The 57,671-nt window shown below is 43.0% G+C and carries 50 protein-coding genes, 5 tRNA genes and 2 pseudogenes (2 of these 57 cut by a window edge); 25 read left to right on the forward strand and 32 right to left on the reverse strand.

The window, feature by feature from the left end:
- The 9 genes from gltB to BJN41_RS04095 form a co-directional block, all read right to left on the reverse strand.
- Positions 1–1,999, reverse strand: the beginning of a protein-coding gene (gene gltB / locus BJN41_RS04050) for a glutamate synthase large subunit (RefSeq protein WP_171257420.1). Its footprint begins 2,477 nt before the window's first position; 1,999 of the gene's 4,476 nt are visible here — the first part of the coding sequence; its start codon is at positions 1,997–1,999; the stop codon falls past the left edge of the window.
- Between the two features lie 545 nt (positions 2,000–2,544).
- Positions 2,545–3,390: a hypothetical protein gene (locus BJN41_RS04060; RefSeq protein WP_070153517.1), complete on the reverse strand. Its 846-nt coding sequence runs from the start codon at positions 3,388–3,390 to the stop codon at positions 2,545–2,547.
- A 9-nt stretch (positions 3,391–3,399) separates the two neighbouring features.
- Positions 3,400–4,479, reverse strand: coding sequence for a 3-dehydroquinate synthase (gene aroB / locus BJN41_RS04065; RefSeq protein WP_070153520.1), 1,080 nt, complete (start codon positions 4,477–4,479; stop codon positions 3,400–3,402).
- A 19-nt stretch (positions 4,480–4,498) separates the two neighbouring features.
- Positions 4,499–5,041: a shikimate kinase AroK gene (aroK, locus tag BJN41_RS04070; RefSeq protein WP_070153522.1), complete on the reverse strand. Its 543-nt coding sequence runs from the start codon at positions 5,039–5,041 to the stop codon at positions 4,499–4,501.
- Between the two features lie 37 nt (positions 5,042–5,078).
- Positions 5,079–7,211 carry a type IV pilus secretin PilQ gene (locus BJN41_RS04075; protein ID WP_171257421.1) on the reverse strand — a complete coding sequence of 711 codons (2,133 nt, stop codon included), beginning with the start codon at positions 7,209–7,211 and terminating at the stop codon, positions 5,079–5,081.
- A 60-nt stretch (positions 7,212–7,271) separates the two neighbouring features.
- Complete coding sequence (locus BJN41_RS04080; protein ID WP_019836142.1) at positions 7,272–7,796, reverse strand: pilus assembly protein PilP; 525 nt, start codon at positions 7,794–7,796, stop codon at positions 7,272–7,274.
- A complete protein-coding gene (locus BJN41_RS04085) occupies positions 7,796–8,503 on the reverse strand; it encodes a type 4a pilus biogenesis protein PilO (RefSeq protein ID WP_070153528.1) in 708 nt (235 codons plus the stop codon). Before BJN41_RS04085 ends, BJN41_RS04080 begins: the two co-directional genes overlap by 1 nt.
- Positions 8,500–9,135 carry a PilN domain-containing protein gene (locus tag BJN41_RS04090; protein WP_070153532.1) on the reverse strand — a complete coding sequence of 212 codons (636 nt, stop codon included), beginning with the start codon at positions 9,133–9,135 and terminating at the stop codon, positions 8,500–8,502. Before BJN41_RS04090 ends, BJN41_RS04085 begins: the two co-directional genes overlap by 4 nt.
- On the reverse strand, positions 9,135–10,193 hold the full coding sequence (locus tag BJN41_RS04095; RefSeq protein ID WP_070153535.1) for a pilus assembly protein PilM: 1,059 nt from the start codon (positions 10,191–10,193) through the stop codon (positions 9,135–9,137). Before BJN41_RS04095 ends, BJN41_RS04090 begins: the two co-directional genes overlap by 1 nt.
- Before the next feature lie 169 nt (positions 10,194–10,362).
- On the opposite strand from BJN41_RS04095, the gene ponA reads away from it, so the two are divergent.
- Positions 10,363–12,915, forward strand: coding sequence for a penicillin-binding protein PBP1a (gene ponA, locus BJN41_RS04100; RefSeq protein ID WP_070153538.1), 2,553 nt, complete (start codon positions 10,363–10,365; stop codon positions 12,913–12,915).
- Positions 12,916–12,985: 70 nt separating this feature from the next.
- Here ponA and BJN41_RS04105 read toward each other — a convergent pair whose 3' ends face one another.
- From BJN41_RS04105 to BJN41_RS04145, 9 genes and pseudogenes are all read right to left on the reverse strand, one after another.
- Positions 12,986–13,789, reverse strand: a complete 804-nt coding sequence (locus BJN41_RS04105) for a putative RNA methyltransferase (RefSeq protein WP_070153541.1) — start codon at positions 13,787–13,789, stop codon at positions 12,986–12,988.
- 71 nt (positions 13,790–13,860) lie between these two features.
- Positions 13,861–14,979 carry a phospho-N-acetylmuramoyl-pentapeptide-transferase gene (gene mraY, locus BJN41_RS04110; protein WP_070153544.1) on the reverse strand — a complete coding sequence of 373 codons (1,119 nt, stop codon included), beginning with the start codon at positions 14,977–14,979 and terminating at the stop codon, positions 13,861–13,863.
- On the reverse strand, positions 14,980–16,389 hold the full coding sequence (locus BJN41_RS04115) for a UDP-N-acetylmuramoyl-tripeptide--D-alanyl-D-alanine ligase (protein WP_070153547.1): 1,410 nt from the start codon (positions 16,387–16,389) through the stop codon (positions 14,980–14,982).
- 9 nt (positions 16,390–16,398) lie between these two features.
- Positions 16,399–17,892, reverse strand: coding sequence for a UDP-N-acetylmuramoyl-L-alanyl-D-glutamate--2,6-diaminopimelate ligase (locus tag BJN41_RS04120; protein WP_070153550.1), 1,494 nt, complete (start codon positions 17,890–17,892; stop codon positions 16,399–16,401).
- Between the two features lie 10 nt (positions 17,893–17,902).
- Positions 17,903–19,726, reverse strand: a complete 1,824-nt coding sequence (ftsI, locus tag BJN41_RS04125) for a penicillin-binding protein PBP3 (RefSeq protein WP_070153553.1) — start codon at positions 19,724–19,726, stop codon at positions 17,903–17,905.
- A 12-nt stretch (positions 19,727–19,738) separates the two neighbouring features.
- Complete coding sequence (ftsL, locus tag BJN41_RS04130) at positions 19,739–20,068, reverse strand: cell division protein FtsL (RefSeq protein ID WP_070153555.1); 330 nt, start codon at positions 20,066–20,068, stop codon at positions 19,739–19,741.
- An 11-nt stretch (positions 20,069–20,079) separates the two neighbouring features.
- Positions 20,080–20,991, reverse strand: coding sequence for a 16S rRNA (cytosine(1402)-N(4))-methyltransferase RsmH (gene rsmH / locus BJN41_RS04135; RefSeq protein ID WP_070153558.1), 912 nt, complete (start codon positions 20,989–20,991; stop codon positions 20,080–20,082).
- A gap of 197 nt (positions 20,992–21,188) precedes the next feature.
- Positions 21,189–22,202, reverse strand: coding sequence for a sulfate ABC transporter substrate-binding protein (locus BJN41_RS04140; protein WP_070153561.1), 1,014 nt, complete (start codon positions 22,200–22,202; stop codon positions 21,189–21,191).
- Positions 22,203–22,411: 209 nt separating this feature from the next.
- Positions 22,412–23,469, reverse strand: a pseudogene (locus BJN41_RS04145) (RNA-guided endonuclease InsQ/TnpB family protein).
- 404 nt (positions 23,470–23,873) lie between these two features.
- Here BJN41_RS04145 and BJN41_RS04150 point away from each other — a divergent pair.
- From BJN41_RS04150 to BJN41_RS04170, 5 genes are all read left to right on the forward strand, one after another.
- The gene (locus BJN41_RS04150; protein WP_070153565.1) at positions 23,874–24,161 is read left to right on the forward strand and encodes a hypothetical protein; all 288 of its coding nucleotides are present in this window, start codon (positions 23,874–23,876) and stop codon (positions 24,159–24,161) included.
- Between the two features lie 141 nt (positions 24,162–24,302).
- Positions 24,303–25,811 (forward strand): glutamate--tRNA ligase, encoded by a 1,509-nt coding sequence (gene gltX, locus BJN41_RS04155; protein WP_070153568.1) that lies wholly within the window; start codon positions 24,303–24,305, stop codon positions 25,809–25,811.
- A 57-nt stretch (positions 25,812–25,868) separates the two neighbouring features.
- Positions 25,869–25,944: transfer RNA gene (locus BJN41_RS04160), tRNA-Ala, on the forward strand.
- Positions 25,945–25,980: 36 nt separating this feature from the next.
- Positions 25,981–26,056: transfer RNA gene (locus BJN41_RS04165), tRNA-Glu, on the forward strand.
- Positions 26,057–26,208: 152 nt separating this feature from the next.
- Positions 26,209–26,550 (forward strand): membrane protein, encoded by a 342-nt coding sequence (locus BJN41_RS04170; RefSeq protein WP_026438243.1) that lies wholly within the window; start codon positions 26,209–26,211, stop codon positions 26,548–26,550.
- Positions 26,551–26,671: 121 nt separating this feature from the next.
- On the opposite strand, the gene ettA is transcribed toward BJN41_RS04170, so the two are convergent.
- Positions 26,672–28,333 carry an energy-dependent translational throttle protein EttA gene (gene ettA / locus BJN41_RS04175; protein WP_019838215.1) on the reverse strand — a complete coding sequence of 554 codons (1,662 nt, stop codon included), beginning with the start codon at positions 28,331–28,333 and terminating at the stop codon, positions 26,672–26,674.
- A 282-nt stretch (positions 28,334–28,615) separates the two neighbouring features.
- On the opposite strand from ettA, the gene BJN41_RS04180 reads away from it, so the two are divergent.
- From BJN41_RS04180 to BJN41_RS04190, 3 genes are all read left to right on the forward strand, one after another.
- Positions 28,616–29,893 carry an O-acetylhomoserine aminocarboxypropyltransferase/cysteine synthase family protein gene (locus tag BJN41_RS04180; RefSeq protein WP_070153571.1) on the forward strand — a complete coding sequence of 426 codons (1,278 nt, stop codon included), beginning with the start codon at positions 28,616–28,618 and terminating at the stop codon, positions 29,891–29,893.
- 307 nt (positions 29,894–30,200) lie between these two features.
- On the forward strand, positions 30,201–31,088 hold the full coding sequence (locus BJN41_RS04185) for an SDR family NAD(P)-dependent oxidoreductase (RefSeq protein ID WP_019838217.1): 888 nt from the start codon (positions 30,201–30,203) through the stop codon (positions 31,086–31,088).
- A gap of 211 nt (positions 31,089–31,299) precedes the next feature.
- Positions 31,300–31,611 carry a hypothetical protein gene (locus BJN41_RS04190; RefSeq protein ID WP_019838218.1) on the forward strand — a complete coding sequence of 104 codons (312 nt, stop codon included), beginning with the start codon at positions 31,300–31,302 and terminating at the stop codon, positions 31,609–31,611.
- An 88-nt stretch (positions 31,612–31,699) separates the two neighbouring features.
- Here BJN41_RS04190 and BJN41_RS04195 read toward each other — a convergent pair whose 3' ends face one another.
- On the reverse strand, positions 31,700–34,051 hold the full coding sequence (locus tag BJN41_RS04195; RefSeq protein ID WP_070153574.1) for a Tex family protein: 2,352 nt from the start codon (positions 34,049–34,051) through the stop codon (positions 31,700–31,702).
- Positions 34,052–34,398: 347 nt separating this feature from the next.
- Here BJN41_RS04195 and ompR point away from each other — a divergent pair, with 347 nt between their 5' ends.
- The 3 genes from ompR (at position 34,399) to BJN41_RS04215 (ending at position 38,627) form a co-directional block, all read left to right on the forward strand.
- Positions 34,399–35,163, forward strand: coding sequence for a two-component system response regulator OmpR (gene ompR, locus BJN41_RS04205; RefSeq protein ID WP_004974415.1), 765 nt, complete (start codon positions 34,399–34,401; stop codon positions 35,161–35,163).
- 171 nt (positions 35,164–35,334) lie between these two features.
- A complete protein-coding gene (locus BJN41_RS04210) occupies positions 35,335–36,795 on the forward strand; it encodes an ATP-binding protein (RefSeq protein ID WP_070153580.1) in 1,461 nt (486 codons plus the stop codon).
- A gap of 308 nt (positions 36,796–37,103) precedes the next feature.
- Positions 37,104–38,627 carry an acetyl-CoA hydrolase/transferase family protein gene (locus BJN41_RS04215; RefSeq protein WP_070153583.1) on the forward strand — a complete coding sequence of 508 codons (1,524 nt, stop codon included), beginning with the start codon at positions 37,104–37,106 and terminating at the stop codon, positions 38,625–38,627.
- 107 nt (positions 38,628–38,734) lie between these two features.
- Here the strand turns inward: BJN41_RS04215 and BJN41_RS04220 are convergent, their stop codons facing one another.
- From BJN41_RS04220 to BJN41_RS04240, 5 genes are all read right to left on the reverse strand, one after another.
- The gene (locus BJN41_RS04220; protein ID WP_070153586.1) at positions 38,735–39,130 is read right to left on the reverse strand and encodes a hypothetical protein; all 396 of its coding nucleotides are present in this window, start codon (positions 39,128–39,130) and stop codon (positions 38,735–38,737) included.
- Positions 39,131–39,228: 98 nt separating this feature from the next.
- A complete protein-coding gene (locus BJN41_RS04225; RefSeq protein ID WP_070153589.1) occupies positions 39,229–39,963 on the reverse strand; it encodes a class I SAM-dependent methyltransferase in 735 nt (244 codons plus the stop codon).
- 166 nt (positions 39,964–40,129) lie between these two features.
- Positions 40,130–40,205: transfer RNA gene (locus tag BJN41_RS04230), tRNA-Phe, on the reverse strand.
- A 134-nt stretch (positions 40,206–40,339) separates the two neighbouring features.
- Positions 40,340–40,415, reverse strand: a tRNA-Phe gene (locus BJN41_RS04235).
- A 142-nt stretch (positions 40,416–40,557) separates the two neighbouring features.
- A complete protein-coding gene (locus BJN41_RS04240; protein ID WP_070153592.1) occupies positions 40,558–40,935 on the reverse strand; it encodes a GNAT family N-acetyltransferase in 378 nt (125 codons plus the stop codon).
- 97 nt (positions 40,936–41,032) lie between these two features.
- Here BJN41_RS04240 and hisB point away from each other — a divergent pair, with 97 nt between their 5' ends.
- The 6 genes from hisB to BJN41_RS04270 all read left to right on the forward strand — a co-directional run bounded on the left by hisB (position 41,033) and on the right by BJN41_RS04270 (position 45,607).
- Positions 41,033–41,626, forward strand: a complete 594-nt coding sequence (hisB, locus tag BJN41_RS04245) for an imidazoleglycerol-phosphate dehydratase HisB (protein ID WP_070153595.1) — start codon at positions 41,033–41,035, stop codon at positions 41,624–41,626.
- On the forward strand, positions 41,626–42,243 hold the full coding sequence (gene hisH, locus BJN41_RS04250; RefSeq protein WP_070153599.1) for an imidazole glycerol phosphate synthase subunit HisH: 618 nt from the start codon (positions 41,626–41,628) through the stop codon (positions 42,241–42,243). Before hisB ends, hisH begins: the two co-directional genes overlap by 1 nt.
- A 246-nt stretch (positions 42,244–42,489) precedes the next feature.
- Complete coding sequence (locus BJN41_RS04255; protein WP_070153601.1) at positions 42,490–42,960, forward strand: DUF805 domain-containing protein; 471 nt, start codon at positions 42,490–42,492, stop codon at positions 42,958–42,960.
- 169 nt (positions 42,961–43,129) lie between these two features.
- The gene (locus BJN41_RS04260; protein WP_070153604.1) at positions 43,130–43,807 is read left to right on the forward strand and encodes a 3'-5' exonuclease; all 678 of its coding nucleotides are present in this window, start codon (positions 43,130–43,132) and stop codon (positions 43,805–43,807) included.
- Positions 43,808–43,874: 67 nt separating this feature from the next.
- Entirely contained in the window at positions 43,875–44,606 is a 732-nt protein-coding gene (hisA, locus tag BJN41_RS04265; RefSeq protein WP_070153607.1) for a 1-(5-phosphoribosyl)-5-[(5-phosphoribosylamino)methylideneamino]imidazole-4-carboxamide isomerase, read from the forward strand.
- A 92-nt stretch (positions 44,607–44,698) separates the two neighbouring features.
- On the forward strand, positions 44,699–45,607 hold the full coding sequence (locus BJN41_RS04270) for a DMT family transporter (RefSeq protein WP_070153610.1): 909 nt from the start codon (positions 44,699–44,701) through the stop codon (positions 45,605–45,607).
- 53 nt (positions 45,608–45,660) lie between these two features.
- On the opposite strand, the gene BJN41_RS04275 is transcribed toward BJN41_RS04270, so the two are convergent.
- Genes BJN41_RS04275 through BJN41_RS04285 form a run of 3 tightly spaced genes read right to left on the reverse strand, consistent with a single transcriptional unit; the run spans position 45,661 to position 47,698 of the window.
- Entirely contained in the window at positions 45,661–46,065 is a 405-nt protein-coding gene (locus BJN41_RS04275) for a DUF4870 family protein (RefSeq protein WP_070153613.1), read from the reverse strand.
- Between the two features lie 40 nt (positions 46,066–46,105).
- Entirely contained in the window at positions 46,106–46,735 is a 630-nt protein-coding gene (locus BJN41_RS04280; protein ID WP_070153617.1) for a DUF1294 domain-containing protein, read from the reverse strand.
- Positions 46,736–46,747: 12 nt separating this feature from the next.
- Positions 46,748–47,698 (reverse strand): homoserine kinase, encoded by a 951-nt coding sequence (locus tag BJN41_RS04285; protein WP_070153620.1) that lies wholly within the window; start codon positions 47,696–47,698, stop codon positions 46,748–46,750.
- A gap of 113 nt (positions 47,699–47,811) precedes the next feature.
- On the opposite strand from BJN41_RS04285, the gene hisF reads away from it, so the two are divergent.
- Both hisF and aqpZ read left to right on the forward strand, forming a co-directional pair.
- Positions 47,812–48,570 (forward strand): imidazole glycerol phosphate synthase subunit HisF, encoded by a 759-nt coding sequence (hisF, locus tag BJN41_RS04290; RefSeq protein WP_019838234.1) that lies wholly within the window; start codon positions 47,812–47,814, stop codon positions 48,568–48,570.
- Positions 48,571–48,726: 156 nt separating this feature from the next.
- Positions 48,727–49,356: pseudogene (gene aqpZ, locus BJN41_RS04295) on the forward strand (aquaporin Z).
- Positions 49,357–49,465: 109 nt separating this feature from the next.
- On the opposite strand, the gene BJN41_RS04300 reads toward aqpZ, so the two are convergent.
- Positions 49,466–49,711, reverse strand: coding sequence for a hypothetical protein (locus BJN41_RS04300; RefSeq protein ID WP_004974374.1), 246 nt, complete (start codon positions 49,709–49,711; stop codon positions 49,466–49,468).
- A 49-nt stretch (positions 49,712–49,760) separates the two neighbouring features.
- Positions 49,761–50,837, reverse strand: a complete 1,077-nt coding sequence (locus BJN41_RS04305) for a DNA/RNA non-specific endonuclease (protein WP_019838237.1) — start codon at positions 50,835–50,837, stop codon at positions 49,761–49,763.
- Between the two features lie 343 nt (positions 50,838–51,180).
- Here BJN41_RS04305 and BJN41_RS04310 point away from each other — a divergent pair, with 343 nt between their 5' ends.
- Positions 51,181–51,783, forward strand: coding sequence for a hypothetical protein (locus tag BJN41_RS04310; protein ID WP_070153622.1), 603 nt, complete (start codon positions 51,181–51,183; stop codon positions 51,781–51,783).
- An 81-nt stretch (positions 51,784–51,864) separates the two neighbouring features.
- Here the strand turns inward: BJN41_RS04310 and BJN41_RS04315 are convergent, their stop codons facing one another.
- Positions 51,865–53,745, reverse strand: coding sequence for a potassium transporter Kup (locus tag BJN41_RS04315; RefSeq protein WP_070153625.1), 1,881 nt, complete (start codon positions 53,743–53,745; stop codon positions 51,865–51,867).
- A 119-nt stretch (positions 53,746–53,864) separates the two neighbouring features.
- Between BJN41_RS04315 and BJN41_RS04320 the strand changes: the two genes are divergently transcribed.
- Positions 53,865–53,955 (forward strand) — tRNA-Ser (locus BJN41_RS04320).
- Positions 53,956–54,130: 175 nt separating this feature from the next.
- On the opposite strand, the gene BJN41_RS04325 is transcribed toward BJN41_RS04320, so the two are convergent.
- The gene (locus BJN41_RS04325) at positions 54,131–54,781 is read right to left on the reverse strand and encodes a response regulator (RefSeq protein ID WP_019838241.1); all 651 of its coding nucleotides are present in this window, start codon (positions 54,779–54,781) and stop codon (positions 54,131–54,133) included.
- 955 nt (positions 54,782–55,736) lie between these two features.
- Between BJN41_RS04325 and ribBA the strand changes: the two genes are divergently transcribed.
- The 3 genes in view from ribBA to nusB are tightly spaced (at most 11 nt apart) and all read left to right on the forward strand, a layout consistent with a single transcriptional unit that may run on beyond the window.
- Positions 55,737–56,858 (forward strand): bifunctional 3,4-dihydroxy-2-butanone-4-phosphate synthase/GTP cyclohydrolase II, encoded by a 1,122-nt coding sequence (gene ribBA, locus BJN41_RS04330; protein ID WP_070153628.1) that lies wholly within the window; start codon positions 55,737–55,739, stop codon positions 56,856–56,858.
- A gap of 11 nt (positions 56,859–56,869) precedes the next feature.
- On the forward strand, positions 56,870–57,340 hold the full coding sequence (gene ribE, locus BJN41_RS04335) for a 6,7-dimethyl-8-ribityllumazine synthase (RefSeq protein WP_004974350.1): 471 nt from the start codon (positions 56,870–56,872) through the stop codon (positions 57,338–57,340).
- Between the two features lie 4 nt (positions 57,341–57,344).
- Positions 57,345–57,671, forward strand: partial view of a transcription antitermination factor NusB gene (nusB, locus tag BJN41_RS04340; RefSeq protein ID WP_070153631.1) — the 5' portion only. The gene runs 123 nt beyond the window's last position; 327 of the gene's 450 nt are visible here — the first part of the coding sequence; it begins with the start codon at positions 57,345–57,347; its stop codon lies off the right edge, out of view.

Raw genomic sequence — 57,671 nt, forward strand, 5'->3', positions numbered from 1 at the left:
GGGCAAAGCCAGTTTCGACAATAATGTTGGCATCGGTACGTAAACCGACTTGAATTAAGTAGTGATGCACCGCACCAGTCGCCATGACGGCATTGGCAGGCAAGTAACCTTCACGGATTTTTTTATCGGTAAGCACCAATAAAGTTTTTCCATCACGCACCGCTTGTGCAGCAGTTTCGCAAATCCGTTGAATCGCAGCTTGTAAACCTTCACTTTCTGCATAGTTCAGGTCGATGTCGGCAATTTCATAGCCTTTACGCCCTAAAGTGCGAATCTGATGCATTTTGGAATTGGTCAGTACAGGGCTTGAAATAATCAAGCGGTCTGCATGTTCTGGGCCTTGCTCAAATACGTTTTGTTCACGGCCTAAACAGGTTTCCAAAGACATCACGATAGATTCACGCAATGGGTCAATCGGTGGATTGGTTACCTGTGCGAACTGCTGACGGAAATAATCCGACACATGGCGTACCTGACGCGACAATACCGCCATTGGGGTGTCATCCCCCATTGAACCGACAGCTTCCTGACCACTTTCTGCAATTGGACGCAATAACTGGTCACGTTCTTCAAAGGTCACCATAAACATTTTTTGTGCAGCTTTTAAGGCATCGCCTTTTAAGCCGTGGTCACATAAATATTCTTCAAGCTCTGGGCTACCTTGTAAACGGATTGAATTTTCACGTAACCATTCACGGTAAGGACGCATTCTTTTCAGATGGTTATTCACATCCTGCGTATCGAGCACTTTGCCAGTAAAGGTATCGACTACCAAAATTTGACCTGGACCAACACGTCCTTTAGAGATCACATCTTCAGGCTCATAACCCCATACCCCAATTTCAGAGGCCAAAGTGATGTAGCCGTTTTTGGTAATCACCCAACGTGCAGGACGTAAGCCATTACGGTCCAGCATACAGATTGCATGACGGCCATCCTGAATTACTAAACCTGCAGGGCCATCCCACGCTTCCATGTGCTTAGAGTTGAACTCATAGAAGGCGCGTAAATCGGCATCAATGGTTTCGACGTTCTGCCATGCAGGCGGAACCAACATACGCAAGGCACGGAATAAATCCATTCCGCCACCCACCAGAATTTCCAGCATATTGTCTAAGCTTGAAGAGTCTGAACCTGTACGGTTTACAATTGGGTTTAGTTCTGTCAAACCTGGCAATAATGGATTTTCAAATTTAGGGGTACGTGCCATCGCCCAGTTACGGTTGGCGGTAATGGTGTTGATTTCACCATTGTGTGCCAAGTAACGGAAAGGCTGCGCCAACGGCCAACGTGGCAAAGTGTTGGTCGAGAAGCGCTGGTGGAACACCACAATATGTGATGCTAAACGTTCATCGGCAAGGTCGGTATAAAAGTCTGCAATCGCTGCAGGCATCATCAAACCTTTATAGCTGATCACGGTTGAGCATAGCGTGGTCACATAAAAATATGGATCGGCAGTCAATTGCTGCTCGGCACGACGACGCGCCAAGAATAATTTGCGGTTAAATTCAACTTCAGTCACACCCAATGGGCAATTGACAATAATTTGCTCAAAAGCAGGCAAAGACTGCATGGCGATTTCGCCCAATGCGTCATTATTGGTTGGCACCACACGCCAAGCCAAAACTTTACAGCCTTCTGCTTCAATTTCTTTGGTCAGGATATTTTTAGCATGTGTCGCCAAAGCAGGGTCAAGGTTCAGAAATACCGTACCCACTGCAAAAATTTCGCTCAGGGTAATGTCACTTAAGCGTTTTGCTTCTTCACGGAAAAATTGCTTTGGCATCGCCAACAGCAAACCACATCCATCGCCCGTTTTACCGTCTGCGGCAATACCACCACGGTGGGTCATGCAACTTAAACTATGAATGGCAGTCTTGACGAGATCATGGCTTGCATCACCCTGCATATGGGCAATTAAACCGAAACCACAGTTATCTTTAAACTCATCCGGTTGGTATAAACCTTGAGCGGGAGCTACAGTATTAGGCGATGGCATGTGCATAGCGTACCCTTCTTTTACTTGCCCAATTGGGCCAATTAAACAATCTGTTTTTGCGATTTAACTCAATTTACAACTCTAAACATCAACTTAGAGTAAATGACCTATCTCTCATTTACGCAACTTTTACACTTGAATGTAGCAGGTAAATTTGACAGTTTCGCACAATCATTGAATCTGTTTTGCGCCAAAATAGGGACAACAACTCAATTCACGCACCAATAAAAGCAAAAACAATGCCAACTTTATTTTTTTATTCAACCATAACCAAATTTCAGCATTCACCGCATAAATGTAAAATAAAATCGCATTTTTAAGTCGAAATCGCACTGTTTTTGTGCACTTCATTCTTTTTATACACCATGCTGCGCCATTTTAGAACGCATTTATTTATGAGAAGAATAGTTTTTTTAGATCAAATTGGTGCAACTGAGCCAGAATAGCTCAATGCGAATCATAGACAAAAAGAATAGAACAAATAAAGGCAAGCGATGGTTTGAATGACTAAAATGAAGCTAAAATAATATTGGAAATGTTTGTGATTAGTTAAAAGGATCGCGCACTTCAGGTTCAGGTGCATCGGGCTGAACATGTGCAGTACCACTTTGTGATTTTTGTACATCCACGACATTACCCTCCTGATCACGGCGGGTAATCGTAGTACTGGTGGTACTATTTTGTGGGGCAACAGCCTGCGTAGTCGGTGCATTCGTTGTGGTTGCAGGTGGACGCGCTAAAATACTTTCATCTATTACAGGCACAGCTGCAGGACGTAAATTTACTGCATATAATTTGGTGCTCAATCCAATTTCATCTGCCCCTAAATCATTGACATAAGGACGATAATCTGCAAATTGCACCACTACAGGCTGAATGGTTTCAGGAAATTTAAATGGCAGTGCTGTCAAAGCATGTGCAGCTTCGCGTTTATTGCCAAAACTACCATATAGCATCACATATTGTTCAGACTGCCCCTCACCGCTTAAACGAATATAAAACAGCTTGCTCCGATCTGTTTGCTTTTTAATAAAACTTTTAATGATGTTTTCATCACTGACCCGAAACAATTCAATTGTACTGTTATTTTTTTGTTCCTGAATAAATTTAGTACCCCGAAATTCAGCCTCATGCAAGCCTGAAGCCGTTAATCGCGTGGTGAGCTCCAAAGGTCGAACTTCTTCTTGTAAACCACCTAAATAAGTGGTTGCAGCAACCTTTTCAGGTTGAATTTGCAGATCAATTTCAGACTCAGGTTGTTTTTCAATTTCAACCAGTTCGTCACGGTCAGTCACCGCCCAAAAAATCAGTGCCGCCAATAAACACAGCATCGCGCCCAGCAACCAAATCGACTGTTGAATTTTTTGCCAGTGTGTACGCAGTGCTGTCATATGCTGCCTTTATGCTTGATTGGCTATAATCGCCTGTTTCATCAATTCTAAGTCAAACTCTTTGGTGATGATGGCTTGACCCAGTTGCTTCATGAGCACCAAACGCAATTGACCATTCAACACTTTTTTATCATGTGCCATATAAGCCAAAAACTTGTCCAGTGGAATTTTCGGACATACTATCGGTAAATTAGCACGAGAAATGATTTTTTTTGTACGCTCTAGATCTTCGGCAGAAATCCAGTCCATGCGCTGCGATAAATCAGCGGCCATCACCATTCCTGTCGCGACAGCTTCACCATGTAACCATTCACCATAACCCAAATAAGATTCAATCGCATGCCCAAAGGTGTGCCCGAGATTCAATAAAGCGCGCTCACCTTGCTCTTTTTCATCATTAGCAACAATACGTGCTTTGTGTGCACATGAACGATATACCGCTTCTGCCAATACGGCAGGATCACGCGCCACTAATGCTTCCATATGCGTTTCAAGCCATTCTAGAAACTCAACATCTCCCAAAAGAGCATATTTAATGACTTCGGCTAAGCCTGCACACAACTCGCGCTCAGGTAAAGTATTCAGTTGAGACATATCAGCCAGCACCACTTGTGGTTGCTGAAACGCGCCAATCATGTTTTTACCCAGTGGATGATTAATCCCGGTTTTGCCACCCACACTTGAATCGACTTGTGACAATAAAGTGGTCGGTACTTGAATGAAGTACACCCCACGTTGGAAGCTTGCCGAAGCAAAGCCTGCCATATCGCCAATCACGCCACCACCCAAAGCCAGCACTGTACAGTCGCGGTTAAAACCCGCTTCTAGTAAAGCATCAAAAATAAGAGTCAGATGCTGAATATCTTTGTATTGTTCTCCATCAGGCAAAATACAGGTTGCCACTTTTTTGCCCAATGCTTCAACAGCGATCACATAGTGACTTAAATACAAAGCTGCAACCGTGGTATTGGTTACAATCATGACTTGCTGCCCTTGAATATAAGGTGCAAGTAGTTCTTGGGGTTCAAGATCACTACCAATAAAAATAGGGTAACGGCGATCGCCGAGTTCAACATGTAAAGTCTGCATGAAAAGAGTCGCTTTCTTCCTAAGATATTTGCTCTGAAACAATCGTATTTAATATTTTTTGTGCCAAATCTCGTGCGGCACCCTGATTGGTTTCAATAATATAATGTGCCACCTCACGATACAACGGATCACGCACTGCAAGCAAATCGCGTAATTTTTGTTCGGGGTTTTCGACTTGAAGTAAAGGACGATTTTTGTCGCGATAGGTTCGCTGAAGTTGAATTTCAACAGGAGTATATAGATAAACAACAATACCACGTTGTTTTAAAAATTCACGATTCGGGGCTTGAGTTACCGCACCACCACCTGTAGCGAGTACAAGTTTATGCCGTGTGGTTAACTCATCAATGACTGCTGTTTCACGACCACGAAACCCTTGTTCGCCTTCTTTTTCAAAGATCCAAGGAATCGTAGCGCCTGTTTTACGCTCAATTTCATGATCACTGTCTAGAAATTGACGCCCTAACAATTCCGCCAAATGGCGTCCTACAGTAGTCTTACCTGCCCCCATCGGCCCTACCAAATAGATATTTGGTAGGGTATCAAACTCTTTGCTTAGCAAGGAGTCACCTATAAATTTTGTTTAAATTGAAAATATATTAATGATTTCTTGAAACACTGTCATTAACAATTCGTGGTGTAACAAAAATCAGTAACTCACGTTTGTTTTCCGACTTAACATCTTTACGGAATAAACGTCCGATATAAGGAATATCGCCCAAGAATGGAACCTTGGTTTGTGAGTTAGCCGTTTGTTGCTCAAAAATACCGCCCAAGACTACAGTTTCACCATTGTCCACTAAAACGTTGGTATTTACGGCGTTTTTGTTAATGGTGAGCTGACCTGTAGGTGTTGCTGCACCTGGTGAGTCACTGGTAATATTTAATTGCATTTGTACTTTACCATCAGGTGTGATACTTGGAGTCACATCCAGACTTAAAGTCGCATCAATAAATTCAGTGGTCGATACCGCATTGACACCTCCACCCTCAGAAGATTGATACGGAATTTGAGTACCCGATGCTACTTTGGCATTTTGCTTATCTGCAGTCAGGATTTTTGGTGTCGAAATCACTTCACCGTAACCATCAGCTTGTAATGCAGACAATTCCAAATCTAGCATAAAGTCAGATAAACTGATTAAACCAAAGGCAATCCGGCTAGCACCTGCACTGGTCACTCCTAAATCGACATTCAGGTTTTGTGGACGTTCAATTTCATAGGTATAACCACCACGCTCGTCGTCAAATTCCGGCTCACGTAAATTCCACAGTGTGGTATCACTACCACCGACTAACAAGTTATTATTGTTGGTAATCCCTTGTGACAAGATGCCCCACTTCACCCCCATTTCTTTGGTAAAATCTGTGGTTGCACGGACAATACGTGCTTCAATCATCACCTGCTTCACAGACACATCGAGCAAATCAATCATTTGACGAATCTGATCAATTTTTGCCGATGTATCGTTAATGATTAAGGTATTGGTACGTGGATCTACCGACACTGTACCACGTGGGCTCAGCAAACTGCCCACGCTATCACCTAATGGGTCATTTGTGTTAGAACCACTGCGTGAGTTAGAAGTGTTTTTACCGTCGGTAATCAGCTTCTCAATATCTGCAGCTTTAGCATAGTTCAATTGAATATATTCAGTTTGTAATGGCGCCAACTTGACACTTTGCGCAATCGCCTTAGCTTCCTCTTCTTCGGCTTTAATCAATTCAGAAACAGGCGCAATCCAGATGACGTTACCATTACGACGCTTATCCAAGTTTTTGCTTTTCAAGATAATATCTAAGGCCTGATCCCAAGGTACATCTTTTAAACGTAAGGTAATGTTACCTTGCACGGTGTCTGCTGCCACCATGTTTACGCCTGTGAAATCAGCCAGTAACTGCAATACACGACGCACTTCGATGTCTTGGAAATCTAATGAAATCTTTTTGCCTGTATAGCTTTGCGCTGCACGAAGTTTTAACGGGTTTTTATCAACCGGGCGTTTGAGGCTGATCGTTAGTTTGTCTTCTGCTTGATACGCCATATATTCATAGCTGCCTGCAGCCTGAATAGTAATCACGCCATTGCTGCCATCATTGTGTGCATCAATGGTCGAAACAGGCGTTGCAAAGTCATTGACATTTAAACGACGCGCCAAATGTGCAGGTACTTTATTGCCTAAAGTACGTACCACAATTTTGCTGCCTTGCTGCTGCACATCTACAGGGGTATTGCTACCGAGTAGATCAATCACCACCTGACCTTCACCTTCACCGCCACGCTGGAAACCAATATTGGAAACGCCTTGCGCACTACGTTGAGCAGTCACGGCAGCCACAGGGGTTGCCGTTTTTGAGTTGATTTTTAAAATAAAGGTGTTGCCTTCAACCCGCGTGGTGAATGCCCCCGCATCTGCTAGGTTCACAGTTAAACGTGAACGCTGTGCATCTGAACTCACCTCTACAGAGCTGGCTTCTTTGGTCGCAACAGCAACACTGTTTTGTCTCAGGGTTTGTTGTGCTTTATCAAAATCTAGAATCAAGCGGGAAGGTTGTTCGAGCTGATATGCGGCAGGTTGAGGTGGCAAACCATTAAACATGACACGAATTTCGGTGCCCTGCCCCGGAATTTGCATGGGTACGATGTTGGTAATGCTGACTTGGGCACTGGCAACTTGCATCACGGCCATTGCGACTGCACCCATTGAAAACTGACGGAACAAATTGTTCATTGTATTACCATCCCCAAAAATAAAATCTTTCACACTGTTATTCATTTTTATTCCTTTAATTTATGGCGCAGGCCCAATTAAAACTAAACTTCTTGGACGTTCTACATAACCTTCACGACCATCTGGAATAATTTCGATTAAATCAATTTGTGTAGGCGTAATATTTACTACACGACCATGATTTACCCCCATATAGCTACCACGCTGGATACGCTCAATTTCACCGTCTGGTGTTTGAATCAATGCCAAAATTTGACCATTTTGACGCATACTGCCTTTCATGGTCAGTGATTCAAGTGCGTAATTTTCCAAGGGTTGTAACTGGCGAGCAAGGTTCGGATAAACGCGTTTCCCTGCCATTATTTTAAGCTCTGCCGCCAATGAACTAGGCAAAAATGGGCTTTTGAGCTGGTGTGCTGCATAGTTAAAAGTTGGTGCAGGTTCAAACACAGGTGCGGGTTCAATTGGCAGTGGCGGCTGATTACGAATTTCAGCCATTTGTGTATTCACAGCATCAATCCGAGAATCACAACCTACCATCAACAAAGTCGCCATCAGAGCCAACGAAAGCTTTTTAATTTTCATTATTCAGCCCCTCCAACATTACCCGCAGTTTGTGTATCTGCACTGCCTACATAACGATAAGTTTTTGCTTGCGCTTTATAGGTTACTTGCGGAATATCAGTTTTCTTGTCTGTATTTTCAGTCGCTACAATTTCAAAGTCGTGCATGGTCACAATACGTGGCAATGCTGCTGTACCACTCACGAATGAACCAAAGGCATGGTAATCACCTGTTGCTTCAATTGAAATTGGCTGTTCAATAAAGAACTCTTGTTTAATCTCATTCTCTAAACGAATGTTTTTAAACTTTAAACCTGAATTCACGCCAGTGACGTTAATATCTTCAACCAATCCTGGAATTTCAGTTTCTTTAGGCAATTGTTCAAGTTGTTGATTAAAGTTCGCTTCCATTTCTTGTAATTGTGCTTGATATTGCTGCAAATTACGCAATTTAGAATCTTTTTCGCGGAACTCATTTAATAAGTTTTGTTCTTGTGCTTGTGCTGCTGCAATGGCATCTAACTTTGGCTTGATCACGACAAAATAACCTAAAGCCAAAATCAGGAAAATAATAAAAATCCAGCAGGTAATTTTGACCGAAAGCGGCCAAGCACCATAATTATTTGGATCTAGGGTATTGAACTGTTGAAAAAACTTTTCAACGGTCATTTTCTTTTTCGGAGCAACAGCAGCATCCTGATTTACTTCATCAAATTCATCGAGACTCATTGTGCTGCCTCCGCTGCTGATGTTGGATTAGGTTCTATTGGTGTTACAGGAATCGCAATATCTTCTAAATCTGAAGTCACTACGAAAGTACCGTAACTTTCCTCTACACGAGGAACCACAGAGCTTGGTGCTTTATCTTTGTTTTCTTCTTTGGCTAAGAATGAATTCATAAATGCATTGCGATACCAAGGCGATGCTTCCAAATTACGCAAGAATTCAGCCACTGTATTTGGACTTTCAGCCTTGCCTTCAAAAGTAAATTTATTGCCTGTCCGACTCACTTTGGTTAAGTACATATTGCTTGGTGTCACACGCACCAATTCATCCACTAAACGCACAGCGATTGGACGCTGACTTTGTAAGCCCTGAATTAACTTCATGCGCTCAACAATAGCATTCCGCTGTTCTTGCAAGCCTTCTAAAGATTTTAATTGTACATCTAGGTTTTGGTTGGTGCTGATCACCAATTGATTGGCTTGTTCTTGATCTTCTAACTTCGCGTTATAGAAGAACCATGCTAAAGTCACCAATAACACCCCAACAGCAGCCGCTGCAATACAAAATACAATAAATTCTTTTTTTCGTTTTTCTCTTAGCTCATCGCGCCAAGGGAGTAAGTTAATCTTTGCCATTAATCAAAACTCCTCATTGCTAAACCACATGCCACCATCAATGACGGTGCATCACTTTCAATTTTTTTAATGTCGATTTGTGGAGAGAAGCCCATTTGCAAGAATGGATTGGCAATGGTCACACGGTAGCCCAGTTTTTGCTGCAACAACTTCGCAAGACCTGGAATATTGGCATTCCCCCCTGCCAATAAAATGTGATCAATTTCGTTAAATTGTGAAGATGAAAAGAAAAACTGCAGTGAACGTGCAGCTTGTTGCACCACCGCTTCCAAGAACGGTTCGAGCACTTCTACATCGTAGTCATCTGGCAAAGTACGGTTTTTTTTCGCGCGACCTGCTTCTTCGTAAGACAAACCATAACGGTTTTGAATTTCTTGTGTCAGCTGCTTACCACCAAAGGTTTGCTCGCGGGTATAAATAATTTTGTTATTTTGCAGCACCGACAAGGTGGTCATGCTATGGCCAATGTCCAAAATACCAATAGTGTTCACACCCATTGGCAGGGTATCGGAGAACACTTTAAAGGCATTTTCGATAGCAAAACTTTCGACATCGGCAATTTTGGCTGTCAAGCCGCCCAACTCTAATGCTTCTACTCGTGCTTCGACGTTTTCTAAACGTGTCGCAACCAGTAACACATTGACGCGGTTTGGATTGGCTAAACGGTCTGGTTGGACTTCAAAGTCTAGGCTGACTTCATCTAATGGGAATGGAATATATTGCTCGGCGTCCATACGAATTTGAACTTCACGCTCATCGCTAGTCATATCTGCATCCATTTCAATGATTTTGGTAATCACCATTGAGGTTGGAATTGCAAATGCTGCCGATGTAGATTGCGTGTTTGCTAAGTTCAATGCACGTTCAAGCGCATCCCCGACTGCTTCTGGATTGAGAATGTTTTTTTCAACCACACTGCCTTCTGGAAGTGGGACCAGCGCATAGCTCTCGACCCAGTATCTACCATTCTTAACAGATAGTTCTAATAACTTAACAGAAGTAGAACTAATATCTACACCTATTAACCCCTTACTTGGCTTACGATATAACCTACGCACGATAATACCATTCCTATTATTTTTTTATCCCCAAAAAAATTTAACCTACTAATCCGCGCTGGTCTATAATTTTTTACGGATACAATAATTCATCTAACAATCCGTAAATCTACTCGCTATACTGACCAGCAATTAGTTTGCTATTAGCGCTTATTAAAACGCACTTGTTATGAAAAAGCTATCTTGTTCGGGTCGTGTTCATCCATTTTTTTTGATCATTATTATAATTTTGGTCGCAATACCGATGGGATTCTATGGCATGTATCTCTATATTGCCCCATCTTTGCCAGAAATGACCACCTTAAAAAAAGCACCATTACTAAAGCCATTGCAGGTTTACAGTGCCGATAATGAGCTCATTGCTGAGTATGGCGGCAAGCTTTCTGTGCCTGTCGATTATGAAAATATTCCTGAAAAATTCATTTTTGCGTTCTTGGCAGCTGAAGATTCTGCTTTTTTTGAACACAGTGGGATTAGCTTTAAAGGCTTAGGGCGCGCGGTGAGCGAGGCGGTAACAGGCTCCAATGTGCAAACGGGCGGTTCGACCATTACCATGCAAGTTGCGAAAAATTATTATTTAAGCCCTGAACGCACCTTAAAGCGCAAACTGACCGAAATTTTTTTAGCACGTAAAATTGAACAAAACCTGAGCAAAGAAGAAATTTTAACCTTATACGTCAATAAAATCTTTTTGGGTAAAAATGCTTATGGTATCGCGGCGGCTGCCAAAATTTATTACAACAAAAGCCTAGAAGAATTGTCGATTGCACAAATGGCGATGATTGCAGGGTTACCTAAAGCACCTTCACGCTACAATCCTGTAGTGAATCCCGAACGTGCTTTAGAGCGTCGTAACTGGATTTTGGGACGCATGTTGCAATTAGGGTATATCAATCAAAATGAATACCAAAAAGCGATTGCTGAAACCATTAATTTAGATATGCCAGACCGTAGCATTAGCAATAAACATCCCTATATTGGAGAAATGGTACGTGCTGAACTGGTCAGTAAATTTGGCGAACAAGCGGTTGATTCGGGCTATAAAGTTTACACGACGGTAGACAGCAAACGTCAGATGTATGCTGAACAGGCGGTGCAAGAAGGTCTTGAAGCCTATGATCGTCGTCACGGATGGCGTGGTGCAGAGGCACATGACAAGCCTCTGCATGAGTTTCGTGCTTATGCCAATACCTACCCTGCGCAAGTTAGCAAAGTACTGAATAATTCTTTTGAAGCGATAATGCAAGATGGTTCAACCGTAACGGTACCTTGGTCTGGGATGTCTTGGGCACGCCCCTACCGCAATGCCAATAGTGTTGGCAATGCACCCAGTCGTGCTGCACAAGTCGTAAAAGTTAAAGATATTGTACGTTTACGTCCAAATGACAATAAAACCGCTTGGGCTTTGGTACAAGTACCCAAAGTGCAAGGACAATTGGTTGCAATCAACCCCAACAACGGTGCTATTGAAGCGTTAGTCGGTGGTTATAACTTCTATCAATCTAAATTTAACCGTACCTTACAGGGTTGGCGCCAGCCAGGTTCTACCATTAAACCCTTTGTTTATGCACTGGCTTTAGAGCGTGGCATGACCCCACACACCATGGTCAATGACAGCCCCATTACCATTGGTAAATGGTCACCACGTAACTCCGATGGTCGCCATTTAGGCATGATTCCGTTACGTCGTGCACTCTATTTATCTCGTAACACGGTTTCTGTACGTTTATTGCAAGATGTGGGTATTGAACGAACTCGCCAATTGTTTATGGATTTCGGTTTACAGGAAGATCAGATTCCGCGTAACTACACGATTGCATTGGGTACGCCACAAGTTTTGCCTATTCAAATGGCAACGGGCTATGCCACTTTTGCCAATGGGGGTTACCGTATTCAACCGCACTTTATTAACCGTATTGAAGATGCTTATGGCAAGGTGATTTATCAAGCCAATCCTGAATATGCGTGTATTGCTTGCATTAATTCCAAAGAACAAACGACTGAAAGTGCCGAAGCCACCACGCCAGATGATGAAGTGATTGAAGTGACCAATCAAAAACTGGCACAAGCTGAACAGGATCCACAATTATTGGCAGAGCGTAGTCAGTACAAACAGGCACAACGTATTTTAAAATCTAGCTCGGCGTATGATATGTCCAATATTTTACGTGACGTAATTCAACATGGTACTGGACGTGCTGCGCTCAGAATTGGTCGTGGTGATATTGGCGGTAAAACAGGAACCACCAACGATGCCAAAGACGCATGGTTCGCAGGTTTCAACGGCAAACTGGTGACTGTAGCTTGGGTTGGCTTTGACCAACCTACCACTTTAGGACGTCGTGAATATGGGGGGGTCGCAGCGCTGCCAATTTGGACAGACTTTATGGGCAATGCACTTAAAGGCACACCTGAAGCATGGGTCAGTTTAGACAGCAAAGCCAAAGCGCCACAACGTGAACTTAATCAAATAAATGCAGAACAGAAGCAGGATTATCGTGCTTCACCGCCATTGGCACGTCCACTGTATCGACCTGCACCTGTTGCGCCAGCACGTGCGCCTGAGCGTGATTTTGACGATTTACCAGGCGAGGAGGTGTTAATTCCTGAAAACGCTGCACCGCCTGTCATGCAAGCGCCAAACAACAGCCCTGTCAAACCCAATGCAGCACCTAAACCTGCTCCCGATGCGTTAGAAAACTTAATTGACGAAGTCTTATAACCACAGACATGCAGTCAGAAAAAAGCCCTCTTACGCAAAGATGAGGGCTTTTTTTATGGGCTATTCAAACTTACTTTTTCTGAAACAGATAAATTTGATGCTGTGCTGTCACGTCAAACTGGGTTTGCTGTTCCAATGCCTGACGGCGCTCTGCTTTCGCTTTATAGGCATAAGGTGTCATAGCAATTAAATGAATTAAATCGCTTTGATTGAGCTGTAATGGTATTTCCACCACACTGGCATCAACCAAATCAAAGGCAGTTTGCAATTGGGTGATAAATTTTTCGGGTTCATGTGGCTTCACTTCTTCAAACAAAGCTTGACGCATCGCCAATAAATGCTCAGGCGCAGGCGTCACCACCAACAAATAACCTTGTGGTTTTAAAACCCGTAAAATTTCCTGTTGCGGGATTGGGCTAAACAGGCTGGCACATAAATCAATACAATGTTCCAAAACAGGCAAGGTGGCTCCTGTCCCCACCACCCAAGTCACTGCGGAATTCAATTTTGCCGCTACTTGTACGGCATTCTTGGCAATATCCACCCCGACACACTGCAACACTTCGCCTTGCATGGCAGCAGTATAATAGCCTTCACCACAGCCAATATCCAACAAATTTTCGATGCGTAACGCACGAATTTTTTGCACCACCGCCTGTTGCAAGGGCGCATAATGGCCTGCACTTAAAAATGCACGGCGTGCCTGTACAGAAGTAGGTGTATCCCCTGGATTTTTACTGTGCTTATGCTGCACCACATGTAAATTGACGTAGCCTTGTTTCGCAACATCATAGCTGTGATTGCTGGCACAACGCCATGTTCGATCATGCAGTTGCAATACCTGACGACATACAGGACACATCAGCAAATTCATCATTTTCTCCAGAGTGGACAACACAAAAAAGTCGGCGAGTGCCGACTTTTAAACTTTTCGGTTGGATAGGCTTAACGTAATTTTAAGGTCATTAAACCTAAAACCACCAGCATAATTGTGATAATCCAGAAGCGAATCACCACTTGGGTTTCTCGCCAGCCTTTCTTTTCATAGTGGTGATGCAACGGCGCCATTAAGAATACCCGTTTATTGCGCATGCGTAGTGAACCAATTTGCAGGAAGACCGAAATCGCTTCAACCACAAACACCCCGCCCATAATCGCAAATACGATTTCCTGACGTACCATCACGGCAATCGTACCTAGCATTGCCCCCAAAGATAGCGCACCGACATCGCCCATAAAGACTTGTGCAGGATGAGCGTTATACCACAGGAAGGCTAAGCCTGCACCAATCATCGCGGCACAAATCACCACCAACTCAGACGCATATTTCACGTAAGGGATATGCAGATAATCAGCAAAACGAACATCCCCCGCCAAGTAGGCAAATACACCCAAACCAGCTGCAACCAGCACGATTGGCATAATCGCCAAGCCATCTAAACCATCAGTCAGGTTTACCGCATTTGAGGCACCGTTAATCACCAAATAAGTAAAGATAATGAAGCCAACGCCGAGTGGAATCAAAGATAAAGGAATGCTGAAATCTTTAAAGAATGGAATCAACACATCCAGCATATCTGCGGTTTGTGTAGGATTTGGTTGTTGGCTTGCAATCACATACAATGCAATACCCGCACCCAATGATGCGACCGAAGTCCAAAAAAACTTTTTACGCGCAGGCAATCCCGCATTGTCTTTGTAGCGAATTTTAATCCAGTCATCTGCCCAGCCTACAGCGCCAAAAATGACCATGACCGCCAGTACAATCCAGACGTAAGGGTTAGATAGATCTGCCCATAATAGAGTCGAAATACCAATGGAAAGTAGGATTAATACCCCGCCCATGGTTGGCGTACCCATTTTTTTGGCATGCCCTTCAGGTGCATAAGAGCTGACTGCTTGACCGTATTTTAATGCTTGCAGTTTACGAATCATCACAGGGCCAAGCACCAAGCCAATGCCAAGTGCAGTCAATACACTCAGTAATGAACGTAATGTTAAATAACGAACCACTTGAAACGAACTGTGATAGCCCGCTAGCTGTTCAAATAACCATAACAGCATTTAAATTTTCTCCATCAATGCAGCCATCAACGTTTCCATATGGGTATAACGAGAACCTTTAAATAGGAAACTCATGGACTGAGGTTGATGTGTTTTTACCAGATCAATTAAAAACGGTAAGGCTTGTTCTTGAGTGACAAAAGCCTGTAATTTTTTTCCATATTGGGAACTGCGTGCACCTTCTTGGGTCGCAGGTGCAAATTCACCGACCGCCACCACAAAATTGATGCCGCGAATAGACACCAAATCACGCCCCAACATATAGTGTTGCTGGGCCGCACTGTTGCCGAGCTCACCAATATCACCAATGACCATAACTCGCACACCTGTTTGCTGTGCAAGGACTTCGCCTGCAGCACGCATAGAGGTTGGATTGGCATTATAGGTGTCGTCAATGAACAAATGTTTGCCTTGCTGAATAAAGTTCAAGCGCCCTTTTGCCCCCTGCGCCTGTTCTAAGCCTGCGACAATATCATCTAAATTTACGCCAATTGCCAGTGCAAAAGTAGCAGCAGCCGTAGCATTCTGAACATTGTGTTCACCCGCGAATGGCAATTGAATCTGACGCACACCTTGGGCAGTATTTAAACAAAAACTTGCCGATTGTGGCTGCAACTGAATGTCTGTCGCAAACACATCACCGCCTTCGCCAAAACTTAGACGCTGTTCCGACTGAACCGCCTGCTGAATCTGTTCGGTAAAATCATCGGCAGCAGGGACAATGGCCGTGCCTTGTGGGGCAATATGTGCATAAATTTCAGACTTAGCCCGACAAATGCCCTCACGTCCACCAAACTCACCCAAATGCGCAGTACCAATATTGATAATGCCTGCCACCTGCGGCTGCACCAAGTTTGAGGTGTAATCGATTTCACCTTGATGACTGGCGCCTAATTCCATCACTGCATATTGATGGCTTGCATTCAACTCCAATAACATCATCGGCACACCCAAGTCATTATTCAGGTTGCCACGAGTAATTAAAGTCGGTGCCAAACGGGACAAAATACTACCCAGCATTTCTTTGGTGGTGGTTTTGCCACTACTGCCTGTTAACGCAATCACTTTTAATTGTGGATGTTGCTGACGACGAAATGCGCCCAAGTGTCCTAAAGCTAAGCGAGTATCAGGTACAACCAATTGGCAAATATCTGCGTCTACAGGCTGGCTGACAATTGCCATAGAGCAGCCCTGTGTCGCCACTTGTGCCACAAAGTCATGCGCATCAAAACGCTCACCTTTTAAAGCCAAAAAGGCATCACCTGCTTTGGCATGACGTGAATCGGTCAAAATACGTTGTATATCACCTTGCGGTGTTTGCCCATTAAACCAATAACCTTGTGTTGCCTGTTGCAGTTGCTCAGCAGTCCAAGGTTCTAACATTGCGGTACTGGTGGTGGAAGTGTGCATACAAATTCCTTATTGGGCAGGATAAGCAGTAGCTGAACAATGTTGTGCATCAATCGCAGATTGCACTTCAACCACATCGTCAAACCAGTGTCTTACCCCATCTATTTCTTGATAGTTTTCATGGCCTTTTCCTGCAATCAAGACAATATCACCCGATTGTGCATGTTTGACGGCATATTTAATCGCTTCACGACGATCATGAATTTCATGGCTCTGTGCCACCGACAAATCGACACCTGTCTGCATATCGGCAAAAATTTGCAAAGGATCTTCTGTACGCGGGTTATCTGAGGTCAAAAGCACAACATTGGCATAATCTAATGCCGCTTGAGTCATCAGGGGACGCTTGCCACGATCTCGATCTCCACCACAGCCAAATACCGCCCAAAGCTGTGCGCTGACATGACGTTTTAGAGTTTGCAGCACCTGAATAAGGGCATCTGGCGTATGCGCATAATCCACTACAAATAAACGCTCTGCATCACGCAACACTTGCATACGCCCCGGTGCGCCTTGAAGTTGTGCAGTCGTATGGATTAAATCTGGCAATGCAAAACCTGCTTGCTCTGCGGCAATTAAACTCGCCAGCAAATTTTCAACATTAAAATGTCCAAGCAACGGACTTTGCACCACATATTCTGCCGTAGCAGTTTTTAGCTGGAAACGTACGCCATTCAGACTGTATTCAATCTGCTGTGCTTGATAATCTGCCGCCTGCTGCGTGGAATAAGTCAAAATTTTTGGTTGAGCAGGATTCTGTTGAGCCGCTTGCAACATGATGCCTGCATATTGATCATCTAAATTGATAATGGCAACTTTTAAACTGGAAAACTGAAACAGCATCGCTTTGGCTGCAGCATACGCCTCTAAAGTCCCGTGATAATCCAAATGGTCACGGCTCAGGTTGCTATATACCGCAATTTCAATATCGCAACCATTTAAGCGCCCTTGCTCTAAACCGTGTGAACTGGCTTCAATTGCGGCAAATTTTGCGCCTTGTTGTGCATAGCTGTATAAAGCATTTTGCAGTTGCAAGGCATCTAAAGTGGTATGCGTTGAAGCTTCCAAATTAGGCAAAATTCCATTGCCCGTGGTACCCATTACCGCACAGCGTTGAGCTTGCAACATCAACAATTCGGCAATTAAACGTGAAATGGTGGTTTTACCATTGGTCCCCGTGACAGCAAGCATACGTGCCAAAGGTATGGGCTGTCGCGCTTGTAAATATTGTTTTTGCCAGTGTCCCATGCGCTGACGCACATCAGGCACTACCAAATTATTGGCAACTGCCAGTTCAGTTTCCGAAATCACCGCCAAAGCCCCTTGATCTAAAGCGGCTTGTGCAAATTGAGCGGTTTTTTCAGGCTGCGACAAACTGGTCAGAGCAATAAAAATTTGCCCTGGTGTAACATGGCGGCTGTCGAGCTGAAAGCCCTGAAAGTCTTGTGTCATCCAATCTGCAACGCGAGAACTGCGGTAAATATGTTGAAAGCTGATAGACATGCGTCACCTGTTATTGGATGTTGGGAGTTTCTAAAGGTTTATCTAAAGGTACATTCATTAAACGTAAAGATTCTTGCATCACACGAGCAAATACTGGCGCTGCCACCAAACCACCATAATACTGTCCTTTTGGATTTTCCACCACGACCACCATGGCTAAACGCGGATCACTGACTGGCGCAACCCCAGCAAACAAGGCACGATATTCAGTCTGTGAATAGCCTTTGCGGTCTGCACGAAGTTTATGTGCTGTACCCGTTTTACCTGCAACTCGATAGCCTGGAATATTGGCTTGACGTGCTGTACCACCTGGCAAAGTTACCGCTTCCATCATCAGTAGAACTTGGTCAGCAATTTTAGCATCGACAATTTGTTCACCTTTGGGCTGTTCTTCTAATTTATATAAACTCAGCGGCATTTTTACGCCTTTATTGGCAAGCATGGCATAAGCATCTGCCAATTGCAGCACAGTGGCATTCAAACCATAACCATAAGACATGGTCGCCACTTCGGACACATTCCATTTGCTTGGCGGCAAGATTAAACCTGCGCTTTCACCCGGAAATTTCACCGCCGAACGCGCACCAAATCCTAAACGCTTATAAAAAGTCGGTAAGGTAGCATACGGTAAAGATAAAGCTATTTTCGCCACCCCCACGTTTGACGATTTTTGGATAATCCCCGCCAAAGTCRGTGAGCCATAGTTGTGAGTATCACGAATGGTATGGTTGCCAACCCGCATTGAGCCACCACTTAAATTGACCACGGTATTCGGTGAATATTTGCCACTTTCCAGTGCCATTGCCACGGTCATAGGCTTCATGGTCGAACCTGGTTCAAAGGAATCCACCGCGCCACGGTTACGCATGGCATCTTTATTGGACAAACTTTTTTTATCATTCGGGTTATACGACGGCCAACTGGTCATCGCTAAAATTTCACCGGTTTTAACATCCACCGCAATTGCTGTAGCTGAACGGGCATTATTTGCCACCCCTGCCGCAGTCAATTCACGATACATAATGTATTGCAAACGTGAGTCAATACTCAGGGTAATGTTTTCACCCGGCTCAACTTCCTTCACTACTTCTGGGTCTTTGACACGGTTACCTTTTTTATCACGTACGATTTGTTGTTCGCCATCTACCCCTGCCAAGCGGGTATTCAACTGCATTTCCAAGCCTTCAATGCCTGTGCCTTCACTGTTGGTCAAACCAATAATTTGTGCATTCGGCTGTGGCTGCGGGTAATAACGTTTATAGTTTTTCTCGGTATACACCCCTTGGAAATTACGTTTTAGAATCAGCTCTGCCTGTTGCGGCGGCACTTCTTTTTGCAAAACCAAATAACGTGAACGCGGACGCTCGTTCATTTTATTTTTAAGTTCTTGACGATCCATCCCAACGGCATCGGCAAGTTCATCTAAATTCAAGTTTTTATCGGGCAATTGGCGTTGTAATTTACGACTGGTCGGATTTTTTTCTAGCTCGGCTGTAATCTCTTCAAACAGTTTTTTATTGTCAAAATAATCACGTGGATCAATCACCACTTTCATTACAGGAGTACTAATTGCCAAAGGCACACCGTGGCGATCATAAATCACCCCACGCATGGCTTTGAGCTTTTCTGTTCTTAAAATATTGGCATTGGCTTTGTTTTGTAAAAAGTTATGGTTCACAATTTGCACATAAAACGCACGCCCCACCAGTGCCACGAACACCAGCAGTACCACAGCCCACATTAAGTAAAAACGCCACATTTCTACATGAATGGCATTTTTTCCAGTTACCGATTGCTGTTTCTTTCGGGTTTGCTTTTTGCGCGTATCGACCATGTGCAACTCGCCTTATTGTTGTGCTGAAGTTGTAGGCAAAGAAATCACCACCGTTTGCTGTGCAGGCGGTGAATACATGCGCAATTGCGTCACCGCACGGGTGCCAATTTGTGCAGTTGCACCAAAGGTCTGCTGTTCAATTAACAAACGCCCCCACTCGGCATTTAGGTCATCTCGCTCGCGCATATAAGAACTCAGCTCACGATAATCATGGCGATATTCAAACACTTGGAACACCACCATAATCGCGCTGATGAACACCAGCGCCAATAAAATAAAATAGGCCACCATTTTTTTCAGTCGCACTTGAGATTGATTTTTTTCAACGTTTTCAGTTTTCATTATTGGCCTTTTCAAGCTAATCGTTCTGCAACACGTAGCCATGCGCTGCGTGAGCGTGGATTGGCTTTGACTTCTTCATCACTGGCACGCACACGTGAGATTTTTTTCAATCGACGCGTATCTTGTTGCTGCTGTAGCAAGCCCCAACCTGAATCTTCAGGCAAGCTCGATTCTTTTTGAATAAACTGTTTAATTAAACGATCTTCCAAAGAGTGGAAGCTAATTACAGCCAAACGACCTTCGGGTTTTAACACCTCTACCGCCTGCGGCAAGAAGTTTTCAATATCTTCTAATTCTTTATTAATCGCAATACGAATTGCCTGAAAAGTACGCGTTGCAGCATGTTTGTTTTTTTCCCACTTCGGATGGGCAACTTTTACAATTTCAGCCAATTGCGCGGTGGTTTCAATATAACCCGCCTGTTTAATGGCTTTGGCAATACGGCGGCTATAACGCTCTTCACCATATTGAAAAATCACATTGGCTAAGGCTTCTTCTTCAATATCCACCAACCACTCTGCTGCAGTCGGACCTTGTGAATTGTCCATACGCATATCAAGCGGGCCATCTTTCATAAAGCTAAAACCGCGTTCTGCCTGATCGAGCTGTGGTGACGACACACCTAAATCGGCCATCACACCATCGACCTGTGTGACACCCAAATCACTTAAAGCTTGCTGCATATCGGCAAAACTGGCATGAATAATCTGAAAGCGAGAATCTTGATGCGCCAATTCTGCTGCCACAGCCAAAGCTTGTGGATCTTTATCAAAGGCATAGACTCGTGCCTGCGCATCCAATTTGGATAACAACAAACGCGTGTGTCCACCTCGTCCAAAGGTAGCATCGACATAAATTCCTGTATTGCGATCTGCCAACACGGCATCAACAGTTTCATGAAGTAATACAGAAATATGCGACATAAGGTTCAATCAATACAGCTAAAATGTAACTGCACATTATTACCTTGTTTTGGCAAAGCTCCAAACGTCTTTTTGTAGATAAATATTACTTTCCATAGGGAAAACCGTTTTTGACTTTTTTAAAGCACAAAAAAATCTCCGTAGAGATTTTTTTGTGTGCCAATCCAATAAAAGATTAGCCGAAAATGGATATCTGTTTAACGCTTAGTATTATAAATTTGGTCGAAAATCGCACCATTCACAAAATGGGTTTTTTGTGCATTTTCCCAACCACCGAACACTTCATCAATGGTGAAAGTTTTTAATTTCGGAAATTGCGCTGCATATTTTGCAAGGACTTTTTCATTACGTGGACGGTAGAAATGCTTCGCTGCCATTTCCTGACCTAAAGGTGAATATAAATAGTTGATATAACCTTTCGCCAACCATTTATTACCATTTTTCTCTACTGTACGATCTACAATTGCCACCGAAGGCTCAGTCAAAATAGAAATAGATGGATAAACAATATCAAACTTGTCTTTGCCTAAGGTTTTTAAAGTCACAAGGGCTTCATTTTCCCAAGTCAACAACACATCACCAATGCCACGTTCAGCGAATGTGGTCATCGATGCACGTGCTGCCGAGTCCATCACTTTTACATTGTGGTACATCTTACCTACAAATTCTTGCGCTTTAGCTTTAGAACCGCCTGGTTGCTTTTCTGCATAACCCCAAGCCGACAAATACACCCAACGCGGCAAACCACCTGTTTTCGGGTTTGGGGTAATAATTTGTACGCCCGGTTTGGTTAGATCATTCCAATCTTTAATCTTTTTCGGATTACCTTTGCGCACCATAAAGACGATGGTCGAGGTATAAGGCGCAGAGTTATGAGGAAATTCTTTTTGCCAACCCGCTTGAATTTGACCTGACTTTACAATTTCTTCAATGTCATTCGCCAATGCCAAAGTGACAACATCGCCCTTTAAACCATCGACCACGGAACGCGCTTGCTTACCCGAACCACCATGCGATTGTTTAAAGTTGACGTCTAAACCTGTACGTTTTTTCCAGTACTGACCAAACGACTTGTTAAATTCATCATAAAATTCGCGGGTTGCATCATACGATACATTTAAAAACTGACGATCTGCAGCCTGAGCAGTCGTTGCAGCAAAACCTGTTGCCAATAGAGCAGCAGCCAATAAAGCTTTCAATTGAGTTTTCATTACAACACACATCACTTTTAATCTATCACTCAATATATGCAATGCTTAGGCGCTGCGCAATTTGTAAAAACACAAAAAAATCTTTAAACTCAATGAATTCAGCTTTATTTATTTGTTTTTATTAGATTTAATTTAAGATGCAGCGTTATTCAAAGTTTATACCTTTTTATGAATTAGATATATGAAAAGTGATTGACATCCTCCCCGACCTAAAGGACGGAGATTCCTACTGCTAGACGCTCATGTCCGAGCGCAAGAATATTCAGTGCGGAATTTACATCCCGATCATGGAGCGTACCGCACTCCACACACTGCCATTCTCTTATTCCAAGTCCTGCTCTACCTTTCGGACTACTGGAGCGTGAGCCACAGCACGAACAAATTTGGGTGGTATAGGCTTCATTGACTTCTTCATAACATACCCCTGCGTTCTCGCATTTATACTTGAGCATGGTTCTTAGTGTTGTCCAACTGGCATCTAACACAGACTTGGCTAGTTTGGTCTGCGCTAATGCTTTGGCATTCACATTGCCAACGAAGATGGCTGCATGTTCATTCACCAGTTTTCGGCTGAATTGATGCAGCATGTTTTGTCGTACATTTTTAATCTTGGCATGGATGGCTTTGACACGTTTCTTATTTTTTGCACGTTGAGCAATACCAAGTTTTTGTTCATATTGCCGATAGATTTGAGGTGCTTTAAGTTTTACGCCATCTGAACAAGTCGCTAAATCTTTTAAACCTAAATCTATGCCAATTGAGGTTTTAGCGTAGTTTTTTCTATTTTGACTGCATCAACTACAAGACAAACATACCAACGTCCACGACTATCTTCTACGAATGTGCCTGTTTTGATATTGTATTGACTTAATCCGTAACTATCCCATAGTTTAAATTGATGCTTGCCATATTGAACATAGCCATCAGCATATTTGATTGCAACCTTTTTAAACGGTATCCAACCCAATGAACGTCTAGCTGATTTTTTATTACTGACACGCCATTTTAGTTTTGCTTTTTTGAACTGCTTGCGTCTTGTGACCAATTCTTCTGTCACTGCCTGAATAGTTTGACTGTGCAAGTTGCATTCTTTCGATGTGCCTTTCGTGTATTTTGCAATGTCGTATGCTGAAAAGAATTGTTGTTTTCTTTGAAGATGTTTAAAACACAAATCATTGACATAATTCCAGACAAAATTTACTTCGGATGCTAACTGATATAGCACCTTACAATGTTTGTCTTTTATGCGTAATTTGAGTGTCTTCATCCAATTATTTTAACAATATTTTTCTTAATAATGACTATAGTACAAGTATTTAAAACGACATTTCGTGTCGTTCATATGGTTTACCCTAGTCGCTTATATCCTCGTGCTGAACCACGAGGTTTTACGCTCCAGTGGATAAACAACATCAAACCAACCTTCTCAAATTAATTTTATTGTGACTTTTGTAAAAATCTTCACGATATCTCCACAGTTGTTTGTTACAACATGTTCTAATCCAAAGCTCAATGGACAAATCGGTATATAGTGAGTAAATAATGATAAAGATCTTATTGAAAGTGTGACGAAAGTCTGCTTTTGTTAAGGTTTTTGTGATTAAATATTTAAGTGATTAAAACAATTTATAAATTGTGAGTTCATTCATAAAGGAAAGGGGGGGAATCAAGATGAAATCTAAACTCATATGCGCAGCATTACTCACTTTAAGTACAGTCAGTCACAGTGCTGTGATCAAGTCTACTGAAAGTAAGACCCATTTAACTGCGGAAAAAGGCTCTTTAATTGAAAAAGCCATTACCCAGCAAAAACAGGCAGACAAGCAAAAGTTTGAATCGAATAATGATTTAAAAGTGCTGACTTCAATTAATCTTGCCCCAACTCAAAATTTCTTTGCCTTGCAAAATCAGCGTTTTAGCCGTTTCGTACAAGCCTTATTCCCGCAAGGTAACTCATAAGTCTGCATCAAACTCACTGCCTTTAATCCCCTTTTCAAATGCAGTTGAAACGCCCAAGTACAGAATGTTGAATTTAACATTAAGTACTTGGGCTTTTTCGTTATAATGGTTGCAATTTACATTTTGAATTAATTTTTGCTTATGACTGTTCGTACTCGTATCGCGCCTTCTCCTACTGGTTTCCCGCACGTGGGAACAGCGTATATCGCCTTGTTTAACTTATGTTTTGCCAAACAACACGGTGGTGAATTTATTCTTCGTATTGAAGATACTGACCAACTGCGCTCAACCCCTGAATCTGAAAAAATGATTTTGGATTCATTGCGTTGGTTAGGCTTAAATTGGGCAGAAGGTCCAGATATCGGCGGCCCACATGCACCGTATCGCCAATCTGAACGTATGGATATTTATAAGCAATACGCCTTGCAATTGGTTGAACAAGGGCATGCTTTCTATTGCTTCGCTACTAGCGAAGAACTCGATCAAATGCGTGCAGAACAACAAGCACGTGGTGAAAGCCCGCGCTACGATGGTCGTGGTTTAAACTTGTCTGCAGATGAAGTGCAGCGTCGTTTAGCGGCAGGCGAAGCGCATGTTATTCGTATGAAAGTGCCAACCGAAGGCGTATGTAAATTTAATGACATGCTGCGCGGTGAAGTGGAAATTCCATGGGCGCAAGTCGATATGCAAATTTTGCTGAAAACAGATGGCTTGCCAACTTACCATTTGGCCAACGTGGTCGATGACCATTTGATGCAAATCACTCACGTGATTCGTGGTGAAGAATGGATTCCATCGGCACCGAAACACCAATTGCTTTATCAATATTTTGGTTGGGATATGCCTGTGTTATGCCACATGCCATTGTTGCGTAACCCAGACAAATCAAAATTATCTAAACGTAAAAACCCAACTTCAATCAACTACTACAAAGACATTGGCGTATTACCTGAAGCTTTGCTGAACTATTTAGGTCGCATGGGTTGGTCAATGCCAGATGAAAGTGAAAAATTCACTTTAGCCGAAATGATTAAACACTTTGATATTCAACGTGTCTCACTGGGCGGCCCTATCTTTGATGTAGAAAAACTCAATTGGCTGAATGGTCAATGGATTAAAGCACTTTCACCTGCTGAGCTCTTAGATACCTTATTGGCTTGGAAAGCAGATCGAGCCAAATTGGAAGAGATTGCTGCCGCGATTCAACCGCGTATTCATTTACTCTCAGAAGCGGTCAATTGGTCTGCACATTACTTCAACCATTTCCCAAGCTTAAGCAAGGAACAGTTTGAAAGTAAAAAACTGTCTGAAGAACAAGTGCGTCAAAGCTTGCAATTTGCAATTTGGCGTTTAGAAAGTCTATTTACTTGGAACAACGACACGGTGAGCCAAACCCTGATGGATTTAGCGAACCAAATGGAAGTCAAATTGCGTGATTTCATGCCTGCGTTCTTTATTGCAATTGCAGGTTCAACTGCGTCTACGCCAGTCATGCAAACCATGGTCACCATTGGCCCTGACCTAACTTTTGCACGTTTGCGCAATGCCTTAGAAGTTGTAGGCGGCCCAAGCAAAAAAGAAGTCAAAGTCTGGGAAAAACTGTATGAAAGCATCAAATTGCCGAAAAATGATGCAATTGATCCAGCTTAATTCATTTTTTTGTTGACGTGTGAACGCAATAGCCCTAATATTGCGCTCACACAGACTGGGGTCATAGCTCAGTTGGTAGAGCGCTACAATGGCATTGTAGAGGTCAGCGGTTCGATCCCGCTTGACTCCACCAAGTTTAAATAAGGCTTTACCTGTGTTGCCTCATCAAGTCCCTATCGTCTAGAGGCCTAGGACATCGCCCTTTCACGGCGGTAACCGGGGTTCGAATCCCCGTAGGGACGCCATATTCAAGATGAATATAATCCATTATCTTCATCTTATAATAAAGCTCAAGCAACGACTTGGGCTTTTTTATTGCCCTGTTTTCTGACAGACTGTTTTTTATTTGTCGCACATTTCGTTAGAATAACAATTAGATCAGAATTTTGGAGTTGTAATGCAATACCGATGCCCTAAATGTCAAAGCCCAAAAATCATGCCTGTTGCACAGGCAGGTCAAGCAACGCCACGTCCTGTTGTGCCTAAAAGCTTGGTGATGCTCATTCCTGCGGTATTTGTATTATTACTTCTGGTTTTAATTAGTATTGCCATGTGGATTTTTGGCGATGGCGCAGGCACGACCTTACAAAGCATTACAGTAGCGGTATTTGTTGTGTGTGTGATTGCAGGCTTCTTGTTCTACCGTGATTTGCCTGATTTTAAAATTTCCATGCAGGCTTTTATGCAGTCGCAAAAGCAATGGAAGTGCCGTGAATGTTCACATGAGTGGGAAGTTTAAACACTGTTACTCTTTTCAGATTTCACATCATGCTGTTGTCTTAATACTCAATCAGCATGATTGAGTAAACACAAAAAACCAGCCCTAAGGCTGGTTTTTTATTTACAAACGTCGGGAATAATTACACACCGATTTTGCGATATTTTTGACGCTTGGTTACTAAGTCATCACCATCACGTTTGCGACGATATTCTTCGAATTCAGTATAGTTACCAGTGAAGAATTCTGGTGTTTCACCTTCGAATGACAAGATGTGCGTTGCAATACGGTCTAGGAACCAACGGTCATGCGAGATCACCATCACAGTACCTGGGAATACCAGAATGGCATCCTCAAGTGCACGTAAAGTTTCGATATCCAAGTCGTTCGATGGTTCATCCAGCAGGATCACGTTAGCGCCCATTTGTAGGATTTTGGCAAGTTGTAAACGGTTACGCTCACCACCCGACAATTGACCCACACGTTTTTGCTGATCTTGACCTTTGAAGTTAAAGCGACCGATATAGGCACGAGATGCGATTTCGTATTCACCAATACGCAAGATGTCTAAACCGCCAGAMACTTCTTCCCAAACMGTTTTGTTGTCRTCTAARGTGTCACGAATCTGACCMACGTAAGCMACTTTAACAGACTCACCCAGCGTTACCGTACCGGTATCTGGTTGCTGTTCGCCAGTCATCATACGGAATAGCGTCGTTTTACCTGCACCGTTCTCACCAACAATACCGACAATAGCACATGGTGGTACTGAGAAGCTCAAGTCTTTATACAGGGTACGGTCGCCGAACGATTTGCTGATACCTTCAACCTCAATCACCTTGTTGCCCAGACGTGGACCAGGTGGAATGTAAATTTCAGAGGTTTCGTTACGCTGTTGGAATTCACGAGAGTTAAGTTCTTCAAAGCGTTCCATACGTGCTTTATTTTTCTTTTGCTGGCCTTTGGCATTAGAACGGACCCATTCAAGTTCTTTTTTCAATGCTTTAGCAAAAGACTCTTCTTGCTTCTGTTCTTGCTCTAGACGCGCGTTCTTTTGCTCTAACCAAGAAGAGTAGTTACCTTGGTAAGGAATACCATGTCCACGGTCAAGCTCAAGAATCCATTCAGCCACGTTATCTAAGAAGTAACGGTCGTGCGTAATCGCGACGATGGTACCCGGGAAGTCTTTCAAGAAACGTTCTAACCATGCAACAGATGAGGCATCCAAATGGTTCGTCGGTTCGTCTAGTAGCAACATATCTGGTTTAGACAAAAGCAAACGGCAAAGTGCTACACGACGGCGTTCACCACCAGAAAGTTTAGAAACGTCTGCGTCCCAAGCAGGCAGGTTCAGTGCTGCAGCAGCTTGATCCATCTGGTTTGTAAGGTTGTGCGCATCCCAAGTTTGAATAATAGCTTCAAGCTTTTCTTGCTCTTTGGCTAGTGCGTCAAAGTCTGCATCTTCAGCTGCATATTCAGCGAAGACTTCATCAAGACGAGCCAAAGCATCAAGTGGCTCACGCAAGCCATCTTCCACGTTACCACGAACGTCTTTGCTTTCGTCCAAAGGCGGTTCTTGCTCAAGATAACCAATTTTGATGCCTGGCTGCGCACGTGCTTCACCCGAGAAATCTTTGTCTACGCCCGCCATAATACGGAGCAACGTCGATTTACCTGCACCGTTTAAACCAAGCACACCAATTTTCGCACCTGGGAAAAATGATAAAGAGATGTCTTTCAGGATTTCGCGCTTAGGCGGAACCATTTTCGACACTCGGTTCATCGTATAAATATATTGGGCCACGTAGGACTCCTCAATAGAAAACCAAATCTGGGGCTCAGATGAGCAGCCCCTGCTCTAATGAGCGAAAAAATAATCGGGTATTATACCTGAATACAGAGAAAAAATAAGACACCTCAAACATCTTGCATGCTTTGTTACAACTCCGTCTTTAAGCTTGCAACCCGCCCATCTACTTAAGTGCTATATCAACTTTCACGCTAAATATTGCAATATTTTGACGCTTTCTTTCATATTGAAAAATGCTAGACTCAAGCCAATTTAACTCACGAAGATGAAGTAAACATGACCTATAAAGATGAAACCTTGGCCATTCATGCAGGCTATAGCCCAGAACCAACCACCAAAGCCGTGGCTGTGCCGATTTACCAAACCACTTCTTATGCCTTTGATAATACGCAACATGGTGCCGATTTATTTGATTTAAAAGTACAAGGCAATATTTACACCCGCATTATGAACCCAACCACTGCGGTGTTGGAGCAACGTGTTGCAGCGCTTGAAGGCGGGATTGGAGCCTTGGCCTTAGCATCAGGCATGGCTGCAATTACCTACGCCATTCAGACCATTACCGAAGCAGGCGACAACATTGCTTCAGTATCAACTTTATATGGCGGTACGTACAACCTATTTGCCCATACCTTGCCTAAACAAGGCATTGAGGTGCGTTTCTTCGATTATCAACAGCCTGAAAGCTTGCGCGACCTGATTGATGACAAAACCAAACTGGTCTTTGTAGAGTCAATTGGCAACCCATTGGGCAATATTATTGACCTTGAAGCGATTGCAAAAATTGCACATGAATATGGCATTCCAGTGGTGGTGGATAACACCGTTGCCACGCCTGTCTTGCAAAAATCGTTTGATTTTGGCGCAGACATTATTATTCACTCACTGACCAAATATATAGGCGGTCACGGTACGTCTATTGGCGGCATTATAGTCGATAGCGGCAAATTCCCTTGGGGCAAATATCCTGAGCGTTTTAAAGCGTTAAATACACCTGATCCAAGCTATCACGGGGTTAATTATGTAGAAGCGTTAGGTGCTGCGGCATTTATTGCACGTGCACGTGTGGTACCGCTACGCAACACAGGTGCAGCGATTAGCCCGCATAACGTATTCCTGATTTTACAAGGTTTAGAAACCTTAAGCCTGCGTATGGAACGCCATACTGAAAATGCGCAAAAAGTCGCGGAATATTTACAGGCACATCCAAAAGTGAAATGGGTTAATTACGCAGGCTTAAAAGATMACCCACAACATGCGTTGGCGCAAAAATATGTAAAAGGCAAACCTTCTGCAATTCTGTCTTTTGGCGTGCAAGATGGTCGAGAGGGCGGAACTCGCTTTATTGATGCGCTGCAATTATTCACTCGCTTGGTCAATATTGGCGATGCAAAGAGTCTAGCTTGCCACCCTGCGACCACCACTCACCGTCAGTTGAGTGCAGATGAACTCAAGGCTGCAGGTGTGAGTGAAGATATGGTGCGTTTGTCCATCGGGATTGAACATGCCGATGACTTAATTGCCGATTTAGAGCAAGCTTTAGCAGCTGTATAAGAACTCATCAGTTCAAGCTTTGTACTGGCATCCTGCTGATTAATTTCAACAGGATGCTTTTTTATTTTAATTTTTCTTTGTATGTCTTTGCATTAGCTTTAGTTTATGGTAAAAATAAAGATATACAAATCACAAAAATAGAGCAATTACTCTATATTCATTTTTAAATTCAACCACTTATTGCATAGCTTTTTTTGTGAAATCGGCTATCATAAAGCCAAGGAAAACAGTTCAAATTCAATCTAAAATTTGAATCGGCACTTTCAATAAAAATGACAACTCAGGAATCAAAATCAGGAATATTAGCGTGAAGCCAAAATTAGAGAAACTTTTTCAAAAGCGTGTAAATGGTAAAGTTGCCCTTATTACAGGTGCATCGAGTGGTATTGGTTTAACCGTAGCACATAAACTAGCCGATGCAGGTGCGCATGTGCTTTTGGTGGCACGTACTCAGGAAACGCTTGAACAAGTCAAAGCTGAAATTGAAGCACGTGGTGGCAAAGCTTCAGTTTTCCCTTGCGATTTAAACGATATGGACTCTATTGATGCCGTATCGCAACAAATTCTCGCCTCTGTCGATCATATTGATATTTTAATTAACAACGCAGGCCGCTCAATCCGTCGTGCAGTACACGAGTCGGTTGATCGTTTCCACGACTTTGAACGTACTATGCAGCTCAACTATTTTGGTGCTGTACGTTTAGTACTAAATATTTTGCCGCAGATGATGCACCGCAAAGATGGTCACATCATCAATATCAGCTCGATTGGTGTATTAGCCAACGCAACGCGCTTCTCGGCTTATGTGGCATCTAAAGCCGCACTAGATGCGTTTAGTCGCTGTCTATCTGCAGAAGCGCATACACACAAAATTGCGATTACATCAGTGTATATGCCACTGGTTCGTACCCCAATGATCGCACCAACCAAAATTTACAAGTACGTACCCACCCTTTCACCTGAGCAAGCAGCAGATTTAATTGCCTATGCGATTGTGAAACGTCCGAAGAAAATTGCGACACACTTGGGTCGTTTGGCTTCAATCACATATGCGATTGCACCAGACATCAACAACAAACTTATGTCGATTGGTTATAACCTATTCCCAAGCTCTTCCGCTTCTGTAGGCGAGCAGCAAAAACTGAACTGGGTACAAAAGGCATATGCACGCTTGTTCCCAGGTGAACACTGGTAATTTATACACATTCAAGTTTTCTTTAGGCGATCTACGGATCGCCTATTTTATTTCCGATCATTTCATATTACGTTATTTCAATCTTGCAACATCTACTGCAAGAGATAACGTTAACAAGCCTAATCTTATATCCATGCAGCTTGAACAAAACATTCAATTGCACCTTATTTTTATGCTATAACACAGCTGTTTTAAGTATTTTGAATGGATTATGCGAGCACTAGCCCTCATTTTACAGTATGGCTGTTTTGCCTTTGCCTTATTTTTAAGTTATCAGGTTGCAACGGCGCTTTATCAGCAAGAATATGAACTCTTAGAGGTTGTTGCCGATGTAGGCACGATTTTAATTTGTATTGATTTAGGCGTATTTTTATTTAGCAGCAAAGCCTCACAAGGTTTAAATCTTCAGGAATATGCTCGCCAACTTGAAGCACCACCATCAAAACTAGTGGCAGTGACACGTAAACTTGGGCATTTGGGAATCATGCTGATTTTAGTGAGCTGGATTGTGCCGTTGATTTAAAAATGATTAATCAAACTGTAGAGTAAAGTATACCCACAAAACAAAAAGCTCCTGAATTTCGGGAGCTTTTTGTTTGCGTAATTAAAACTTACTTCGAACCTTTAATCCCTGCTTGTAACAACAATGCGCCTAAACCACCAATTTTATTTTCTTGCGGTTTAGCAGCTTGCGGCTTTTTGCCCTGAGGACGATCACCCTGCGGACGCGCCTGTTGCGGACGTTTCGCCTGTGGCTTACGCTCTGTACGTTGCTCTTGATCACGACGTGGCGCACGCGCCGCTTTTGCAGGTGCAGCCGAACCTTCAGGACGCATCGATAAATTCACGCGGTTACGTTCTACATCAACCTGTAACACACGCACTTGCACGATTTGACCTGGTTTCACCACTTTATGTGGGTCAGCCACAAACTCATTGGCCAACTCAGAAATATGCACCAAACCATCCTGATGCACGCCAACATCTACAAATGCACCAAAGTTCGTCACATTGGTCACCACACCTTCAAGCTGCATGCCTTCAGTCAACTGTGCCACTTCAGTAATATCTTCACGGAACTTAGCCGTGCGGAATTCAGGGCGTGGGTCACGACCTGGTTTTTCCAATTCAGATAAAACATCTTGAATGGTAGGTAAGCCGACTTGATCATCCACAAATTCTTCAGCATTCACTGAACGGATAATTTCGGTATTGCCAATGATGTCTTTGACTGTAGTCGCTTTAGCAGCCACAATTTTTTCTACCAAACCATATGATTCAGGGTGAACAGCTGAGGCATCTAAAGGCTCAGAACCTGCTTGAATACGTAAGAAACCTGCGGCTTGTTCAAAAGTACGCTCGCCTAAACGTGGTACGTTTTTCAAGGCTTGACGGTTATCAAAACGGCCATGTTCTTTACGATAATCTACAATTTGCTGTGCAATTGATTTATTCAGACCTGCGATATAACCCAATATTGCTGAAGATGCCGTATTGACATCAACACCTACCGAGTTCACACAGTCTTCAACCACGGCTTCTAAGGTTTTTGCCAAACCTGCCTGATTCACATCATGTTGATACTGACCCACACCAATTGATTTTGGATCAATTTTTACCAATTCTGCCAATGGGTCTTGTAAACGACGGGCAATAGACACTGCACCACGAATCGACACATCTAGCTCTGGCAATTCTTGCGATGCCAACTCTGAAGCTGAATATACCGATGCACCTGCTTCAGATACAGATACACGCGTCAATTTCAAATCACTGTGCGCAGCCATCATTTCTGCCACCACCGCTTCAGTTTCTCGGCTTGCAGTCCCGTTACCTATCGCAATTAAATCAACATGGTGCTCACGGCATAAACGTGCAATCTCTTCAATCGCGCCTGCTTTGTCTTCTTTTGGTGCAAATGGATACACCGTGCTATGAGCAACTACATCACCAGATTGGTTCACCACAGCCAGTTTGACACCTGTACGGATACCAGGGTCTACACCCAGCGTACAACGTGCGCCTGCAGGTGCAGAAAGCAATAAATGACGCAAGTTTTCTGCAAAGACATCCATCGCTTCGGCTTCAGCAGCCAAACGTTTTTCAGTCAATAATGAATGTTCGATTTGTGGACGCACTTTACCCAACCAGAACAATTTTGCAGTTTGCTTTAAAAAGTCCTGACGTGCTTGCGGCTGAATCTGATCTAAATTGTATTCAGTTTCAATACGTGCCAAAGGTGCACTGTCTTCACCATCAACTTTTAAGCCCAAGACGTTTTCTTGGCGACCACGCAACATCGCCAATAAACGATGTGACGGCACTTTGTTCAGGTTTTCTGAAAAATCGAAGTAATCACGGAATTTTTTGCCCACTTCTTTTTTCTCTTCAGAAGCAACCAAGCTTTTTAATACCGCTGTTTTGGCAAAAATTTCTTTTAATTCTGTCGTTAGCGCAATATTTTGTGCCCATTCATCAATCAGAATGTGCTGCACAGCATCTAGCTGACTGTCTACATCTGGATATTCTGCATGACTAAAGCCTGCTAAAGCTTCACTTGGCTCGACTTGTTCTGCAAATATTTGCGCTGCAATTGGGCCTAAACCTGCTTCTTTGGCTTTAAACGATTTACTAGTACGTTTAGGACGGTAAGGCGCGTAAATTTCTTCTAAGGCATTTTTGGTTTCAGCAGCGTTTACCCGTGCCAATAAATCATCAGATAATTTATCTTGTTCTTTGAGTGATTCTATTACTTTTTCGCGACGCTCATATAAATCACGTAAATACGATAAACGTGTATCGAGCTGACGTAGCTGCGTGTCATCTAAACCTTGCGTCACTTCTTTACGGTAACGTGCAATAAATGGAACGCTAGCACCTTCATCAATCAGTTTGATGGCAGCTTCTACTTGATTTGGTCGTACGGCAAGTTCTTTTGCTAACTGCTGAACTAAGTCAGTCATCGTGTGTGATCCTACAAGGATAAGTACTAAAAGCCATGATTATAAAGACCAAGACTATAAAATCCACAATTGTTTTATGAATTTTATAAATGGTGGTGTTTTGGCGATTTTTGCCAATTCGGCAAAATTTTATAAATCTAAATAAAATTCAGGCTGATGTTAGACTTAAACGGGCAAATATGTCAGTTTTTAACAGGGGAATGCTGTATATATTTAGTATCTATGTCTTGATTTTATCTGCAATATTTGTTGCTTTAGAGCATATGCAAAAGATACCAATGAATCGTATACTCAAAGCCAACTCAACTTTTTGTTTACGATGACAATAAAGAATAAAGGAGCACATCATGAGTTTAGTTGTACCTGCTGAAAAAACAGATACCGTACACAGCGAAACTGACCGCGTTGAACGCATTCTCGTTGTGGATGATGATGTGCGTTTACGTACCCTGTTACAACGTTTTTTGGAAGACAAGGGCTTTGTGGTTAAAACTGCCCACGATGCAACGCAAATGGATCGTTTGTTACAACGTGAACTGTTCTCTTTAATCGTGTTGGATTTTATGTTGCCTGTAGAAGATGGTTTAAGTATTTGCCGTCGTTTACGTCAATCTAATATCGACACGCCAATTATTATGCTCACGGCTCGCGGCAGTGATTCAGACCGTATTGCAGGACTTGAGGCAGGTGCAGATGATTATTTGCCAAAACCATTTAATCCAAACGAGCTGTTAGCACGTATTCGTGCCGTATTACGTCGTCAAGTGCGAGAAGTTCCGGGCGCACCAAGTCAGCAAATGGAAGTGGTCGGTTTTGGCCCATGGTCACTCGATTTATCGACCCGCACTTTAACCCGTGAAGGTCAGGTCGTGACCCTAACTACAGGTGAATTTGCAGTACTCAAAGCGTTGGTACAACATCCTCGTGAGCCTTTAACCCGTGACAAGTTAATGAATTTAGCGCGTGGTCGTGAATGGGGTGCGATGGAGCGTTCGATTGATGTTCAGGTGTCACGTTTACGTCGTTTAATTGAAGAAAACCCTGCTCGTGCACGCTATATTCAAACGGTTTGGGGTGTAGGTTATGTATTTGTTCCAGATGGTGCGGAATAAGTTGAAAATGATGTGAGGCTTAAGCCTCACATCTTCATGCAATGATCAACATTTATGCGCACACCGATCATTGCGCAATGATTTAAAGAACACACATTCTAATAACAAGTATATTTATCATAAAATTTCACTCACCAAATTCGCTTTACAACCTCTGCCACAGGACAAGATGTGAAACTCGAACCCATCGACCCACAAGAATTTACCGACTATGTGGCGTATTCTKAAAAGAAACGTACCCGTTGGGAGCGTTTTTTAGACAAAATCAAACCACGCTCTGCAGCCATGCGTACCACGGTACTGGTGGTGTTTGTAGTGCTGTTTAGCTTGTTTATGTCGTTGTGGTTCTTTTGGCGCACCTTGTATTTACCTGAAATTCAACAACACGCCCGCTATTTAGCGGTTGAACTGGAAATTTTAAACAATCCAGATTTGCGCATTTTTCACAATCAAGCAGAAGTCGATGTTGATGCATGGCTTAAAAATCGGGTCGGCATTGAATATGTGACCGATCCACGTGAATTTCCAAATGTACGGGAAAAAGTCATTGCCGAATTTTTTACCCGACAAATTGAAAAGAAACTAGCAACTGAATTAAAAATGCAGGATGTCACGGTTTATTTCCAGTTCAAACCAAGCCCGCGCATTTGGATTCAAACCCCAGAAATGAATGGCAACTGGGTACGTGAACCCCTCAAAACCTATGCCAACTACAGCCCTGAACTGGTCTTTGGCTGGCTTTTGGGTATTCCACTTTTGGCTGCAGCCATTATTTTGACCTTAGTACGTCAGTTGAACCGTCCTTTGCGGCGTCTGCAAAATGCCGCCAACAGCTACAGTAAAACAGGTAAAGCCCCTTATCTGGAAACCAATCACGGGCCGCAGGAAATTCGTGAGGTCAACCAAGCCTTTAACCACATGATTTATACCTTGGAACAGACTGAACGTGACCGTCGTATCATGTTGGCGGGTATTTCACATGACCTGCGCACGCCACTGACACGGATTCGTTTAAGTGCTGAAATGATGCCTGATGATGATTTTTTAAAAGAAGGCTTAATTTACGATGTAGAAGATATGGATGCGATTTTGAATCAATTCATTTCTTATATGCGTGATGGTTCTGATGAAGAATTACAAGAAACCGATTTAAATGTTTTGCTGCAGGAATTGATTATTCAATTTAAACCGTTGGATATTCGCTTTAACGCACAAGAATTACCTTTAATTCAGGCGCGCAGTTTGTCGCTGAAACGTCTGATTGGCAACTTGATTAACAACTCTAAACGCTATGGTGCAGAGCCGATAGAGTTGTCTGCAGCAGTGCTGGAGGATCACATTCGTATTTGTGTTGCTGACAATGGTACAGGAATTCCTGAAGACCAGATTGCCGATTTAATGCAGCCGTTTGTACGCGGCAATGAAGCCCGCACCGTACAAGGCAGTGGCTTAGGCTTGGCAATTGTAAAACGTATTGTCGATATTCATCAAGGCGAGTTGACCATTCAAAATCGTGAACACGGGGGTCTAGAAGCCATTATTACCCTGCCACTACAAGCTGAAATTGTGGAAGAAAAAAGTAATATTGGCACACTAGAAAAAATCAAACAAAGTTTGAGCGAACATTTCTAAAAGGCTGATTCATTTGATCTCCATCTAGCTTGCTTTACACCAATTTCAGACCAACAGCAAATCAGGTGGACGATCAAAGTAAAAATTTAAGATGGCGCATATCAAAATTGTATAAAAACATATCAAATATATTTTTACATTTACCGATTAGTATAAAAATAAAATATTAAATTCAATAAATTATGTATCATTTAGTATTTTTATATTCGCATTTAGGCAGAAAATTAGACCTTAGCCTAATACCTATGCAAAATACTTTTTTTGATCGGTACAATCGGTATCAGTCAAGTATTTTATGAGAGTTCGCCATGTCTTTAGATCGCATCCGTTTAGCCTCCCTCCACGACAAAGTAATCAGCGCAGAACAAGCTGCTGAATTCGTTCAAGATGGTATGACCGTAGGTATGAGTGGCTTTACTCGTGCGGGTGAAGCAAAAGCTGTTCCACTTGCATTGGTGGCACGCGCTAAAACCAATCCTTTAAAAATTGACTTAATTACGGGTGCAAGTCTTGGTAATGATTTAGACAAGCAATTGACTGAAGCAGGTGTTTTGGCTCGTCGTATGCCGTTCCAAGTAGACAACACGTTGCGTAAAGCAATTAACCAAGGTCAAGTGATGTTCATTGACCAGCACTTGTCTGAAACCGTTGAGCAAATGCGTAACAATACGCTTAAACGCCCAGACATCGCGATTGTTGAAGCAGTAGCGATTACTGAAGACAGCTTAATCATTCCAACAACTTCTGTAGGTAACTCTGCAAGCTTTGTTGAATATGCAGATAAAGTCATTATCGAAATCAACACCACTGTAAGCACAGAATTTGAAGGTCTACACGATATTTATATTCCTGAAGCGCGTCCAACACGTGGTCCAATACCATTAACTCACGTTGACCAACGTATTGGTACAAAAGGTATTCAGTTAGACCCTGCAAAAGTTGTGGGTATTGTATTTAACGATACCTTGCTTGACTCTCCATCTAACGTGACCGATCCAGATGACGAAACTCAAGCAATTGCAGATCACTTGATTGCATTCTTTGAAAATGAAGTTGCACAAGGTCGTTTACCGAAAAACTTGGCACCTTTACAAGCAGGTATCGGTTCAATTGCAAACGCTGTATTAACAGGCTTCAAACACTCTAACTTTGAAGATTTGGTGATGTACTCAGAAGTACTCCAAGACTGTACGTTTGAATTGATTGATGCAGGCAAAATGAAATTCGCTTCTGGCTGTTCAATGACCTTGTCTGAAAAATGTGGCGATCGCGTATTTGGCAATCTTGCACACTACAAAGACAAATTCATTTTACGTCCACAAGAAATTTCTAACTTCCCAGAGTTAGTTCGTCGTTTAGGCATCATTGGTATTAACACTGCACTTGAGTTTGATATTTACGGTAACGTGAACTCAACACACGTATGCGGTACCAAAATGATGAACGGTATTGGTGGTTCAGGTGACTTCGCGCGTAACGCACACTTGGCGATTTTCGTGACTAAATCAATTGCGAAAGGCGGTGACATTTCATCTATCGTTCCAATGGCTGCGCACGTAGACCACAACGAACACGACGTTGACATTTTGGTTACTGAGCAAGGTTTAGCAGATTTACGCGGTCTTGCACCACGTGAACGCGCTCGTGCGATTATCGACAACTGTGTACACCCAATGTACCGCAATGCCTTGAACGATTACTTCGAGCGTGCATGTGCAAAAGGTGGTCACACTCCTCACCTACTTCGTGAAGCATTGTCTTGGCATGCAAACTTCGAAGAACATGGTCACATGTTGACTCCTGCACAACAAGAATCTGCGCAACCAGCGTAATTCATGTGCAATAAAAAACGCCCTGATTTTTCAGGGCGTTTTTTTATGTCTTAAGTTTTTACGTCTCATAAATTATCACAACGTCATTTGTGACAACGCACTCGACTTTACTCAAATGCCAAAGCTTTAAATTCATCTATAAAATGCTGTCCTAACTGACGCAAACCATCCACACTGAGTGTGGTTTCAATCACACCTAAAGACACGACATCACGTTGAATTTGCAGCACGGTTTGACCTTGCGGGTTGATATAAAAACGAGAACCCAAGGCGGCAAAGTTATTTGCCAAATCTGCGGTTTGTTCAGCTCGAACCTGATTCACGAGGTCTTGTGCAGTAAAACGGTATTGATCTTGCACCAAATTCAGGGTGTCGGACTGCCCATATTCAGCACTTAATGCACGGTCATCTAAGGCCTGTAAAGGCTGATCAAGATTGGCAAAAGCAGTCAAAGGAAGGCACAGCACAAGGCTGAATAAAACAGCAGGAAAAAATTTAAACATAGAACACCTCACACATTACGTCATTACACGTGTGGAGAAATATCCTTTTTCACCCAAGCCTTATTTTAATCTCAAAGCAATTTCGAAACAGTGATTTTTTATACCAAACAACCTAAACGCAGCAAAATGGGAAACTCAATTTCCAAATTTTGAGCAGATTGCCGTTGCAACAATTGTTGTAATTCAAGCAAAGGGGACTCTGTATACTGCTTTAAATAATGCTGCAGTCCCGTCCAAGTGTTTAAATACTTCAGCAATTGTGTTGCCGACCAGCTATATTTTAGGGAAAGTTCAGGTGTCACGATTTCTTTAAATGGGAAAGGAATCGTGCGATATAAACTATCAATATAACGGCGCTCAGCATCCCAATAACCTTTTAAGGTCTGAAAATACAAGCGTTGAATTGCTGCTTTCACCTCAGTGTCTACAACTTGAATCAGCCCATAGCCCACCGCAGCGAATACTCCACGCGGTTTTAGCACCCGATGCACTTCGGCGTAAAAGGCTTCAAAATCAAACCAGTGAATCGCTTGCGCAACGGTAATCAAATCCACACTTGCATCTGCCAATCCACTGTCTTGCGCCACACAAGCGCAATAACGCACATTCGCCCAGTGTGGGGCTTGATCCAACTGTGCCCGACTTAAATCTGTGGCTAAAATCTGTTGAAAATGTGGTGCTAATAACTGGGTAAACTGCCCTGAACCTGCACCGCAGTCCCATGCCAAACCGCGCTCGGGTACGTGCTGTAAAATCGTATCGACAATTGCAGTGGAATATTGCGGACGTGCCTGACAATATAAATCGCTACCCCGCGAAAACAAATCTTTCATGCTGCATTCCCTGACCAGGAGTCCTTTATTCTAATCCACTTTTTTTACAGGGATCGTGGACTTTAGATGAAGATACCAAGCGGCTTTGAGTACAAGGCTTGGTTTTAGACATGAAAAAATTTGGAGCATAAAAAAAGCCTCAAACAGTGTTTGAGGCTTTTGAATATGGTGGCGAGACCCAGGATCGAACTGGGGACACACGGATTTTCAATCCGTTGCTCTACCGACTGAGCTATCACGCCAATGCCCTGTATTAAGCCGTATCTCGGCTGAATAGTCAATAAAAATCATCACTTTTTTATTTGATCGCATAAACTTTAGGCAAAAAAAATCCCTGATGGGATCAGGGATTGAAAACGTTTAACCGTTTAGAATATGGTGGCGAGACCCAGGATCGAACTGGGGACACACGGATTTTCAATCCGTTGCTCTACCGACTGAGCTATCACGCCAATGACGCGTATTAAACAGTTTCAGCTGTAAGTCGTCAATAGTCTTTTACGCTTTTCAGTGTAAATGTTTACTTTTACAGCAAAACCCGCATAAATTGGATAAAAAATCACCTGATATTATAGGCTTAGTGCCTATGATGACTCACAATTTACCCAAATGTGCTAAACAACGATGAATTGCGCCACAGCCTGGCTGAAAATGCTGCACACCTTTGGCTTCTTCCATACGGCACACTTCACTTACCAAGCGATCTGCCACACCTCGACCTCGGTTTGCAGGATGCACCACAATATATTCAAGCGTGCGATGATCATTTTGGCCTGTACACCAAATCGCACCAATCACTTTAGTATTAAATTCTGCCGTGTAAAGTAGGGTATACTGAGCCAAGTTCTGCTCAAGTTGGCTTACCGCATCTTGCCCATCGCCAAATTCAGGGCTGGTATCATACAGTCGCTCAAGCTGGCTGCGCACTTCGGTATTTTCCAGTGAAGTATAGGCATGTACGGTAATAGGCATTGATTAACCCTCCTGAGCAATCTAATATGCTGAGACTTCGTCACAGCGAAAACATTTTACATCAATCATTTTTGACGTTTTTTTGAGGAACGTGTCTATGACCCAACGTATCAGTGAAGTGGTGAGGAATACCAACGAAACTAAAATTCGAGTTCGTGTGAATCTGGACGGTACGGGTCAAGGCACACTCAACACTGGAGTTCCATTTTTAGACCATATGATTGATCAAATCAAGCGACACGGTTTGTTTGATATTGATATTCATTGTGATGGCGACTTGGAAATTGATGATCACCACACTGTGGAAGACTGCGGTATCACGCTTGGTCAAGCTTTTGCGCAAGCTTTGGGCGATAAAAAAGGTTTACGACGCTACGGTCACTTTTATGCACCGCTTGATGAATCTTTAAGCCGCGTGATTGTGGATTTATCGGGCCGTTCGGGGTTATTTATGGATATCCCATTTACCCGTGCGCGTATTGGTACTTTTGATGTGGATTTATTCTCAGAATTCTTCCAAGGCTTTGTCAACCATGCATTAATGACGCTGCACATCGACAACCTCAAAGGTAAAAACAGCCACCACCAAATTGAAAGCGTATTTAAAGCATTTGCACGTGCTTTACGCATGGCATGTGAAGTCGATCCGCGTGCTGAAAATACAGTGGCATCAACCAAAGGAACACTCTAATGACCCGAATTGCCCTTCTTGACTATGGCATGGGAAATTTACACTCTGCAGCGAAAGCTTTAGAACATGTGGGTGCAACGGTAGATGTGACCAATGACCCAAAACTGATTGCACAAGCCGATAAAATTGTGTTTCCAGGTGTGGGTGCCATGCGTGACTGTATGCAAGGCATGCATGAAGCTGGCATTGATGACGTGGTACGCAATGCGGTCTTTAATAAACCTGTATTGGCAATTTGCGTAGGCATGCAGGCGCTGATGCAACATTCAGAAGAAAATGGCGGTGCCGATGCACTGGGTATTTTTGCTGGCACAGTCAAACGCTTTCCTGAAGTAGCAGGTTTGAAAGTGCCACACATGGGCTGGAATCAGGTACACCAACGTGACCCGAACCACCCTATGTGGAACAACATTGAACAAGATGCACGTTTTTACTTCGTGCATAGTTTTTATGTCGAACCACAAGATGAAAAAATCGTGGCTGCGACCTGTGATTACGGTTTAACGTTCTGTACGGCTCTGCATCAAGACAACTTATTTGCGACACAGTTCCATCCAGAAAAAAGTCACACTGTGGGTTTACAGTTACTAAAAAACTTCGTGGAATGGAACATCTGATCTTCAAGATGATCCTCCCTTTAAAGCCGAGTTAATCTCGGCTTTATTTATACGTGAATGTTTTTCACTGTTATTGCACACTGATTTGTGTTTAAAATTAAAGCGTTTTATACCTTTTTATTCAAAATAAACTGAGGGGCTGTCGATAATTGGTCTATGTTTGCGATGTGAGAGAAATATCTCACAAGATTTTTCGCAAATATATGCTGTGCGACAGAAAATTCAAAAAATCTAGGAATTACAACAATGAGTCAATATGTACAAGATTCTGCACTCAGTGCAGCGGGGCGTTTTGGTCGATTATCATTTTTAGCGTGGAACTGTTTGCTCAGCTTGGGGCTTGCAGTACTGATTGCAATTATTGCCGTTGTTGCACCTAATTTATTGCTAGAGCTCAGCTCTGGCTCTATGGGCATCGGCATGATCTTGCTCGTGGTCATTTATATCGTGGCGTTCTATTTTAGCTTTATTTTCACCATCCGCCGCTTGCATGACCGTAATCATACTGGCTGGTTGTCTTTGCTGATTTTGGTGCCTTTGGTGAATATTATTTTGGGTTTATATTTGGTATTTGCACCTGGCGATGATCGTCAAAATAGCTATGGTGCGGTACGTGAAACCGCAGGTTGGGAAAAAGTACTGGCTTGGATTTTTATTGTGCTGATGATTTTGGCAATTATAGGCAGCTTCTCGGCAGGCATATTCAGCAATCTCTAAGCAAAAATATTCCGCTTGATTGATCTTTCAAAATAGCCCATCTGTTGGGCTATTTTTTCAGGATATTCACCTCAATCTTTGTCTTACACAGTATTTTCAATCTTTTAGATTTTGCCAAATTTTGCAAAACCCTTTAGGCTAAAACCACCTCTTTACCGCTTTGGATGTTATGGATCAAACTCGTCTGCGTACCCTGCCTAGCCCTGATGAAATTCGGCAATTGCCACTGTTTGAAAATATTGCCCGTCAAAATATTGTTCTGATTCAAAATCTAGAACAATGTCGAGCGATTGAAGCTGAACTGAAAACTGCAGCTGTCTTGGGTTTCGATTCTGAATCCAAACCGACATTTAATGTAGGTGAAGTTTCTACAGGCCCGCATTTAATTCAGCTTGCAACCTTAGAAAAAGCCTATTTATTTCAGCTCAATGATGACATTTGGCAATTTTTGCAGCCAATTTTTGCCAATCGGGATCAAATTAAAGTGGGGTTTGGATTGAAAAATGATGCCCATTTATTTCGTAAAAAAGGCATACAACTGAATAGCGTGATTGAATTATCTAAGTGTTTTGGCAGTTTTGGTTTTAAAAGTCCGCTTGGGCTTAAAAATGCCATGGCCTTATTATTTAACGTTCATTTCCCTAAAAGCCGAAGAATCAGTACATCAAACTGGGCACGCAAACAGCTCAGTGAAGCACAAATTGCCTATGCCGCCGCCGATGCCTACGCGCCTGTATTGATATTTGAAGAATTGGGACGTTTAGGCCTATTGCCCGAGCATATCCCCAACAGTTCACTCAAATTGCGAATTCGTCCCTCTAAAACAAAACCTACAACAGATGCTTAGAGATTTAACAATACTTTGTTAAGATGCATAAATTGAATTCAATAAGTTTTTGGCAAGGAGCGAAAGCATGCTGATCATCCCTGCAATTGACCTGAAAGATGGCAAATGTGTTCGTTTAAAACAAGGTCGTATGGAAGATGATACTGTATTTTCTGACGATCCAGTGGCAACAGCACAACACTGGGTAAATGAAGGCGCGCGTCGCTTGCATTTAGTCGATTTAAACGGCGCTTTCGCAGGTACGCCAATTCATAAACCTGTGGTTGAAGCGATTGCAAAATCACAACCCGATCTCCCTATTCAAATTGGTGGCGGTATTCGTTCACTCGAAACCATTGAACACTATTTAGATGCAGGCGTATCGTTCGTGATTATTGGCACCAAAGCCGTACAAGATCCTACTTTTGTAGAAGAAGCCTGCAAGAAATTCGCAGGACACATCATTGTCGGCATTGACGCCATGAATGGCATGGTGGCTACCGATGGCTGGGCCAACGTTACAGACGTGAAAGCGACAGATTTAGCCAAGCGTTTTGCCGATGCAGGTGTATCTAGCATTGTTTATACCGATATTGCCCGTGATGGCATKATGCAAGGTGTGAACGTAGAACAAACCGTGAACTTGGCACATTATTCAGGCTTACCTGTGATTGCTTCTGGCGGTGTAACCAATTTAGATGACGTACGCAATCTAAAAGGTCAGCCTGGCATTTTAGGTGCGATTACAGGTCGTGCAATTTACGAAGGCACCTTAAGCCTACGTGAAGCACAGTTGCTTTTAGATGAGCAATCTTTGTAATCCTGCCGCGCATTTTCAAAGAGGTCTGCGGACCTCTTTTTTATTTTGATTTTATTTTGCTCATCTTAAGTTTTTCATCTCCTACAAATTATATGTCTCAGCTTTCAGCAATGCTTGGCAGCAAAGCCCCGCAACTGGCGCTCATTTTCATTACCTTAATTTGGGGTGCAACTTTCATTACCGTGCAATACGGTTTGAATTTCAGCAGTCCAGTACTGTTTGTAGGCTTACGTTTTGCCGCAGCCACTTTGGCTGTGGGATTAATTTCATGGCGAAGCCTACGTGGTTTTAGCCTCGTTGAACTTTATGCAGGTTTTGCTATAGGCGCAGTCATTGCGCTAGGTTATGCCACTCAAACCATTGGGCTACAAAGTATCAGCAGTAGCGAATCGGCTTTTTTAACCGCACTGTATGTTCCGCTTGTACCGCTGTTGCTGTGGTTATGCTTTGGTCAACGTCCGCATATCATGACATGGTTGGGTGCTATTTTGGCATTTGTAGGCTTGGTCTTTTTAACAGGCAATGGCTTAGGCGCAATTCAGTTAAATTTTGGACAAGCCATTACTTTAATCGGTTCAATTGCGATTGCCTTTGAAATTATTTTAATTGGCTATTTTGCTAATCGGGTCAATTTAAAGCGCGTGACTCTCATTCAACTGGGATGTGCATCGTTATTGTGTTTTGCGATTGCGCCATTGGTTGGAGAAACTCAATTGCCCGAATTTCAGTGGTCACTCCTTGCTGTTTTGCTTGGCTTAGGCATTGCCAGTGCCGTGATTCAATGGGTAATGAACTGGGCACAACGACAAGTTGACCCTGCGCAAGCGGCTATTATTTATGCAGGTGAACCTGTTTGGGCCGCATTGATTGGACGTTTGGCAGGCGAGCGCTTAGCCGTTTTGGCGTTGTTCGGGGGACTACTGGTGGTTTTAGGGATGCTGGTCAGCGAATGGCGACCAAAATTTTTAAAACGAAACACATCATCCCAAAAAGCTGAATAAACAGCATTTCGGTGAGATGCTCAAAACATCTTAAAAGACCAACGAACGTGGATTTAATGATACATCGGTAAATTGTCATTCACACGAATTAAACCGCGTATAGCACGGTAAACCATCCATAACCATGAAATAGCAACTACTGCGAAACAAAAAAGTGTCGCAGCCAAAGTCATACTGGCAAAGCTTTGCGCATCTGGACTAAAGAACAGCAAAAAGAAAGGCACGAATGCCACAATATTCCAAAATAGATACCACCAGAAGCTGCGAATTTGCCAAGTAAAATGACTGGCAAAAATTGAACCTTGTACATCACTACGTTTTAAATAGTTGATGATCAAGGCAATAACGGCCAATATCCCCGCAGAAAAAATCGCCACGATATACAGCACATATAAAATCATGGTCAATAAACGATGTGGGTCTTGGTCCACTGAATATGAATGTTCTGCGTCTGACATAATGCACCTGGCAAGCCTGTTACTGGAATAATATTCCCAATTAGATATTAAGCTGATTCAGCGGAGAAATTAACCATAAAATCAGCAAGATATTTAAGCCTATCGTACAAAAATAAATCTTACGAAAGGGTTGTTTTTGTGTTTTATGGCGTAATTTTTGTTGTGCTAACCATGCTGCAGGCCATCCCCCTAAAAAAGCCACAATATGCAAGTTATTTTCCGGAATACGACGCCCGCCCTGCTGTGCAGCTTCTTTATCTTGTGCATACAGCCAATAACTCAGCGCATTCATCAAACTGATGAATAATAACAAGATACCGCTGAGCAATCCCAACAGCGTCAGCAAAGCCAAAGCAACAATATAAGCCACACACACTATTTGCATTGGCTGCATTTTTTGCGTGCTGTTGGATGTTTTTGCACTCACAGCAGCTGCCTTGGCTGCTTTGGTCTGTGAAGCTTTTAAATACACCACTTGCTGCGCTCGGTAACGTCCACGCTCATCCACAGTTACGGTGTATTCCAACGCACAGCCCACAATGGGACGTGGCCCTTGTCGAGCAAAGTCCTTAATGTGTAAAAACACGCGATCTTTTTGACGGTCATTCGGCTGAATAAACCCATAACCCTGCTCATCAAACCATTCGACTAAACGTCCTTGATCACGCATGTACTATATCCCTCAAGCCGTCACAAACTTTAAGCGTTCAATAAGCATATTCCGCATTTCATCTGGATTTTTCTGCAAAATATCTGCCCCTGTCCGCCCTTCTGCCGCATTTTTAGAAGCCACCTGCAAACGCATTAACCAAAAACGTCCTGCCGCCATTGCCAGATACAGCTCCAGACAGGCTTTTTCATCTTCGGTTAAAGGACGCACCGTTTCGTAGGCATTTAAAAATGCAATCGCCTTGCTTTCATTTAAGCTGAGCTCTGGAAAATCGGTACAAAAATCATTCAGGGTGATTGCAATATCAAACAGCAATTCATCTTGATTTAATTCATAAAAATCTAAAATGCCCTGCAACTGCTCCTCTACGAACAAGCTATTGTCACGAAATAAATCTGAATGAATAAAACCTTTAGGACGCTGCGGATAGACTGCGGTTAAAGCCTCATACAAGCCCAATAGTTTCGATAATAAAGCTTGATCTGCCACATGCATGCTTGGTTTTAATTGGCGGGCAACTCCTGCCCAATAAGCATGATCACGTACATGATCGCGCTGCAAAGGGAAATTTTGTAACGCCACATGCATTTTGGCTTGTGCAATTGCAATCGCTTCCACTTGTGCCACTGTTGTCAGTGTCGGATGCTGCCCAATTAAACGTGGTGCAATTTGTGCAGGTTTATCTTTTAAACGATGAATGGCTTGTCCTGAGTGTGACAAGGGCACTGCCACAGGCAAGCCCGCTTGCCCTAAATGCTGTAATACAGGAATGAGCTCGCCTGCCGCTTGCTGATCTAATTCTTCAAAAATGGTCAGCACGTAGTCGTTTTGATTGYCGCAACGCAAAAAATAATTGGTGTTTTGAATCCCGCCTTGAATGGGAATCAGCTCGACCACCTCCAATCCATATGGTGCTGCAAAAACCTGAACTTCCTTTAAAGTCAAAGGAGTATAAACCGACATAGAAAACCTGCGAAAAACCTGAGCTAAGTTTGATAGAATACCCGCTCCATCTGCCAAGGTGTAGCGCTTGTGTGGGTGAGTTTCATAATCGGCTGTAATAATTGGAAAAATTTATGCTAGCGAAACGTATTATTCCTTGCCTAGACGTAGATAATGGTCGCGTGGTCAAGGGCGTGCAATTCCTTGATATTCGTGATGCGGGCGACCCTGTCGAAGTGGCGCGTCGTTATAATGAACAAGGTGCCGATGAAATCACCTTTTTAGACATTACCGCTACCCATCATGGCCGTGATACGACCTATCGTACCGTAGAGCGTATGGCAGAAACTGTGTTCGTACCGCTCACCGTGGGGGGTGGCGTGCGTAAGGTTGAAGACATCCGCCTATTGCTGAACGCAGGTGCAGACAAGGTCAGTATTAACTCGGCAGCAGTCTTTAACCCTGAATTTGTGCAAGAAGCCTCACAGCGTTTTGGCGCGCAATGTATTGTGGTTGCTATTGATGCAAAAAAAACGGGCGATAACAAATGGGAAATTTTCACTCACGGTGGCCGTAAACCAACGGGTATTGATGCGCTTGAATGGGCAGTGAAAATGGCTGACTATGGCGCAGGTGAGCTCTTGATCACTTCAATGGATGCCGATGGTACCCAAGCAGGCTATGACTTGGCGCTCATGCGTGCCATCAATGACCGTGTCACCGTACCGACGATTGCATCTGGCGGTGTGGGTAATTTACAGCACTTGGCAGATGGTATTTTAAAAGGCGGCGCCGATGCGGTACTGGCTGCCTCAATTTTCCACTTTGGTCAGCACACTATTCCAGAAGCCAAACAATATTTGGCAGCGCAAGGTATTGAAATGCGTTTGTAATTTTTAAAAAACAAAACTGTTTTTGACTTTAATTTTAAGTTTCAAAAGTGTAATCCTCGGATTACACTTTTTTTATTTAGGCGCAAAACAGGCAAAAAAAAGAGTCCGAATACCTCTACTGTCCCATATTTCGCTTTAAGAACCCCTTGTGTTCCTTTGATCGTTGTGGGTAGTGCGGTATTGGCTACAACTTTTCCTGAATTAGGTATTGGTTTTGTGGGTGTATGCCTTGCGTTCGGTCTGACCGTATTAACTGCAGCCTATGCACTTGGGCACATTTCCGGTGGACACTTTAACCCTGCGGTCAGTATTGGTTTATGGGCAGGCGGTCGTTTTGAAGCCAAAGAACTGGCGCCTTATATTATTTCACAAATTATTGGTGCAACGCTAGCGGCATTGGTGCTGTATCTGATTGTTCAAGGTCAAGCAGGCTTTGCAGGTACAGGTGGTTTCGCAACCAACGGCTATGGAGATTTATCTCCTGGTAAATACGCACTTAGCTCAGTTTTAATGATTGAAGTTGTACTCACTGCAGGTTTCTTGATGATTATTATGGGTGCAACTGACAAACGTGCGCCTGCAGGTTTTGCTCCAATTGCAATTGGTTTGGCACTGACCTTAATCCACCTGATCAGCATTTCTGTGAGCAATACTTCGGTGATCCATGCACGTAGTACGGGCGAGCCTTCTTTGTAGACACTGCAGCGCTCAGACAGCTAAGGGGCTTTCTGGGTTGCAGTGATTGGTGCGGTAATATATCGTGCTTTGGCAAAAGCTGAAGACTAATTCAAAACTTTGCATTTGAATGATTCTAAATAAAAAGCCCACTCTTAAAAATAGCGGGCTTTTTTCATCTCTTGTTGCTTGGCAGTTCAATCCGTTTCAATTTTATCCATTATAAAAATGGGTTTTCAATTTCACCCGCTTCAGGACGATCTAACTTTTCAGGCAGATTCGGAGTCTGCTCCAAAGTTGCAACAACTTCATTCAAAAAAGCCTGTAGTGCTTTGGCTGCCTGTAAACCCGCCTGATCTTTGCTGATTTGCAAATTGCCATACACATTGATGCAATCTAAATCATTTTCTAAGGTTAAGTCATGAATCGCATGTGATTCAGTCCCATTTTGAAACGGTTTAAACATTGAATTCACCTTAGCATGAAGGATGCAATATCCATCATCTTAACCCAGTTTAAGATTTCAACAACTGTAAAATATATTGCAATAAAGCTTCAATCAATTGCTTCACAATTGCATCTTGGGTATCAGCATCAATGCTAGCGCCCGATGCTGGACTACTACCCGAGCGTTTAAATTCGTTTTGTAAAGCTTGTAATTGCTCGGCAGATACATCTTCCGCACACTGACTTTCTGCATCCCAATGCGAATAAGCAATAGGTATATTGGCTTTTACAGCATTTGCAGTCAACGGCAATTTATAGGTATTACGCTTTTCTTCTTCAGTTAATTGTGGGAATAAATTGATGCCTAACTGTTCTTCTAAATAGCAGACACTCACCACTTGCACCTGTAGCGAATCATTATTGGGCGCGTAATAAGCGCCTATCGCGCCTGTTTTAGGCATATACACGGCTTTATACACCGCAGTCGGCACAATAACCCCTTGGCCAATGGTTTTTAGACGTTTGGCATTAAAACTTGGCCCCGTAATCACGTACACATCTTGCTTTTGTTTGGTCACCACCGCACGCGTAGCTTCTTCAAGTTCACGCCAAACCTGCTGATTATTTTTAGGGGATTGCGGAACCATATTTGCCAAAGAAAAACTGTCAAACTGGGCTGCCAAGTTGGTCATGTCAGCATTCGGAGCCATGTGTCCACGGTCATAACCCGAACCACGATAATCCTGCAAAGTTGCACGATGCTCGGATTTGACGCGCGGTTCTTCGTGAAAGTTTTCTTCACGCGGAATCCGTTGGCTCAAACGTGCAGGTGTTAAAACTTCTGCCACCCATAATGGGGTTTTGGATACCCCTGAGTACATCACATTAAAGTCATTAAAACACAGCGGATAGCTGTTTTTTTGCAGGCTATTTTTCAGCAAATAGGGCGGCGTTTCCCGATAAAACTGAGTTAAGCAAGCACTATTACCTGTGCTCGGGACCAGTGAAGTCCACTGACTAATTTTTTCTTGACCAAAAGCAATCACAAAACTGCCAGTTGCTACTACACCAAGCAGCACCTTCAAACTGTTTTGATTGAAAATTTGAGTCCAAATATTGGTGGAATTGCGCCGTTTTCTTGCCATAACCGTTACTGTGACTTCGCTCTAAATCCGCAGAGTTTGCCCGAGCTTAACAATCCACTCACAGCTTGTATATGAAGCATCTTTTGTTCGCCTAACAATTATACAAAACCCGCGCTATAACACCACAAAAGCCACACACAACCTGAGTTTTAAGCACTTTTGACATCAGTCTAGATTAGGTTTAGTAGGTTTGATTGCATCCCTTTCAGCGAATCTGCCAAGCTAAATACACCTTTAAGGCATCGTCCAGCGACACCTAAGCACATTACGATGCTCAAGCTAGGTGTGATTGACGATTTAAATTGGTTTTAACTTTATCTTGCGAGTTTTGATGGAGAAATACATGCGTTTTCATCTTTGTGCTTGTGCTTTGGTCAGCAGCATCAGCATTTCTGCCTTTGCCGAACCACCCATTCAGGCAGGTGATACATTGGAAAGCTTATCTAAGGTAAAAATAAGCACCACGATTAATGGACAAACAGGGTCACTACAAGAATTAATTGCCAATGGTCAAATACGGATTGTATCGAGTGCAGATGCAAACTTACCAAGTCCAATAGAAAATATGGCGCAACAACCTGCAAACCAAATTTCTGCTGAACAAGCTAATCGGGCTCAAAACCATGTACCAGTGACCATGCCTGCTAGAACTGAATCTGAACTTCAACACGCAGCGCAGGCTGAGCAGATGAACGAACAACACATACCAGCCCCTTCTGCTCCCTTATTGTCATCTTCAGCCGATTTACCTGTGAATGCTGGCGATGATGTAGATGTCACCGCAGAAGCGCTCAATGCTGCACCACCAAGCCCTGCTGTACCTGAAGAGGCAGCAGTCAATCTGCCCATAACTAAGCGGCTTGAAACCACAGCACCTGCCGCACTGGACGCAGATTTAAATGACAATGAATTAAATCATCTGCAGCCAAATGATACTGAACAATAGGATCAGTTTAAGACTAATCTTGAGTTCAAAATAAAAAACCAGCACGATGCAATGCTGGTTTTTTCAAGCTGTTGAGCGATTTTAAATTTCGATTTGACTACCCAACTCCACCACACGGTTGGTTGGAATTTGATAGAAATCACTCACTGGACTGGTATTGCGCTGCATTGAAATAAACAGTTTTTCACGCCACGGTGACATACCATCGCCCACCGTATGCACAATCCGATCACGCGAAATAAAGAAACTCATTTGCATCATATCGAATTCAAACTCAAGCTGTTCATAAGCTTGTTTCAAGGCATTCGGAATATTCGGTTGATCTTTAAAACCATAGTACATGGTAATTCTATAAAAACGATCATCCAGTTTTTCGACTTGAATCCGATCTTCTTGCGCCACAAATGGAATATCACGCGTGATAACTGTTACCATGATATTGCGTTCATGTAACACCTTGTTGTGCTTAATATTATGCAGCATAGCATGCGGCACGATGTTAGGCGTACCTGTCAGGAAAATCGCATCACCAGGGACGAACATGGTTTCGTTGCCCAGACTAATACTGTGAATGAACAGGTCTATCGGCAAAGCATCTTTTTCCAAACGATTGAAAACCAATGCACGACCATCTTTCCACGTCATTAAAATGGTATACATGATGGCGCCAATTAAAATTGGTACCCAGCCACCCGCTACAATTTTGAGCGAGGTCGAAGCCACAAAAATTAAATCTAGTGTTAAAAAAGGCACTGCAAAAAGGGCAACCTTCCACATCGGCCAACGCCAAAAACCATAGGCCAACACTGAAATTAAAATAGTGCCACACAGCATGGTCATGGTCACAGCCACACCATAGGCACTGGCAAGATTGGCACTATTTTCAAACAGTAAAATTAAGATGAGCACCGAAATAAATAAGGCCCAGTTAATGAATGGCAAATAGATTTGACCACGTTCGACATCGGACGTGTGACGTACAGTCAGGCGTGGTAAATAACGCAATTGAATGGCCTGATTGACCATTGAAAATACCCCTGTGATCACCGCTTGAGAAGCGATCACCGCTGCAGCTGTGGCTAGACCAATCATCGGATATAAGCCCCATTCAGGCACCAACATATAGAACGGATTTTCAATTGCTGCAGGGTTGCGTAGCAGTAATGCGCCTTGTCCCGCGTAATTCAATAACAAACAAGGTAAGACAATTAAAAACCACGCAAGGCGAATGGGCATCCGCCCAAAATGTCCCATATCGGCATAGAGTGCTTCGCCACCTGTCATGGTCAAAATTACGGCGCCCATAGTGAGAAATGCAACAAAGGGTTGGTCTACTACAAAGTTAAACGCCCAATGTGGACTGACCATGGCCAATACAAACGGAGTTTGGATGATACTGAGCAGCCCCGCACCGCCAATCGCTAAAAACCACAGCAAAGTCAGTGGTCCAAAAAATTTGCCCATCGTGCCGGTACCATGACGCTGCACAATGAACAGTCCCGCCAAAATACCAATTGAGAGCGGTACGAGCCATTGATTAAAGATAGGTGTGGCAATACTTAGCCCTTCAATGGCTGACAATACTGAAATGGCGGGGGTAATAATGCCATCGCCAAAGAAAAGTGATGCGCCAATAAAGCCAAGTGCGATCAGAAAGATTTTTTTGTCTTCGGCAATGCGAGTGGTACGCAGGTTCAATGCCAATAATGACATGATCCCGCCTTCGCCATTGTTATCGGCACGCATAATGATGGTGACGTATTTGAAGCTAATGGTGAGCATCATGCACCAGAAAATCAGGGATAAAATTCCCAATACACTGGCTTGAGTAATTGCAAGATGGGCCGTTAAAAAAGTTTGTCGGAAGGCGTACAGGGGGCTGGTTCCGATATCCCCAAATACAACTCCGAGTGCAGCCAAAGTAACAACGGGTAAGGCTGCTTTTTTTGCAGTACTTTGCATAGGTGTCTTCGATTTAGACGGTATTTTTGAGAATCATAGCACTACGCTATAAGTTTTTCTCTAAATCAAATGTTTCAACTTGGCTTTATGCTATTTTTTGGTTATTATCCACCGCCTATGGTGAGGTGTCCGAGTGGCTGAAGGAGCACGCCTGGAAAGTGTGTATACGTTAATAGCGTATCGAGGGTTCGAATCCCTCTCTCACCGCCAAGATTCATTCCCATGATGTCCTGTGGAATACCAAAAGGCTTAAATCCAAAGGGTTTAGGCTTTTTTTATGGCCAATATAAGGTGAGTAGCGATCATCACCCAATAAAAAACCGCTGCTCAATCCTCAAGATCAACACAGCGGTTTTAAACTCATCTTCTACAGATCAGTCACATATTACATTTTCTTTTCTTCAATATTTAATGCATTGATTGCCAATACCGCCTGAGTACGATTTTGCACACCTAATTTACGGAAAATTGCGGTTACGTGCGCTTTAATCGTTGCTTCAGAAACATCCAATTCATAGGCAATTTGTTTATTCAACAAACCTTCTGCCACCATCATCAATACACGAAATTGCTGAGGTGTTAATGACTGAATACGTTCAGCTAAAGCCGTTTCATCTGCAGCACGTGGGTCAAAATTAACATTCGCAGCCAGGTTAGGTGGCAACCAAATCTCACCTTCTAAAACTTGACGAATCGCTTCACCAATATGGCTCGGATGTGCCGATTTTGGGATATAACCCATCGCCCCATGCGCAATTGAACGTTGAATAATCGATGCTTCTTCGTGAGCAGACACCACAATAATTGGGATAGATGGATATTGCGCACGCACATGCACCAATGCAGAAAAGCCAGAAGCCCCTGGTAAGTTCAAGTCCAATAAAATAAGATCAGGTTCAGGTCCATTTTCCAAACGTTCATACAATTCATTCACTGCAGCAGTTTCATGAATTTGAGCTTGCGGTAAGCTATAACGAACCGCCTGGATTAAGGCATGGCGAAACAGCGGATGATCATCAACGATTAATATATTCATAACAGACGTGAGAGATCTTGGGCACAGTTGTTATATTCTAACCACACAAAGACCATTAAGGATATGCAAGACATGACTTTTTTGCATTTATTGTGCAATAAATCACAGAAAAGTGTTTATTTTTAAATTTCAAATTAAAACTGCTATTTATTCTGTATTTCATTTCATCATTTTGTTGCAGTCCCTCAATCGCATCTACTCTTAAACATATAGTTGATATTTCAAGCAATTAGTGGTTAGGGGTTTAACTGGAATAATTCAGGTCAGATTAACCTGCCCACTTAAAATACTGAGCTGAGGATGAAGCGAATAAGATTAAAATTGCTTTAAAAATTACTGTGTTTTTAAGATGCTTGCTCATTACTCCCTTTCATTTTTCATAAACTTATCAGTTATACCATTTCGCATTAAAAAACCGCTTTTACAGACCATTGCATCTTTCACTTCTATATAAATCGACGGGTTTGTTGCACAAAGATTTGAAAGACAAAGCTCCTCGAAATGAACCAAATTTAAGGCGTAACTTAGGTAAGTGCTCGACCTAATTGCCTACATCTGTTGAGGACTGCTACACGTGCATGCATCTGATCCTAGACAGTATCGTGGACAACTAGCCCCTCTAAACTTTTAAAATATTTCTGTTCAAAGTCTTCCCAATTCTTGCCTTTCCCAAAACCTAAGTGGGTTCACGTGAAGGCAAAGATAAGGACGATGATTCCTAATAACTAATACAATTTTATTTTTCACAGATTTTGCATTTCATCTCAATTGCTTAAACAATCTACAGCAACGCAGCAAATCCTCATTTTCGCCTCTTTCCAAGCCTGATGACACTGTGTATAACCATAAATCACGCAATGAAAATGATAAGCATAGGCAAAACAGGTAAAAAAACGTTAGACTATGCATCTCTTTCATTCAATGTCGTTTCAGACAAATAAGAAGGTGAAGATTGATGCCGCTCAATACTGTCGAAGAGCTTGTAGCAGATATCCGTGCAGGAAAAATGGTCATCCTCATGGATGATGAAGATCGTGAAAATGAAGGTGATTTAGTCATTGCCGCAACCCACGTTCGCCCTGAAGATATCAACTTCATGATCACACACGCGCGTGGTCTTGTTTGCTTAACCTTAAGTCGTGACCGTTGCCAGCAATTAAACCTACCGTTAATGGTTGATGCCAATGGTGCACAACACGGTACGAACTTTACTTTGTCGATTGAAGCTGCTGAAGGCATTACCACGGGTATTTCTGCCGMAGAACGTGCGCATACCATTCAAACCGCTGTCGCTGCACATGCCAAGCCTGCCGATATTGTTCAGCCTGGGCATATTTTCCCACTCATGGCACAGCCAGGTGGTGTATTGCACCGTGCAGGACATACCGAAGCAGGTTGTGATCTTGCCCGTTTGGCAGGTTTAGAGCCTGCATCGGTAATTTGTGAAATCATCAATGAAGACGGCACGATGGCGCGTCGTCCAGATTTAGAAATTTTTGCTGAAAAGCACGGATTAAAAATTGGCACCATTGCCGATTTAATCCACTATCGCATGACCAATGAGCAAACCGTAGAACGCTTGGATCAGCAAAGCATCGACACTGAATATGGTACTTTTGACTTATATCGCTACCGTGAGCTGGGCAACCCAGACATTCACTTAGCATTGGTCAAGGGCGAACCAAAAGAAGGCGTTACTACAGTACGTGTGCATGGTTTTAATCCAACCCGTGATTTACTCAAGCTTAAGAAAGAAGATGCTTCGGCAACGTGGAATTTAGACCGTGCTTTAAAAGAAATTGCCAACAGTGAACGTGGTGTTTTGGTCTGGATTGGTCAAGCTCAATTGCAAGACTTGGGCCCTGCCCTAGACAGCCTTAAAACCCCGAAACAGGGCAAAGCCAATGCTGCATTATCACAGCAGTATCAAACCATTGGCGTCGGTGCACAAATTTTACGTGATTTAGGTGTTGAAAAAATGAAGCTGCTCAGCTCACCATTACGTTTCAATGCTTTATCAGGCTTTAACTTAGAAGTGGTGGAATACGTCACCGCAGATCCAACATCAGAGAAATAATCGAGGTTGCTATGGCAATTCGCCGTATTGAAGGTTTATTACATCTCGCTAGCGAAGGCCGTTATGCGATTTTAGTCGGTCGTTTTAATAGTTTTGTGGTTGAGCATTTGCTTGATGGCGCAATTGACACATTGAAACGTCATGGCGTATCAGAGGATAATATCACCGTTGTTCATGCACCAGGCGCTTGGGAACTTCCTGTTGTGGCTAAAAAATTAGCTGCATCGAATGGTTATGACGCGATTATTGCACTCGGCGCAGTAATTCGCGGTAGCACACCACATTTTGACTTTGTTGCAGGCGAATGTGCCAAAGGTTTAGGCGTGGTGGGTTTAGATACAGGCTTACCTGTGATTAACGGTGTATTGACTACGGATAGTATTGAACAAGCGATTGAACGCTCTGGAACAAAAGCAGGTAATAAAGGAAGTGAAGCTGCCTTAACTGCAATTGAAATGGTTAACTTGTTAAAGGCTATTTAACGCTATGTCGCAAACACTTCAAGCAACTTATGCAGCAAAACGTAAAGCACGTCGTTTTGCTGTGCAAGGTATTTATGAATGGCAGATGAGCCACAATCCAGTACATGAAATTGAAGCACGCACCCGTGTGGAAAATGCCATGCACAAAGTGGATCTCGGCTATTATCATGAATTRTTGACTCAAGTGGTTGCCAATCATGAAGCATTGGATGCATTACTGGTACCTGTCCTTGATCGTGACATTCAAGCCCTAGATGGTGTTGAACTGGCTACCTTACGTTTAGGTGCGTATGAGTTAGAACAACATCTGGAAATTCCATACCGTGTGGTA

Origin of the sequence: Acinetobacter towneri (assembly GCF_001758345.1) — a bacterium.
GTDB lineage: Bacteria > Pseudomonadota > Gammaproteobacteria > Pseudomonadales > Moraxellaceae > Acinetobacter > Acinetobacter towneri_A.

Excerpts from the sequence above, each read along its gene's own strand:
- BJN41_RS04060 (WP_070153517.1), bottom strand. The coding sequence starts at position 3,390 with ATGACAGCACTGCGTACACACTGGCAAAAAATTCAACAGTCGATTTGG.
- aroB (WP_070153520.1), bottom strand. The coding sequence starts at position 4,479 with ATGCAGACTTTACATGTTGAACTCGGCGATCGCCGTTACCCTATTTTT.
- BJN41_RS04075 (WP_171257421.1), bottom strand. The coding sequence starts at position 7,211 with ATGAACAATTTGTTCCGTCAGTTTTCAATGGGTGCAGTCGCAATGGCC.
- BJN41_RS04080 (WP_019836142.1), bottom strand. The coding sequence starts at position 7,796 with ATGAAAATTAAAAAGCTTTCGTTGGCTCTGATGGCGACTTTGTTGATG.
- BJN41_RS04085 (WP_070153528.1), bottom strand. The coding sequence starts at position 8,503 with ATGAGTCTCGATGAATTTGATGAAGTAAATCAGGATGCTGCTGTTGCT.
- BJN41_RS04090 (WP_070153532.1), bottom strand. The coding sequence starts at position 9,135 with ATGGCAAAGATTAACTTACTCCCTTGGCGCGATGAGCTAAGAGAAAAA.
- ponA (WP_070153538.1), top strand. The coding sequence starts at position 10,363 with ATGAAAAAGCTATCTTGTTCGGGTCGTGTTCATCCATTTTTTTTGATC.
- BJN41_RS04105 (WP_070153541.1), bottom strand. The coding sequence starts at position 13,789 with ATGAATTTGCTGATGTGTCCTGTATGTCGTCAGGTATTGCAACTGCAT.
- mraY (WP_070153544.1), bottom strand. The coding sequence starts at position 14,979 with ATGCTGTTATGGTTATTTGAACAGCTAGCGGGCTATCACAGTTCGTTT.
- BJN41_RS04115 (WP_070153547.1), bottom strand. The coding sequence starts at position 16,389 with ATGCACACTTCCACCACCAGTACCGCAATGTTAGAACCTTGGACTGCT.
- BJN41_RS04120 (WP_070153550.1), bottom strand. The coding sequence starts at position 17,892 with ATGTCTATCAGCTTTCAACATATTTACCGCAGTTCTCGCGTTGCAGAT.
- ftsL (WP_070153555.1), bottom strand. The coding sequence starts at position 20,068 with ATGAAAACTGAAAACGTTGAAAAAAATCAATCTCAAGTGCGACTGAAA.
- rsmH (WP_070153558.1), bottom strand. The coding sequence starts at position 20,991 with ATGTCGCATATTTCTGTATTACTTCATGAAACTGTTGATGCCGTGTTG.
- BJN41_RS04140 (WP_070153561.1), bottom strand. The coding sequence starts at position 22,202 with ATGAAAACTCAATTGAAAGCTTTATTGGCTGCTGCTCTATTGGCAACA.
- BJN41_RS04150 (WP_070153565.1), top strand. The coding sequence starts at position 23,874 with ATGAAATCTAAACTCATATGCGCAGCATTACTCACTTTAAGTACAGTC.
- gltX (WP_070153568.1), top strand. The coding sequence starts at position 24,303 with ATGACTGTTCGTACTCGTATCGCGCCTTCTCCTACTGGTTTCCCGCAC.
- BJN41_RS04170 (WP_026438243.1), top strand. The coding sequence starts at position 26,209 with ATGCAATACCGATGCCCTAAATGTCAAAGCCCAAAAATCATGCCTGTT.
- BJN41_RS04190 (WP_019838218.1), top strand. The coding sequence starts at position 31,300 with ATGCGAGCACTAGCCCTCATTTTACAGTATGGCTGTTTTGCCTTTGCC.
- BJN41_RS04195 (WP_070153574.1), bottom strand. The coding sequence starts at position 34,051 with ATGACTGACTTAGTTCAGCAGTTAGCAAAAGAACTTGCCGTACGACCA.
- ompR (WP_004974415.1), top strand. The coding sequence starts at position 34,399 with ATGAGTTTAGTTGTACCTGCTGAAAAAACAGATACCGTACACAGCGAA.
- BJN41_RS04215 (WP_070153583.1), top strand. The coding sequence starts at position 37,104 with ATGTCTTTAGATCGCATCCGTTTAGCCTCCCTCCACGACAAAGTAATC.
- BJN41_RS04220 (WP_070153586.1), bottom strand. The coding sequence starts at position 39,130 with ATGTTTAAATTTTTTCCTGCTGTTTTATTCAGCCTTGTGCTGTGCCTT.
- BJN41_RS04225 (WP_070153589.1), bottom strand. The coding sequence starts at position 39,963 with ATGAAAGATTTGTTTTCGCGGGGTAGCGATTTATATTGTCAGGCACGT.
- BJN41_RS04240 (WP_070153592.1), bottom strand. The coding sequence starts at position 40,935 with ATGCCTATTACCGTACATGCCTATACTTCACTGGAAAATACCGAAGTG.
- hisB (WP_070153595.1), top strand. The coding sequence starts at position 41,033 with ATGACCCAACGTATCAGTGAAGTGGTGAGGAATACCAACGAAACTAAA.
- hisH (WP_070153599.1), top strand. The coding sequence starts at position 41,626 with ATGACCCGAATTGCCCTTCTTGACTATGGCATGGGAAATTTACACTCT.
- BJN41_RS04255 (WP_070153601.1), top strand. The coding sequence starts at position 42,490 with ATGAGTCAATATGTACAAGATTCTGCACTCAGTGCAGCGGGGCGTTTT.
- BJN41_RS04260 (WP_070153604.1), top strand. The coding sequence starts at position 43,130 with ATGGATCAAACTCGTCTGCGTACCCTGCCTAGCCCTGATGAAATTCGG.
- BJN41_RS04270 (WP_070153610.1), top strand. The coding sequence starts at position 44,699 with ATGTCTCAGCTTTCAGCAATGCTTGGCAGCAAAGCCCCGCAACTGGCG.
- BJN41_RS04275 (WP_070153613.1), bottom strand. The coding sequence starts at position 46,065 with ATGTCAGACGCAGAACATTCATATTCAGTGGACCAAGACCCACATCGT.
- BJN41_RS04280 (WP_070153617.1), bottom strand. The coding sequence starts at position 46,735 with ATGCGTGATCAAGGACGTTTAGTCGAATGGTTTGATGAGCAGGGTTAT.
- hisF (WP_019838234.1), top strand. The coding sequence starts at position 47,812 with ATGCTAGCGAAACGTATTATTCCTTGCCTAGACGTAGATAATGGTCGC.
- BJN41_RS04300 (WP_004974374.1), bottom strand. The coding sequence starts at position 49,711 with ATGTTTAAACCGTTTCAAAATGGGACTGAATCACATGCGATTCATGAC.
- BJN41_RS04305 (WP_019838237.1), bottom strand. The coding sequence starts at position 50,837 with ATGGCAAGAAAACGGCGCAATTCCACCAATATTTGGACTCAAATTTTC.
- BJN41_RS04310 (WP_070153622.1), top strand. The coding sequence starts at position 51,181 with ATGCGTTTTCATCTTTGTGCTTGTGCTTTGGTCAGCAGCATCAGCATT.
- BJN41_RS04315 (WP_070153625.1), bottom strand. The coding sequence starts at position 53,745 with ATGCAAAGTACTGCAAAAAAAGCAGCCTTACCCGTTGTTACTTTGGCT.
- BJN41_RS04325 (WP_019838241.1), bottom strand. The coding sequence starts at position 54,781 with ATGAATATATTAATCGTTGATGATCATCCGCTGTTTCGCCATGCCTTA.
- ribE (WP_004974350.1), top strand. The coding sequence starts at position 56,870 with ATGGCAATTCGCCGTATTGAAGGTTTATTACATCTCGCTAGCGAAGGC.